Below are 57,177 nucleotides of genomic sequence, written 5' to 3' on the forward strand. Positions count from 1 at the left end.
CGAACCGAGAAGTGGTGTTTCAAAGGATTGGCTACCCCGGGACCGTCCGCGCTGTGATGCGTGTCCGGTGCTCCCTGCCAGGCAGCTCGAAGAACTGTACGCGCATCTGCGTCCGGATGCAAACGGCCTGCAAAAGGGGCGGGCCGGACCCCGGGGAGAGGGGTCCGGCCCGCTGGACGGGGTGGCTCAGCTGTTGGTGGGGAAGCCGAGGTTGATGCCGCCGTGGGACGGGTCCAGCCAGCGCTGGGTCACGGCCTTGCCGCGGGTGAAGAACTGGACGCCGTCCGGGCCGTACGCGTGGGCGTCGCCGAACAGCGAGGCCTTCCAGCCGCCGAAGGAGTAGTAGGCGACCGGCACCGGGATCGGCACGTTGATGCCGACCATGCCGACCTCCACCTCGAACTGGAAGCGCCGGGCCGCGCCGCCGTCGTTGGTGAAGAGGGCGGTCCCGTTCCCGTACGGGTTGGCGTTGATGAGCGCCAGGCCCTCGTCGTAGGAGGCGACGCGGACGACGGAGAGCACCGGGCCGAAGATCTCGTCGTTGTAGACGGACATGCCGGGCTTCACGTGGTCGAACAGCGTGGGACCGAGCCAGAAGCCGTCGGCGGTCGGGGAGCCGTTCTTGTCCTCGGCGGTGACCGGGTGCTTGCGGCCGTCCACCGCGAGCTCGGCACCGTCGGCGACACCGGACTCGACGTAGGAGGTGACCTTGTCCCGGTGCTGGCCGGTGACCAGCGGGCCCATCTCGGAGTCGCCGTTGCAGCCGGGGCCGACCTTCAGGGTGGCGATCCGCTGCTTGATCTTGTCGACCAGCTCGTCGCCGATCGGGTCGACCGCGACCAGGACGGAGACCGCCATGCAGCGCTCGCCGGCCGCACCGAAGCCGGCGTTGACGGCGGCGTCGGCGGCGAGGTCGAGGTCGGCGTCGGGCAGCACCAGCATGTGGTTCTTGGCGCCGCCGAGGGCCTGCACGCGCTTGCCGTAGCGGGTGCCGGTCTCGTAGACGTAGCGGGCGATCGGGGTGGAGCCGACGAAGCTGACGGACTTGATGTCCGGGTGCTCCAGCAGCCGGTCCACGGCGACCTTGTCACCGTGCACGACGTTGAAGACGCCGTCCGGCAGGCCGGCGTCCTTCCACAGCTCCGCCAGGAAGTTGGCCGCGCTCGGGTCCTTCTCCGACGGCTTCAGCACGACGCTGTTGCCGGCCGCGATGGCGATCGGGAAGAACCACATCGGCACCATGGCCGGGAAGTTGAACGGCGAGATGATCGCGACCGGGCCGAGCGGCTGGCGGATCGAGTAGACGTCGATGCCGGTGGAGGCCTGCTCGGTGAAGCCGCCCTTGATCAGCTGCGGGATGCCGCAGGCGTACTCGACGACCTCCAGGCCGCGGGCGATCTCGCCCAGCGCGTCCGAGTGCACCTTGCCGTGCTCGGCCACGATGATCGAGGCCAGCTCGTCCCGGCGGGCGTTCAGCAGCTCGCGGAAGGCGAAGAGCACCGTGGACCGCTTGGCGACCGAGGCGGTGCGCCACTCGGCGAAGGCCGAGGCGGCGGCGGCCACGGCCTGGTCGACCTCGGCGATCCCGGCGAAGTCCACCTGGCCGGCCACCTGACCGGTGGCGGGGTCGAAGATGTCGCCACGGCGGGGCGCCGCACCGGCGGTGGCGACCGACTGTCCGCCGATCCAGTGAATGATGTGCTTGCTCAAGTCCGTCTGCCTCCGAAGTCCCGGGCGGCGTCCTGCCACCGGTCCGGTCTGGCGCCGCCCGCGAGAGGGCCGGGCGACGGAAATCACGGGGCTACCGCGCTCGTCTCCCAGTCTGGTGGCGCCGGGGGCACGGCTCAACGAACAGGCTGACGGGGATCACCGATTCAGCCTTACAGGTCGTCCGGTCGCTCCCCCGAACAGGTGAACCTGCCCGCACCGGCCCGCACCGACGCCTACCGAAGCGCACCGAGACGCGCGCGCCCCTTCAGGACTCCTCGTCCTCCAGGTACGGGTCGTGCAGCCCGTCCGCCGCCTCCCGGGTCTCCAGCAGGTCCAGCCGCAGGTCCTGCGCCCAGGCCAGCGCCCACCGCTTGAGGCCCGCCACCGCCCCGGCCTCGACACCCCGGGCGCGGAACCGGCCGTCGGCCGCCTCGGCCAGCGTCTCCAGCCGGTCGGCGAGCGCGCCCGGCTGGAAGTCCGGGTCCAACTCGCCAGCCAGCGCCAGCAGTTCGCCCTCCCGGTAGTCGCGGGTCAGGGCGTGCACGTCGATCAGGTCGCGCGGCATGCCCCGGTCGACCAGCAGCGCGGTGGTGAGCGCCGCCGCGTCCTCCAGGGCGACCACCGGCAGCACCACGGGCGGTTCCCCGGGCTCCGGAACACCCGGGTCCGCCGCGGGGACGCCGAAGTCCAACCGGACCGGCCGGTGGCCGAGCGGTTCCTTCCGCAGCTCCACCGAGTGCGACCGCCCGCCCAGTGCCAGCCGGACGGTGAGCTGCTCCAGCCGCGGTGTGCCAGGCCGCTCGGCGGCCGTGCCGCCGGCCGCGCGGTACGCCCCGGCCAGTGCGGCGGCCACCTCCGGCAGCTCGGCGCCGCCGGTGGCCAGGGTGAGTCCGTCCTGCGGGCAGGCGGCGACACCGTGGGCACGCAGCGCGTGCCCGCCGGCCAGCGCCAGCCCGTACCGGTCGCAGACCGGCCCGGCCAGGGCGGCCAGGCGCAGCTGGGCGGGGCCCGGCCGGAGGGACGCGTCGACGGCGTGCGGGGCGGTGGTCACGCCTCCAGTCTGACCCGACGGCCCTGCCCACGCACGGCCCACACACGGCCCCGCCGTGCCCACGCACGGCCCACCACGGCCCCGCCGACCGTGGTCAGTCGCTACCAGCCCCCGAGCCCGGCCGCCGCCTCGTGCAGGACCAGCTCCAGCAGCACCGGGTCGTTGAGCCGCCCCGACCCGTCGGGGGGCACCAGCCAGCGGACCCCCCGGCTGCTGCGCCCCGGATGGGGGACGACGATCCAGGTGCCCTCCCCCGCGGAGCGCACGCCGGTGCCGACCCAGCGGGCGGCGGTGCCGACCGGCACCAGGAAGCTGACGTTCTCCTCCCCGGAGTCGGCGAGGACCGGGCCGCAGGGCCCGGTGTCCAGGAGGCCCAGGAGGTCCGCCGCCGGGCGGCCGAGCCGGCCCGGGACGACCAGCGCGTCCCAGCGGCGCCCGGCTGGCAGCAGCATCAGGCCGAGCCCGGTGCGTTCCCACGTCTCCCGGAAGTCCTCCGGGTCCGGTGCCACCTGCGCGAGCCAGTGCAGTCCGGAGTGCTCCATGTCGTGTCCCCGCTTCTCGCCGTTCGTACCGATCGGGCGCGGCGGGGCGTACGGGACCCGCCGTCACCAAGGAGAGGCGGACGGCGGGTCCCTCTTACACGGGTCGCGGGAACATATCCGGCGGCACTCGGCGGTGCTCGGCGGTCAGCTGTCGAAGCCGAGCCCCAGCCGGTCGAGGGTGCGCAGCCAGAGGTTGCGGTGGCCGCCGTTGCGGTCGGAGCGCTCCAGCGAGCGGGTGGTGATCTCGATCCCGGCCCAGCGCACCGGTTCGGGCGGGAACGGCAGCGGCTTGGAGCGCACCATCTCCAGTTCGGTGCGTTCGGTGCGCTCGCCGGCGAGCAGGTCGAGCATCACCTCGGCGCCGAAGCGGGTCGAGCCGACCCCGAGCCCGGTGAATCCGACGGCGTAGGCGACCTTGCCCCGGTGGGCGGTGTCGAAGAACGCCGAGAACCGGCTGCAGGTGTCGATGGCGCCGCCCCAGGCGTTGGTGAAGCGCAGCCCCTCCAGCTGCGGGAAGCAGCGGAAGAAGTTGTTCGCCAGGGTGCGGAAGGTCTCCGGCCGCTGGTCGTACTCGTGGCGGACGTGGCCGCCGTAGTGGTAGACCGCGTCGTAGCCGCCCCAGAGGATCCGGTTGTCGGCGGAGAGCCGGAAGTAGTGGAACTTGTTGGCGCTGTCGCCGAGCCCCTGCCGGCCGCGCCAGCCGATCGAGGCGAGCTGCTCGTCGCTGAGCGGCTCGGTCATCAGCGCGTAGTCGTACACCGGCACGACGTACGGACGGACGCGCCGGAGCAGGGACGGGAACACGTTGGTGCCGAGCGCGACCCGACGGGCGAAGACCCGGCCGTACGGGGTGCGGGCGGCCATCCCGCTGCCGTGCTCGCGCAGCTCGGTGGCCCGGGTGTGCTCGAAGATCCGCACGCCCTGGCCGAGGCAGGCCTCCTTGAGGCCCCAGGCGAGCTTGGCGGGGTGGACCATGGCCACCCCGTCCTTGTCCCAGACGCCGCCGAGGAAGGTCGGCGAGTTCACCTCGGCGCGCAGCTGTTCGGCGTCCAGCACGGTGAGGTCGAGGCCGTAGCGGGCGACCGCCTCGGCCATCTCGTGCAGTTCCTCGACCTGGTGGGGCTGGGTGGCGATGTCGATCTCGCCGGTGCGCTCCCACTCGGCGTCGATGCCGTAGCGCTTGAGGGTGGCCTCGATGCCGTCGAGGTTGGCGGCACCGAGGCGTTCCAGCTGGGCGAGTTCGGACGGCCAGCGGTCCAGGCCGTTGCCGAAGCCGTGGGTGAGGCTGGCCGCGCAGAATCCGCCGTTGCGCCCGGACGCGGCCCACCCGACCTCGTTGCCCTCGACCAGGACGACGTCCAGCGAGGGGTCGCGCTCCTTGGCGATGAGGGCGGTCCACAGGCCGGAGTAGCCGCCGCCGACGACCAGCAGGTCGCAGGTGGTGTCGCCGACCAGGGCGGGCAGCGCCGCCGGCCGACCCGGGTCCTCCAGCCAGAAGGGGGTGGGCCTGGCGTCACTGAGTGCGCGGGCGGAGTCCATGCATTATCAGCCACTTTCTACGGATAGGTGATGTTTCGGGCCACCGCTGACCGACCGTACGTCAGGCGGTGGCCTTCCGGCGGTTGCCGAGCCACTGGCCGACCACGGTCAGCGCGACCGCGGCCGCGAACATCGCGGTGCCGATGACGTTCACCTGCACCGGGATGCCGCGCTGCGAGGCGCCCCAGACGAACATCGGGAAGGTGACCGTGGTCGGGCCCGAGTTGAACTGGGTGATGATGAAGTCGTCGAAGGAGAGCGCGAAGCTGAGCAGCGCGCCGGCGGCGATGCCGGGGGCGGCCAGCGGCAGGGTGACCCTCAGGAAGGTCTGGACGGGGGTCGCGTAGAGGTCCTGGGCGGCCTGTTCGAGCCTCGGGTCCATGCTCATCACGCGTGCCTTGACCGCGGTCACCACGAAGCTGAGGCAGAACATGATGTGGGCGATGAGGATGGTGGTGAAGCCGAACGGGATGCGCATGTTGAGGAACAGCGTCCCCAGCGAGGCGGCCATGACCACCTCGGGCATGGCCATCGGCAGGAAGATCATCGCGGTGGTGGCGGAGCGGCCGCGGAAGCGGTAGCGGGCCAGCGCGAAGGCGACCATGGTGCCGAGCACGGTGGCGCCGATGGTGGCGAGCACCGCGATCTGCAGGCTGAGCGAGAGCGACTGGCACATGTCGGCCACGCCGCAGGGGTTGGTCCAGGCGTCGGTGGAGAACTCGTTCCACTCGTAGTTGAACTTGCCGGCCGGCTTGTTGAACGAGAAGGCCAGCACGACCAGGTTGGGCAGCACCAGGTAGGCGAGGGCCAGCAGGCCGGCCAGCACCACCAGGTGGGCGCGGACCCACTTCAGGATGCGGGACATCAGACCAGTTCCTCCGTCCCGGCCTTGCGCATGTAGACCGTCACCATGCCCAGGATCAGGGCCATCAGGATGAAGCTCAGCGCGGCCGCCGTGGGGTAGTCGAGCACATTCAGGAACTGCTTCTGGATGCCGTTGCCGACCATCTGCTCGCTCGGCGAGCCCAGCAGCTGGGCGTTGATGTAGTCACCGGAGGCCGGGATGAAGGTCAGCAGGGTGCCCGCGACCACCCCCGGCAGCGAGATCGGGAAGGTGACCTTGCGGAAGGTGGTGAACGGCCGGGCGTAGAGGTCGCCGGCCGCCTCGTGCAGCCGGGGGTCGATCCGCTCCAGCGAGGTGTACAGCGGCAGGATCATGAACGGCAGGAAGTTGTAGGTCAGGCCGCAGACCACGGCGAGCGGGGTGGCGAGCACCCGGTCGCCGGAGGTGAGGCCGAGCGCGTTGGTCACGTCCAGGACGTGCAGCGTGTTCAGCGCGCCGACCACCGGGCCGCCGTCGGACAGGATGGTCTTCCAGGCCAGCGTGCGGATCAGGAAGCTGGTGAAGAACGGCGCGATGACCAGGATCAGGATGACGTTGCGCCAGCGCCGGTTCGCCTTGAAGGCGATGGTGTAGGCCAGCGGGTAGCCGACGACCAGGCAGAGCACGGTGGCGATGGCCGCGTAGGAGAACGAGCGGACGAAGTGCCACTTGTACTCGACCAGGGCGTCCCAGTAGGTCGAGAAGTGCCAGGTGACCTTGAAGCCCGCTTCGAGCGAGCCGGTCTGCAGCGAGGTGGACCCCTGGTACAGCATCGGGACGGCGAAGAAGATCACCAGCCAGGCGATGCCGGGCAGCAGCAGCCAGTACGGGGTGAGCTTGCGCTTCGGCTTCGCCGTGGGTTCCTGGAGCGGGATGACCTGGGGCGCGGCCGCCGGGGTGGTGGTGGTCACGCGGCCTCCTCCCCGGTGCCCGCGTCGATCGCCTGCGCGGCGTCCAGGGCGAAGGAGTGCGCCGGGTTCCAGTGCAGCTGCACGGCGGCGCCGGGGACGATCCGGGCGTCGCGCTCCATGTTCTGCTCGAACACGGTGACCTCCTGGCCGCCGTCGGTGCGCACCACGTACTGGGTGGAGACGCCGATGAAGCTGGAGTCGAGCACCGTGCCGGCCAGCCTGTTGCGGCCGTCGGCGACCTGCTCGGAGGTGTGGCTGATGGTGATCTTCTCCGGCCGCACGCCCAGGTGGACCTGGGTGGCCTCGGTGGCGCAGCGCGCCTTGGGCACCGTGAGGCGGGTGCCGGCCACGGTGAGCAGCAGGTCCCCGCCCGCGCCGCCGGTGACCTCGGCGGGCAGCAGGTTGGACTGGCCGAGGAAGTTGGCCACGAAGGTGGTGCCGGGGTTCTCGTACAGGTCGGCGGGCGCGCCCAGTTGCTCGACCCGTCCGCCGTTCATCACCGCGATGGTGTCGGCCATGGTCATGGCCTCCTCCTGGTCGTGGGTGACGTGCACGAAGGTGATGCCGACCTCGGTCTGGATCCGCTTGAGTTCCAGCTGCATCTGGCGGCGCAGCTTGAGGTCGAGGGCGCCGAGCGGCTCGTCCAGCAGCAGCACCTGGGGGTGGTTGATCAGCGCGCGGGCGACCGCGACGCGCTGCTGCTGGCCGCCGGAGAGCTGGTGCGGCTTGCGGCGGGCGTACTGGCCGAGCTCGACCAGTTCCAGCATCTCCTCGACCTGCTTCTTGACGTCCTTCTTGCCGCGGCGGCGCAGGCCGAAGGCGACGTTCTCGAAGATGTCCAGGTGCGGGAAGAGCGCGTAGCTCTGGAAGACGGTGTTCACCGGCCGCTTGTACGGGGGCAGCGCGGTGACGTCCTGGCCGCCGATCAGGACGGTGCCGCTGGTGGGCTCCTCCAGGCCGGCGATCATGCGCAGGGTGGTGGTCTTGCCGCAGCCGGAGGCGCCGAGCAGGGCGAAGAAGGAGCCCTGGGGGACGGTCAGGTCGAGCGGGTGGACGGCGGTGAAGGAGCCGTAGGTCTTGCCGATGCCGGTGAGGCGGACGTCGCCGCCGGCCGCGTCGCGCAGCTGGTCTGTCATGGGTGTCTTCCTGGTCTGTCTGCCGGCAGGGTCTGTCTACCGAGTGGGAGGGCTCAGGCGCCGATGAGCTTGGAGAACTTCTGCTCGAAGTCGCTCTCCTCGCCCTCGGTGAGGGTGCGGAACACGTGCGCCTTCGCCGCCATCTCGGGGGTGGGTACGACCAGCGGGTTGGCCGCGGTGTCCGGGGCGAGGGTGGCGAGCTCGTCCTTCATCCCGGTGACGGCGGAGACGAAGCCGATGCCCGCGACCAGCTGCGCCGCGATCTTCGGCTGATAGTAGAAGTCGATCAGCTTTTCCGCGTTCGTCTTGTGCCGCGCCTTGGCCGGGACCAGCATGTTGTCGGTCGAGGCCAGGTAGCCCTTCTCCGGGATGGCGAACTCGATGTCCGGGTTGTCGGCGCGCAGTTGGATCAGGTCGCCGCCCCAGGCGACGCAGGCGGCGATGTCCCCGGAGGACAGCTCCTGGCCGTAGTCGTTGCCGGTGAACCGGCGGATCTGCTTGTTGTCGACGGCCTTCTGCAGCCGGGCGATCGCGGCGTCGTAGTCGTCCGCGGTGAACTTGGCCGGGTCCTTGCCCTGGTCCAGCAGGACCATCCCGACGCTGTCGCGCATCTCGGAGAGGAAGGTGACCCGGCCCTTGAGCTCGGGGTCGTCCAGCAGCTGGGAGACGCTGGTGACCGGCTTCCCCTTGGTGGCCTTCCGGTTGTACGCGACGACGGTCTGGATCCCGGCCCAGGGGTAGGTGTAGAGCCGGCCCGGGTCCCAGTCGGGGGCGCGGAAGCGGGGCTCGACGTTGGTGATCGCGGTGGTGACGTTCGCCGGGTCGAGCTTCTGCGCCCAGCCGAGCCGGATCAGCCGGGCGGCCATCCAGTCGGTGAGCACCACCAGGTCGCGGCCGGTGTCCTGGCCGGCCGCCAGCTGCGGCTTGACCTTGCCGAAGAACTCGACGTTGTCGTTGACGTCCTCGTTGTACTTGACCCTGATCCCGGTGGCGGCGGTGAAGGCGTCCAGGGTGCCGTGCTTCTGCTTGTCCTTCTCGTCGGTGTCGATGTACAGCGGCCAGTTGGAGAAGTCCACCTCCTTCTCGCTCTCCGAGAAGTCCTTGGCGGCGTTGGCGGTCGAGTCCCCGGTGGCCCTGGGCGCGGCCGGGATGCCGCAGGCGGCCAGGGTGCCCGCCCCGGCGGTCAGGGCGGCGGCGCGCAGCAGGGTGCGGCGGGCGACCGCGGCCCGACCGCCGGTCAGACTGCGTTCCCAGGCCTTGCGGACGGGTTCGGGCAGCCCGTCGGTGAGCTCGTTGAACGCCTTGAACGCCATGGAACGGGCCTCCTGGGGGAAGAGGGGTGCGTGGGGGGAGCACCCCGGTCTCGGGGGTTATCTGTCTCCGAAGACGGTGCGGTGCCAGTCCTTGCGGGCCACCGCGGTGGTGTCGAACATGACGTGCTTGACCTGGGTGTACTCGTCCAGCGAGTACTGGGACATGTCCTTGCCGTAGCCGGACGCCTTGTAGCCGCCGTGCGGCATCTCGCTGATGATCGGGATGTGGTCGTTGACCCAGACGCAGCCGGCGGCGATCTCCCGGGTGGCGCGCAGCGAGCGGTGCACGTTGCTCGTCCAGGCCGAGGCGGCCAGGCCGTACGGGGTGTCGTTGGCCAGCCGCAGGCCCTCGTCGTCGCCGTCGAAGGGCAGCACCACCAGCACCGGGCCGAAGATCTCGCCCTGGACCACCTCGCTGTCCTGGGCGGCGCCGGTGATCAGGGTCGGCGCGTGGTAGGCGCCCCGGGTCAGGTCGTAGCCGTCGTGGCCCTTCTCCGGTGCCGGGCCGCCGGTGACCACGGTGGCGTAGGAGCGGGCGCGCTCCACGAAGCCGGCCACCCGGTCCCGGTGGGCGAAGGAGACCAGCGGGCCGAGGTCGGTGCGCGGGTCGCGCGGGTCGCCGATCCGGATCGCCGCGAACAGCTCGGCGACCCCGGCGACGAAGGCCTCGTAGAGCGGGCGCTGGACGTACGCACGGGTGGCGGCGGTGCAGTCCTGGCCGCCGTTGATCAGCGCGGCGGCGACGGCGCCGTGCACCGCGGCGTCCAGGTCGGCGTCGTCGAAGACCACGAACGGGGCCTTGCCGCCGAGCTCCAGGTGGGTGCGCTTGACGGTCGCGGTGGCGAGTTCGGCGACCCGCCGGCCGACGGCGGTGGAGCCGGTGAAGGAGACCATCGCGACGTCCGGATGGGCGACCAGGTGCTCGCCGGCCGTGCGCCCGGCGCCGGTGACCACGTTGACCACGCCGTCCGGGATGCCCGCCTCGGTGCAGGCCCGGGCGAACATCAGCGAGGTCAGCGGGGTCAGCTCGGCCGGCTTGAGCACGATGGTGTTGCCCGCCGCGATCGCCGGGAGGATCTTCCAGGCGGCCATCTGCAGCGGGTAGTTCCACGGCGAGATCGAGCCGACCACGCCGATCGCCTCGCGCCGGACGTAGGAGGTGTGGTCGCCGGAGTACTCGCCGGCCGCCTTGCCCTCCAGGTTGCGGGCGGCGCCGGCGAAGAACGCGGCGTTGTCGACGGTGCCGGGGACGTCGAACTCGGTGGCCAGCTTGACCGGCTTGCCGGTCTGCGCGGTCTCCACCCGGGCGAGCTCGTCCGCGGCCCCGCCCAGGACGGCGGCCAGCCGGGTGAGCGCCTCGGACCGGGCGCCTGGGGTGGCGGAGGACCAGCCGGGCAGGGCGGCCTTCGCGGCGGCGACGGCGGTGTCCACGTCCGCGGCGGTGGCCAGGGCGACCTGCTCGACCACGCTGCCGTCGGCGGGGTTGACGACCTGGAAGGGTTCGCCGCTCCCCCGGGTCCACCGGCCCGCGATGTACTGCGCGCCCGCGCCGAAGTCGGTCAGGTCCATCTGGGTTCCTCCAAGTGCCTGCGGTTCGACCGCGCTGCGGCGAAGCGCTTCCGCGGTGGGGGTCTGCGGTCCCGCTGACCTTGCCAAGTGCGGGGTTGACGTGACAAGGGTCACTTCGACAGTCTCGACACGAAGCGCCTTACAGACTGCAAGGCTCCCCGCAGGGTGACAAGTCGTCGGGGCGATGGATGATTCACCTGACACCCTGTCCCCCTCCTTCCCCGGCGTGCCCGCCGCCACCTCCCCCCTCCCGCGTCCCTGGAGGTCCGCGATGCTCCCCACCGTCGCCCGCGTACTCGACCTGGAGGTGATGCGGCGCGGCCTGCCCCAGGTGGTGGCCGGTGCCGACCGCCTGGAGCGGCCGGTCCGCTGGGTCCACGTCAGCGAGCTGCCCGACGTCGCCGGGGTGCTGCAGGGCGGCGAGCTGGTGCTGACCACCGGCATCGCGCTGCCCGAGGACCGCGAGGGCCTGGCCCGGTACGTCCGCGACCTGGACGAGGTCGGGGTGGCCGGCCTGGTGGTCGAGTTCGGCCGGCGCTACTTCGACACCCTCCCGCGCGCCCTGGTGCACGCCGCCGAGCAGCGCGGACTGCCGCTGATCGCACTGCGCCGGGAGGTGCGCTTCGTCGCCGTCACCGAGGCCGTGCACGCCCTGGTGGTGAACGCCCAGCTAGAGCAGCTGCGGGTCTCCGAGTCCGTCCACCAGGTCTTCAACGAGCTGGTGGTGGAGGGCGCCGAACCGCCCGAGGTGATCCGCCAGGTGGCCCGGATGGCGGGCGCGCCGGTGGTGCTGGAGAACCTGGCCCACCAGGTGCTCGCCCACGACAGCGCCGGACGCCCGGAGACCGAGCTGCTGGAGGACTGGGAACGCCGCTCGCGCGGGGTCCGCCCGCCCGGCCGCACCGGCCACGACCCGCGCAGCGGCTGGCTGGTGACCACCGTCGGCGCCCGCGGCCAGGACTGGGGCCGGCTGGTGCTGGTCCAGGAGCCCGGCCCGCTGCCGGAGGGCGAACCGCACCCGCACGCCATGCTGCTGGAGCGCGGAGCCTCCGCGCTGGCGCTCAACCGGCTGGTGGTCCGGGACCGGGAGAGCCTGGAGCGGCAGACCCACCGCACCCTGCTCTCCGGCATCCTCACCCACGCGCTGACCGTCTCCGAGGTGGCCCTGCGCGCCCAGGCGCTCGGCGTCCCGCTGGACGGCCGCCGGCTGGTCGGCGTGGTGCTGCGCCAGCGCCGCGGGCCGATCCCGGCCGCGCTGGAGGCCCAGGCCCGGCTGCGCGACTTCACCGAGCTGGCCGCCGGCGCGGTCCGGGCCAGCCGGCTGTCCGCCCTGGTCGGCGCGCTGGACGACGAGGGCGTCGGACTGCTGATCGCGCTCGGCACCCAGCAGGACGAACACGCCGCGCTGGACTCCTTCTCCGCCACCCTGCGCCGGATGTCCGCCGAGGCCGGCCGGGAGGGCGCCGACGCCCCGGACCCGGTGGTCGCGGTCGGCTCCTCGGTCGGCTCGGTCCGCGACGCCCGGCGCACCCTGCTGGAGGCCGCCCAGGTCGCCGACGCGGCCCTGCACGACGCGCCCGGCGGGGGCCGGACCGCCTCCTACTACCGGCTGCCGGACGTCCGGCTGCGCGGCCTGCTCCATCTGCTGCGCGACGACGCCCGGCTGCAGACCTACGTGGAACGGGAGTTGGGCCCGCTGCTGGCCCACGACGCCGAGCACAACGGCCAGTTGGTGCAGATGCTGCGGATCTACCTGGAGCAGGGCCGGAACAAGTCGGCGGCGGCCGACGCCGCCCACCTGTCCCGGCCGTCCTTCTACGACCGGCTGCACAAGGTCGAACGGATCCTCGGCGTCGACCTCGACCAGGTGGAGTCCTGCCTCTCCCTGCACGTGGCACTGCTCGCCCTGGACGCCGTCCGCCGGTAGGCCGTCGGGCTCACACCCCGGTGATGCGCCCCCACACCTTGTGCAGCTCCGGCCGCTCGGCCGAGGTCACGTCGCGCATGGTGTGCAGCCGGGCCCGCATCTCGTCGGTCGGGAACACCAGCGGGTTCTCGGCGAGTTCGGCCTTGTCCTTGTCCCCGCTGCCCGCCAGCACCTCGCGGGCGGCCGGCACCGGGCAGATGTACTGGACGGCCACGGCGAGTTCGGCCGCCACCTCGGGCTGGTAGTAGTAGTCGATCAGCAGCTCGGCGTTGCGCTTGTGGACGGCCCGGTTGGGGATCATCAGGCTCTCCGCCCACAGCTCGCCGCCCTCCTCCGGCACCAGGAAGGCGATGTCCGGGTTCTCGGCGGTGAGTTGGACGGCGTCGCCGGAGTAGGCCTGGCAGGCGAGGGCGGCACCGGAGGCGAGGTCGCTGGTGTAGTCGTTGCCGGTGAAGCGGCGGACGTGACCGGAGTCGACCATCTTCTGCACCAGGTCCATCGCCTTGTGCGCGTCGTCGTCGGTGAACTTCGAGACGTCCGCGCCCTGGGAGAGCATCAGCAGCCCGAGCGCCTCGTCCAGCCCGGCGAACAGCGTGATCCGGCCCTTGAGGTCGGGCGCCCACAGGTCCGCGGTGGACTTGAGCTCCCGGCCCAGCGCCTTGCGGTTGTACGCGATGCCGGTGATCCCGGACTGCCAGGGCACGCTGCGCCGGCGCCCCGGGTCGAAGGCCGGGCTGGACAGCTGGGGGTCGAGGTTGGCCGTGACGTTCGGCAGGTTGGCCCGGTCCATCGCCTGCACCCAGCCGAGCGAGACGTACCGTCCGGCCATCCAGTCGCTGATCACCATCAGGTCCCGGCCCGGATCGGCGCCCTGGGTGAGCACCGGGCTGATCTTGCCGAAGAACTCGTCGTTGTCGTTGATGTCCTCGGTGTAGGTGACCGCGATCCCGGTCTTCTCGCTGAAGGCGTCCAGGGTCGGGCGACGCCCCTGGTCGTCGGTGTCGATGTACTGCGTCCAGTTGGAGAAGTTCAGCCGCCTGTCCCCCTCCGAGCGGTCCGGCGCCGAGCGGCGGTCCTCGGCGACGTACGCGGACGGGATGCCGCAGCCGGTCAGCGTGCCGGCGCCGAGCAACGCGGCCCCGCCGAGCACGGAACGTCGGCGCAGCGTCGACGGGTTGACGGGTCGGCGGGTCAGGGTGGAGCTGCGGGACATGTGGGGGCCTTCCGGAGCGTGGAACGGCCCCGGGACACGCGGGTGCGCCCGGGGCCGTCCTGGTAGGTACGTCAGACAGTGTGCGCGTCGGCGAGCGACAGCACCTCGTCCAGCACCGCGAGGCCGGTCTTGGCCTCCTCCTCGGTGACGGTGCACGGCGGGACGACGTGGAAGCGGTTCATGTTGACGAACGGCCAGAGCCCGCGCTGCTTGCAGGCGGCGGCCAGCTCGGCCATCGGGGCGTTGTCGGCGCCCGCGGCGTTGTAGGCGACGAGCGGCTCGCGGGTCTCCCGGTTCCGCACCAGGTCGAGCGCCCAGAACACCCCGAGGCCGCGCACCTCGCCGATCGAGGGGTGCCGCTCGGCCAGCTCGCGCAGGCCGGGGCCGAGCACCGTCTCGCCGATGTGCTTGGCGTTCTCGACGATGCCCTCCTCCGCCATGGTGTTGATGGTGGCCACCGCCGAGGCACAGGCCAGCGGGTGCCCGGAGTAGGTGAGCCCGCCGGGGAACGGCCGCTCGGCGAAGGTGGCGGCGATCTCGGCGTTGATCGCCACGCCGCCCAGCGGGACGTAGCCCGAGTTGACGCCCTTGGCGAAGGTCATCAGGTCCGGCACCACGCCCCAGTGGTCGGCGGCGAACCACTCGCCGGTGCGGCCGAAGCCGGCCATCACCTCGTCCAGGACGAACACGATCCCGTACCGGTCGCAGATCTCCCGCACCCCGGCCAGGTAGCCCGCCGGCGGGATCAGGATGCCGGCCGTGCCGACCACGCTCTCCAGGATCACCGCCGCGACGGTGCCCGGCCCCTCGAAGGCGATCACCTGCTCCAGGTGCGCCAGCGCCCGCTCGCACTCCTGCGCCTCGTTCTCGGCGTGGAAGTTGGAGCGGTAGGCGTACGGGCCCCAGAAGTGCACCACGCCGGAGACACCGGTCTCGTTGGGCCAGCGCCGCGGGTCGCCGGTGAGGGCGATCGCGTTGGCGGTGGCGCCGTGGTACGAGCGGTAGGTGGAGAGCACCTTCTGCCGACCGGTGTGCAGCCGGGCCATCCGGACGGCGTTCTCGACCGCCTCGGCGCCGCCGTTGGTGAAGAAGATCTTGTCCAGGTCGCCCGGGGTGCGCTCGGCGATCAGCCGGGCCGCCTCGCTGCGCGCCTCGACCGCGAAGCCGGGGGCGATGGTGCAGAGCTTCGCCGCCTGCTCCTGGATCGCGGCGACCACCTTCGGGTGCTGGTGACCGATGTTGGTGTTGACCAGCTGCGAGGAGAAGTCCAGGTAGCGGTTGCCGTCGTAGTCCCAGAAGTACGAGCCCTCGGCGCCGGCCACCGCGAGGGGGTCGATCAGCGCCTGGGCGGACCACGAGTGGAAGACGTGCGCGCGGTCGGCGGCCTTGACGGCCTGGCCGGCGGCTGAGTCAGCGGTGGGGATGCTCATGCCGGTAAGGCTAGGGCCGAACGGTGGCGAAGTGCAGTTTCATCCTGTCAGCCGGACGCCCGCCCCGTCGACAGGGTGCAAAGCGACAGGGCCCGGAGCGAAACGCCCCGGGCCCCTTGTCAGTTCAGACGACAATCATCAGATCGCGGTCATACTGCGCTCGATGGTCCCGACCCGCTAGATCGCGGTCATGACGTGCTTCACCCGGGTGTAGTCCTCGAAGCCGTACGAGGAGAGGTCCTTGCCGTAGCCGGACTTCTTGAAGCCGCCGTGCGGCATCTCGGCGACCAGCGGGATGTGGGTGTTGATCCAGACGCAGCCGAAGTCCAGGCGGCGGGACATCCGCATGGCGCGGGCGTGGTCCTTGGTCCAGACCGAGGAGGCCAGCGCGAACTCGACGCCGTTGGCGTACTCGACGGCCTGGTCCTCGTCGGTGAACTTCTGCACGGTGATGACCGGGCCGAAGACCTCGTTCTGGATGATCTCGTCGTCCTGGCGCAGGCCGGAGACGACGGTCGGGGCGTAGAAGTAGCCCTTGTCGCCGACCCGGTGGCCACCGGCCTCGACCTTGGCGTGGGCGGGCAGCCGCTCGATGAAGCCGGACACCTGCTTCAGCTGGTTGGCGTTGTTGAGCGGGCCGTACAGCACGTCCTCGTCGTCCACGCCGCCGGTCTTGGTCTCGGCCGCGGCCTTGGCCAGCGCCTCGACGAAGGCGTCGTGGATCGACTCGTGCACCAGCACGCGGGTGGCGGCGGTGCAGTCCTGGCCGGCGTTGAAGTAGCCCGCCACCGAGATGCCCTCGACGGCCTCGGCGATGTCGGCGTCCTCGAAGACCACGACCGGGGCCTTGCCGCCCAGCTCCAGGTGGACGCGCTTGACGTCCTTGGAGGCGGACTCGGCGACCTGGATGCCGGCCCGGACCGAACCGGTGATGGAGGCCATCGCCGGGGTCCGGTGCTCGACCATCAGCTTGCCGGTCTCGCGGTCACCGCAGATGACGTTGAAGACGCCGGCCGGCAGCTCCAGGTCCTTGAGCACGCCGCCGATGATCTCGGCCAGCAGCACGGTGGAGGCCGGGGTGGTGTCCGAGGGCTTCAGCACGACGGCGTTGCCGGCCGCGATCGCCGGGGCGAACTTCCAGACCGCCATCATCATCGGGTAGTTCCACGGCGCGACCTGGGCACAGACGCCGACCGGCTCGCGGCGGATGATCGAGGTCATCCCGTCCATGTACTCGCCGGCGGCCTTGCCCTCCAGCAGACGGGCGGCACCGGCGAAGAAGCGGATCTGGTCCACCATCGGGCCGATCTCATCGGAGAGGGTCAGCGCGCGCGGCTTGCCGGTGTTGCGCACCTCGGCGTCGACGATCTCGTCGGCCCGGGCCTCCACCGCGTCCGCGATCTTCAGCAGCAGCTTCTGCCGGGTGCTCGGGGTGGCGTCGCGCCAGATCGGGAACGCGGCGGCGGCCGAGGCCATGGCGGCGTCCACGTCAGCGGCACCGGACAGCGGCGAGGTCGCGTACGCCTCACCGGTGGTCGGGTCGACGATGTCGAGCGTGCGGCCGTCGGCCGCGTCGACGAACTCACCGTTGATGTAGTTGCGCAGCGTGCGAAGGTCGCTCACGAATCTCTCCTCGGTCTGGGCCTGCGGCATTGCAGATTCCGGCGCCATGGTACGTCGGCGGATCCGGCCTACGAAGGGTGCCGAGTGGCCGGACCCGAAGCGGCACGGTCCACTGGTGGCGGAATGCGCACCGCCCTGCGGGGGCGCGCGCGTACGGTGCCAGGGTAGCCGGAAGACTGCTGGGATCGACAGGCGCAGCACCGGAAGGCAATGAAATCCGCATGGGATTTCCTTGATCGCGACGAAATCAGCAGCTTCCACGCTTGCGAACAAGGGCCCGATCGGGCACAGTGGCGGCGTGGCCAACCGCGACCGGAACGCGAGCGTTCCCCTCGACGCCGCCTCCAAGGCGATCATCGAGCAGCTCCAGGAGGACGGGCGCCGCCCGTACGCCGCCATCGGCAAGGCCGTCGGCCTGTCCGAGGCGGCCGTACGACAGCGCGTGCAGAAGTTGCTCGACCAAGGCGTGATGCAGATCGTCGCCGTCACGGACCCGCTCACCGTCGGCTTCACCCGCCAGGCGATGGTCGGCATCCGGGTCGAGGGCGACATCGAACCCGTCGCCGACGCACTGGCCGCCCTCGACGAGGTCGACTACGTGGTCTGCACCGCAGGCTCGTTCGACCTCCTGGCCGAACTGGTCTGCGAGGACGACGAGCACCTGCTCGAAATGATCAACAAGCGCATCCGCGCGCTTCCCGGCGTGCGGAGCACCGAGAGCTTCGTTTACCTGAAGCTCCGGAAACAGACCTACACCTGGGGCACCCGATGACAGCCGACCCGGCGCAGAAGGACCTTTCCAAGACCGCCTACGACCACCTGTGGATGCACTTCACCCGCATGTCGTCGTACGAGAACTCCCCCGTGCCGACCATCGTCAAGGGCGAGGGCACGTACATCTGGGACGACAAGGGCCGGAAGTACATCGACGGCCTGGCCGGCCTGTTCGTCGTGCAGGCCGGTCACGGCCGCACCGAGCTCGCCGAGGCCGCCGCCAAGCAGGCCAAGGAGCTCGCCTTCTTCCCGGTGTGGAGCTACGCCCACCCGAAGGCCGTCGAGCTGGCCGAGCGCCTGGCCAACTACGCCCCGGGCGACCTCAACAAGGTCTTCTTCTCCACCGGTGGCGGCGAGGCCGTCGAGACCGCCTGGAAGCTTGCCAAGCAGTACTTCAAGCTGACCGGCAAGCCGACCAAGTACAAGGTCATCTCGCGCGCCGTCGCCTACCACGGCACCCCGCAGGGCGCGCTGTCCATCACCGGCCTGCCGGGTCTGAAGGCCCCGTTCGAGCCGCTGGTGCCGGGCACCCACAAGGCCCCGAACACCAACATCTACCGCGCCCCGGCCTTCCTCGAAGGCCCGGACGGCACGGTCGACCCCGAGGCGTACGGCCGCTGGTGCGCCGACGAGATCGAGGTCGCCATCCTCAACGAGGGCGCCGAGACCGTCGCCGCCGTCTTCGTCGAGCCGGTGCAGAACGCCGGTGGCTGCTTCCCGCCGCCGCCCGGCTACTTCCAGCGCCTGCGCGAGATCTGCGACCGCCACGACGTGCTGCTGGTCTCGGACGAGGTCATCTGCGCCTTCGGCCGCCTCGGCACCATGTTCGGCGCCGACAAGTTCGGCTACCAGCCCGACATGATCACCTGTGCCAAGGGCATGACCTCGGGCTACTCCCCGATCGGCGCCACGATCATCTCGGACCGCCTGGCCGAGCCGTTCTACAAGGGTGACAACACCTTCCTGCACGGTTACACCTTCGGCGGCCACCCGGTCTCCTCCGCGGTGGCGCTGGCCAACCTCGACATCTTCGAGCGCGAGGGCCTGAACCAGAAGGTCCTCGACAACGAGGCCGCCTTCCTGGGGACCCTGAACAAGCTGCGCGACCTGCCGATCGTCGGCGACGTCCGCGGCAACGGGTACTTCTACGGCATCGAGCTCGTGAAGGACAAGGTCACCAAGGAGTCGTTCAACGACGACGAGGTCGAGCGCGTGCTCTACGGCTTCCTGTCGAAGGCGCTCTTCGACAACGGCCTGTACTGCCGCGCCGACGACCGTGGCGACCCGGTCATCCAGCTGGCCCCGCCGCTGATCTCCGACCAGTCGACCTTCGACGAGATCGAGCAGATCCTGCGGACCAGCCTCACCGACGCGTGGGCGAAGATCTGACCACCTGATCCTCCTTCCCCACCCTCCGCCGAAGGGCGGTCCCGCTCCCCGCGGGACCGCCCTTCGGCGTTCGCGCTCCGATCACCCGTCAACATCACAGTCGTACGACCAAACATGCCTGAATGCGGGTGATTTGCCCGTGATGGACCAGTGCGCCGCAACCGCGACCCGTCCCGGTCGTTCTAATCTGACGACTGTCATATCCCTGCGGCCCCCAGGATGGAACCTCATGTCAGCGGCACCGCCTGACAACGACGTGCTGTGGGCCCGGGGGATCGTCAAGTCCCACTACGGCACCCCCGCCCTGCGCGGCATCTCCATCGGCGTCCGCGACGGCGAGGTGCTCGCCGTCACCGGCCCGCGCGGCTCCGGCAAGAGCACTCTGCTCGGCTGCCTCTCCGCCCAACTCCCGGTCGACCAGGGCGAGGTCTGGTTCAACAGCTCCCCCGTGCACACCCTCGGCCGGGCCGGCCGGGAACGGCTGCGCCGCGACCGCTTCGGCTTCGTCGGCTCCGAACCGCACCTGGTGCCGGAACTGACCGCCCGCGAGAACGTCGCCCTGCCGCTGCTGCTGGCCGGCGCCGGCAACAAGGCCGCCTACACCGCCGCCGACGAGTGGCTGGAGCGCCTCGACGTCGGCGAGGTCGCCCGGCAGCGCCCCGACCGGCTGGTCCAGAGCCAGTGCCAGCGGATCGCGGTCGCCCGCGCCCTCGCCCCGCTGCCGCCCGTGGTCTTCGCCGACGACCCCACCGCCCCGCTGCACCGCGAGGCCGCCGACCAGGTCCTGCGGATACTGACCAGCGCGGCCCGCTCCCACCAGCTCACCCTCGTCCTCGCCACCCACGACCCCGAGCTCGTCCGGTTCGCGGACCGCGCCGTCGCCCTCGTCGACGGACGGCTCACCGCCCCCGCCGCCCCCGTCCCGCGCGGCACCGCCCTCCCCGGCGCGGCCGGCGCCCCCACCGTCACGGCCACCCGCCGCTGACCGGACCGCCGAAGCCGCCGAAGCCGAGCCGCTGAAAGAGTCGACGTGTTCTACCTCCGCCTGGCCCGGGGCTACCGGGTGCCCGACCTCGGCCGCTGGCTGCTCACCGCGCTGGCGGCCGCCGTCGTCGCCGCCTTCCTGCTGCGCTCGCTCGGCCGGGCGCTGAGCGACCCCCTCGGCGGCACCGACGCACTGGTGCGACTGCTCTGGTGCCTGCCCCCGCTCGCCGCCGTCGCCTGGTTCGCGGCCGTCGCCGCCCGCTCGGTGCCCGCCCGGCGGCCCGAGCGGATGGCCGGCCTCACCGCCGCCGGGGCCGGCTCCCGCCGGATCCGCACCCTGATCGCCGGCGAGGTCGCCCTCGCCTGCACCCTCGGCAGCCTGCTCGCCCTGCTGCTCTTCCTGGTGCTGCGCAACGACATCGCCGGGCCCTCGCTCGCCCCCGACCTCGGCATGGGCGTGCCGCTGCCGCCCGCCGCGCCGATCACCCTGCTCGCCCTGGTCCCGGTCACCGCCGGCATCGCCGCCGGCTGCTCGGTGCCCGTCACCGACACCCTGCCCGGCGGCCGCACCCGCGGCCGGACCGGCTTCAGCCCGCTGCGGATCGCCGTACCGGTCGGACTGGTGGTGATCGGCGCCGCGCTCGAACTCATCGCCCTGCGCCCCGGCGCCCCCGCCGACGGCCGTCCGATCCACCTGCCCGCCGGACTCGGCAGCACCAGCACCGCCGCCCTCGGCGGCTGGGCCGCCGGCGCGCTCGGCCTGGCCCTGCTCACCGGCCCGCTGCTCGGCTGGACCGGACGGCTGCTCGCCATCGGACGGCCCACCCCGCTGCGGCTGCTGGCCGGACGCGGCCTCACCACCCAGGCCCGTCGGCTCGGCCCGCCGCTGGCCGTCCTCACCCTGGCCGTGGCCATGGTGCTGACCACCGTCCGCTACTGGATCGGCACCCCCGACAGCGCCGACGCGCTGCCCGCCGTCGAGGCCTGCCTGGTGCTCGGCTGCACCGCCGCCGCGGTGATCGCCCGGCTCGCCGAGGTCCGCACCGACCGCCAGGAGGTCACCGACGCACTGCTGCGCCTCGGTGCCTCGCCCCGGCTGCTGTTCGGCGCGGTCGCGCTGCGCACCCTCGCGGTGGGCACCACGCTGCTGCTGACCGGCGGAGCGACCGCCGCACTGGCGGCCGCCGGTCTGCGTTAGGCCCCGTCATCGGGCTCCGATCCCGGGCCCGCTCTCCCGGACGGATCCGGAGGAGCGGGCCCGGGTCCTGCTCAGCCCGCCGCGGCGAGCTGGCCGCAGGCGCCGTCGATCTCCTGGCCGCGGGTGTCGCGGACGGTCGTCGGCACGCCGTGCGCCTGCAGCCGGCGGACGAACTCGCGCTCGTCCTCGGGCCGGGAGGCGGTCCACTTGGAACCCGGGGTCGGGTTCAGCGGGATCAGGTTGACGTGCACCCGGTGGTTCTTGATCAGCCGGCCGAGCAGGTCGGCGCGCCAGGCCTGGTCGTTGATGTCCTTGATCAGCGCGTACTCGATGGAGATCCGGCGGCCCGACTTCTCCGCGTAGTTCCAGGCCGCGTCCAGCACCTCGTCGACCTTCCACCGGGTGTTCACCGGGACCAGCTCGTCGCGCAGCTCGTCGTCCGGCGCGTGCAGCGACAGCGCGAGGCGGCAGCTGAGGCCCTCGTCGGCCAGCCGGTTCATCGCCGGGACGAGACCGACCGTGGAGACGGTGATGCCGCGCTGGGACAGGCCGAAGCCGTCCGGCGCCGGGTCGGTCAGCCGGCGGATCGAGGCCAGCACCCGGTTGTAGTTGGCCAACGGCTCGCCCATGCCCATGAAGACCACGTTGGACAACCGCGCCTCGCCGCCCGGGATCTCGCCGGCCTTGAGCGCGCGCATCCCGGCGGCGATCTGCTCGACGATCTCGGCGGTGGACAGGTTGCGGGTCAGCCCGGCCTGGCCGGTGGCGCAGAACGGGCAGTTCATGCCGCAGCCGGCCTGCGAGCTGATGCACATGGTGACCCGGTCGGGGTACCGCATCAGCACCGACTCGACGAGCGTGCCGTCGAACAGCTTCCAGAGCGTCTTGCGGGTGGTGTCGTCGTCGCAGGACACGTGCCGCACCACGGACATCAGTTCGGGCAGCAGGCCCTCGGTGAGCTTCTCCCGGCTGGCGGCGGGGATGTCCGTCCAGCTCTCCGGGTCGTTCGACATCCGGCCGAAGTAGTGGTTCGAGAGCTGCTTGGCGCGGAAGCCCTGCTCGCCCAGCTCGGCGACGGCCTCCTTGCGCTCGGCGGGGCTCAGGTCGGCGAGGTGTCGCGGGGGCTTGGCGCCGCGCGGCGCGACAAAGGTGAGTTCTCCGGGCTTAGGCATGGTTCCTCCAGTGTCGCAGACGCGCGAGGGCCCCGGACGCCTGGCGTCCGGGGCCCTCCCGAGGTGCGGTGCTCGAACTAGCTCCCGACGAAGGCCGCCAGCAGCAGCCAGACCACCGGGGCGGTCGGCAGCAGGGAGTCCAGCCGGTCCATGATGCCGCCGTGGCCGGGCAGCAGGGTGCCCATGTCCTTGATCCCGAGGTCGCGCTTGATCATCGACTCGCCCAGGTCGCCCAGGGTCGCGGTGACCGCCGCGCAGCCGCCCAGGATCAGACCCTGCCACCAGCTGCCGCCGTCGATGATCAGCTGCATCAGCAGGGCGCCGGCCAGCATCGACAGGCCGATGCCGCCGGCCAGGCCCTCGCGGGTCTTGCCGGGGCTGATCGTCGGGGCCAGCTTGGTCCGACCGAACTTGTAGCCCACCGCGTAGGCGCCGGTGTCGCTGCAGATCGTGACGATCAGGAAGAGCACGATCCGCTGCGGGCCGTCGTCGGCGGCCAGCATCATCGCCACGAAGGTCGCCAGGAACGGCACGTAGAAGGCGGTGAACACGCCCGCCGTTATGTCCCGCAGGTAGTTCTCCGGCGGCTGGGCCATCCGCCAGACCATCACCGCCAGCCCGGTCAGCGCGAGCGAGGCCGCGGCCCACTCGACGCCGGCCCAGTAGCCGGTGGCGACCATGGCGACGCCGCCCACCACCAGCGGGATCAGCGGGGCCTTGATCTGCTTGCGCTCGGCGAGCCGGGTGGTCAGCTCCCAGCTGCCGACCGCCACCGCGGCCATCACGACGAACAGGAACAGCGCCTTGACGACGAACAGCGAGGCGATGATCACCGCGCCGAGGCCCACCCCCACGCCTATGGCGGCCTGGAGGTTACGGCCACCGCGCTGCTTCTTGGGAGGCTCCGGCTGCGGGGCGGGCTGGGCGGCCACGGGTGTCTCCTGCCCTGGATGGGACGACGGCACGAAGGGGGGCTGCCCGGCCGCCCAGTGGCTCGGCGGCGGCGCGGGATGCACCGGAGCCCCCGGGTACGGCGGGGTGCCGTGGCCGGGGGCGGGGGTGACGTCGTCGGTTATCGCGCGCAGCACGACCGTCTCCGTCACGCCCGGGGGCGCGGGCTCGGGCTGCTCGTCCCGGAACAGCGGACCGCCGGGGCGGCCGGGGGCCGGCTGCGGACCGGGCGCCCGGTGGGCCCCGGGAGCCCGGTGCGGCGCCGACGCCGCCGACGGGCCCTGGGCCGGGCCGCGGTCGGGCGCGCCGGGGTGCGGGCCGGGATCGGCCGGTACGGGAGGCATGACCTGAGTCTCCTCCGCGTCGCCGCCCCAGTACACCGGAGGCTGCTGCGAGTGATCCGAACGGAGGCCCTGGTCGCCCGGCACGGCACCCGGCGCACCCGGGTGGTCGGCGCGACCACCCGGCCGGCCGGAGTGGTCCGGTCGACCGGGGTGGCCCGGGAAGGGCTGTGCGGGGGCCGACGTCAGATGCTCGTCGTACCCCGGCGCCGGGTGCTCCGGAGGCCGGGGGGCCTGCGGCTGCGGCGCCGGGCGGTAGGGCTGGAACTGCTGGTCGGACGGGCCCCAGTAGCCAGGGGCGTCAGGGGCGTCGTTCATCAGACCTCGAGCAGCTCGGATTCCTTGTGCTTCAGCAGCTCGTCGACCTGGGCCACGTACTTGGCCGTGGTGTCGTCGAGCTCCTTCTCCGCGCGGCGGCCGTCGTCCTCGCCGACCTCGCCGTCCTTCACCAGCTTGTCGATGCCGTCCTTGGCCTTGCGGCGGACCGCGCGGATCGAGACCTTGGCGTCCTCGCCCTTGGTCCGGGCGATCTTGATGAACTCGCGGCGGCGCTCCTCGGTCAGCTCCGGCAGCACCACTCGGATGATGGAACCGTCGTTCGAGGGGTTGACGCCCAGGTCGGAGTCGCGGATGGCCTGCTCGATCGCCTTCAGGGCGGTCTTGTCGAACGGCGAGACGACCGCCATCCGGGGCTCCGGCACCGAGAACGAGGCCAGCTGGTTGATCGGCGTGATGGCGCCGTAGTACTCGGCGACGATCTTGGCGAACATCGCCGGGTGCGCCCGGCCGGTGCGGATGGCCGCGAGGTCGTCCTTGGAGACGCTGACGGCCTTCTCCATCTTCTCCTCGGCCTCGAGGAGGATCTCTTCGATCGCTTCGCTCACTGTGCTCTCCCTGTCCGGTTCATCTGCTGGTGTGCCGACCGGCGTCGGTATCGGGGCCGGTCACGGCGGACGCCGTCCCGTACGGCGGGTTGCTGCTCAGGCCCGGACAGAATCCTGGCTGATGAGTGTGCCGATCTTCTCACTCTTCACCGCACGCGCGATATTGCCCTCCGCCAGCAGTTCGAAGACCAGCATCGGGAGGTTGTTGTCCTTGCACAGCGTGATCGCGGTGAGGTCGGCGACCTTGAGGTCGCGGGCGATGACCTCGGAGTACTCCAGCGCGTCGAACTTCACCGCGTCCGGGTTGGTCCGGGGGTCGGAGTCGTAGACGCCGTCCACGCCGTTCTTGCCCATCAGCAGGACGTCGGCGTGGATCTCCAGGGCGCGCTGGACGGCCGTGGTGTCGGTGGAGAAGTACGGCATGCCCATACCGGCGCCGAAGATCACCACACGGCCCTTCTCCAGGTGCCGGACGGCCCGCAGTGGCAGGTACGGCTCGGCGACCTGACCCATGGTGATGGCGGTCTGGACCCGGGTCTCGATGCCCTCCTTGACCAGGAAGTCCTGCAGCGCCAGGCAGTTCATGACGGTGCCGAGCATGCCCATGTAGTCCGACCGGGCCCGGTCCATGCCGCGGACCTGCAGCTCGGCGCCCCGGAAGAAGTTGCCGCCGCCGATGACCACCGCGACCTCGGTACCGGCGCGGACGACCGTGGCGATCTCGCGGGCGATCGCGTGCACGACGTCCGGGTCGACGCCGAGCCCGCCACCACCGGCGAAGGCTTCACCGGACAGCTTGAGCAGCACCCGGCGGCGCGAGCCCGCCTTGGGGTCCTGCGCGGTCTCCTGCGTCTCCTGCATGGACTTCTCCTTTATTGCACCTGCTGGCTCACAGGCCTGGGTGTGCGGATGCCCGGCCTGCGCGTACACGCGAGGAGGCCACTGCCGCGGGAACCGGTTCGGTGTCCTGCACGGCAATGGCCTCCTCGTCGTTCATGGTGCCGACACGGCCCGCCCATGGACGGTTGGCGCTGGGTGAGCCCGTTCGGCGTTCCGCCCGCCCGCATCAGCGGGCGGGGGCGGTTCCCAGCCTAGAGGGGGCCGGGGACCAGGTGGAACGTGGCTCAGGCGCCGACGCGGAAGCGAGCGAAGCCCTTGAGGGTGACGCCGGCCTCGTCGAGGACCTTCTGGACCGTCTTCTTGTTGTCCTTCGCGAAGGCCTGCTCCAGGACGGAGTTCTCCTTCACGAAGCCGGTGACGCGACCCTCGACGATCTTCGGCAGGGCGGCCTCCGGCTTGCCCTCCTCGCGAGCGGTGGCCTCGGCGACGCGACGCTCGTTCTCCAGCGCCTCGGCCGGGATCTCCTCGCGGGACAGGTACTTCGGCGCGAAGGCGGCGATGTGCTGCGCGACGTCCTTGGCGACCTCGGCGTTCTCCTTGTCCAGCTCGACCAGGACGCCGACGGCCGGCGGCAGGTCGGGGCTGGTCTTGTGGAGGTAGACCGCGACGAAGCCGTCACCGTCGAAGCGGGCGAAGCGACGGAAGACGATCTTCTCGCCCAGGGTCGCGTTGGCCTCGTCCACGAACTGCTGGACGGTCTTGCCGGCCTCGATCTCGGAAGCCAGGGCGGCCTCCAGGTCGGCCGGGGCGGTCTTCGCGACGTGGGCGGCGATCGCGTCGGCGACCTCGACGAACTTGTCACCCTTGGCGACGAAGTCGGTCTCGCAGTTCAGCTCGACCAGAACGCCGGACTTCTTGTCCTCGGCGATCAGCGCGGCGACGGCGCCGTTGGAGGCGTCACGGCCCTCGCGCTTGGCAACGCCCTTCTGGCCCTTGATGCGCAGGAGCTCGACGGCCTTCTCGACGTTGCCCTCGGCCTCGTCCAGGGCCTTCTTGCAGTCCATCATGCCGGCGCCGGTGAGCTCACGGAGCTTCTTGACGTCCGCGGCGGTGAAGTTCGCCATGGTGTGAATCTCTTCTCGCGTCTCGCGTGTCTGCGTGGAGTAGCGCCGGAACCGATGGTTCGGTTCCGGCGCGGGAGAGAGGGGCACCTGCCGGTGTCGTACCGGCGGGTGCCCCTCACCCTTGGTACGTCAGGCCTGCTCGGCCGGAGCGTCGGCAGCGGGGGCCTCAGCGGCGGCGGGGGCCTCGGCGGCCGGAGCCTCGGCGGCGGCGGGCGCCTCCTCGGCCTTCTTCTCGCCCTCGATGAGGTCCTTCTCCCAGTCGGCCAGCGGCTGGTCGGCGCCCGGCTCGGCCTTGGTGTCGCCCTTGGCGACACCGGCGCGGGACTTCAGGCCCTCGGCGACGGCGTCGGCGATCACGCGGGTCAGCAGGGTGACGGAGCGGATCGCGTCGTCGTTGCCCGGGATCTTGTAGTCGACCTCGTCCGGGTCACAGTTGGTGTCGAGGATGGCGACGACCGGGATGTTGAGCTTCCGGGCCTCGCCGACCGCGATGTGCTCCTTCTTGGTGTCCACGATCCAGACAGCGCTGGGAACGCGCTGCATGTCGCGGATACCGCCGAGGGTCTTCTCCAGCTTGTCGTGCTCGCGCTGGAGGACCAGGAGCTCCTTCTTGGTGAGGCCGGAACCGGCCACGTCCGAGAAGTCCAGCTCGCCGAGCTCCTTCAGGCGCTGCAGGCGCTTGTAGACGGTCGAGAAGTTGGTCAGCATGCCGCCGAGCCAGCGCTGGTTCACGTAGGGCATGCCCACGCGGGTGGCCTGCTCGGCGATGGCCTCCTGGGCCTGCTTCTTCGTGCCGACGAAGAGGACGCTGCCGCCGTGGGCAACGGTCTCCTTGATGAACTCGAAGGCGCGGTCGATGTAGTTCAGCGACTGCAGCAGGTCGATGATGTAGATGCCGTTGCGCTCGGTGATGATGAAGCGCTTCATCTTCGGGTTCCAGCGGCGGGTCTGGTGACCGAAGTGGACGCCGCTCTCCAGCAGCTCCCGCATCGTGACGACGGCCATTGCCGTGCTCCTCAGGTGTTACGGCCCGACTGTGGCGGTCCCTCGGGGATTCCCCTCGGGCGAAGTGCCTACGGTCGGGTCAGTCTCGGTTGTCCGTGGCGGCCAGGTGACAGCCACGCCTGACGCCCCGATCGTGCCGAGCCGCTTCAGCCCGGTCGGTCCGGGGACCGGTCGGGCTCGGCGGACCGAGCGGCACTCGCACCTGGCGGGGGCTGCGGAGAACCACATCCGACCACCGGTGGCGGGGCGTGCGAAGTCGACCCGGCAGACCGGGTCGCGTGTGAAGTGTACGGGAAGCGCCGAGCGGCGGGCGACTTCGCGGGCACGGAAGGGCCTGCGGACGGGCAGCGCACGGGCTGCGCGCGGGCTGTGTCCGGACTCCGGGTGGCCTGCGATCGGCCGGGGAGAAGCCCGGGGAACTGCTGCGGCGAACGGGGCCGCGGCGGCCGGAGGACGGCGGTCGGCTGGTCGGCCCTCTGCCCGGCTCCCGATCCTCCTATGCCGTTTGTACACCGGATGGCGGCGTCCGTACACCCGCCCGGGGGATGGCGATCGGACGCGGGGGCGGTTTGTCCACAGGTATCCGGAAGGCGGTGGTGCCGGGGCGGGGAGACGGCCAGCCTCGGGGCATGACTGGGCGCAGTGGGGTTCGCGGGGTGTTCGGCCCGATGTTCGGCCCGATGGTCGGCCGGGTGCTCGACGGGGTGGTGCCGGTGGTGGTGCTCGCCCTGGTGGGGTTCGTGGGTGTGACGGGGGCCGCGGCCGAGCGCGGGCCGGGTGGAACCACGGCGGGCGGTGCCACCGTTCCGGGCCCGGCACGGGCCTGGCCGGTGGGCGGACCCAGCGGAGTGCTGGGGCGGTTCGAACCGCCCGCGAAGCCGTGGGCGGCCGGACACCGGGGAGTGGACCTCGCCGCCGCGCCGGGGGCGGAGGTGCGGGCGGCGGCCGCCGGGGTGATCGCCTTCTCCGGACTGGTGGCGGGCCGCCCGGTGGTGACCGTCACCCACCCGGACTCCGGGGCTCCCCCGCTGCGGACCACCTATCTGCCCGTCATCGGCGCCCTCCCGGTCGGCACCGCGGTGGCCGCCGGCCAGGTGATCGGACGGCTCGCCCCGGACGGGCGGCACTGCGGCGCGCACGACTGCCTGCACTGGGGACTGCTGCGTGGCGACCGCTACCTCGATCCGCTGGCCCTCTTCGGCGCGGGCCGGGCCCGCCTGCTGCCCCTGGGCGGGGCAGGGCACCCGGCCGACGCGAACGGCACGGACCGAACGGATGGCACGGACCGAGCGGCGGCTTCGGTCGGGGTACCGGCCCGGGCAGCGGTGCCGGGCGCAACGGGTCAGGAGCGGTCGAGGCCGTGCAGCGCCATGGCGACGGCGGCGTCGGCGATCGCCTCGGGGGACTCCACCGGGCAGCCCGTCCGTGCCCCGCCCGCGCGCTGTTCGGCCTGACGGACGGCCGCCTCCACGATCCCCTGCAGCAGTGCCGCGGCGAGCCGGGGCTGTTCATGGCCGAGGTCCTCCAGGGCCCGGACCACCAGGCCGATCAGTCGGCCGTGCGTCGCCCGGATGCGCTCACGGGCGGCCTCGTCGAGCTCCAGCGCCGAGATGGCCATGACCGCGCGGTGCCTCGGGTCGTCGGCCAGCGCCAGCTGACCGCGGACGTACGCCTCGATCCGCTCGGCGGCGGTGTCGCGGCTCGCCATCCCGGCCTCGATCTCGGCCGCCCAGAGCGGGAAGTCCACCTCGCAGAGCGCCTCGACCACGGCGGCGCGGGAGCGGAAGTACTCGTAGACCGAGGAGCGCGCCAGCCCGGTGCGGGCCGCGAGCGAAGGGAAGGTCAGGGCCTCCATTCCGCCCTCGGTGAGCAGGGTGCGGGCAGCATCCAGGAGGGCTGCCCGCTGCAGCTGGCGATGCTCGGCCACCGTGGCCGCTCGGATCTTCGGCACGCTCCCACTGTACGGAGCCCTACCGGTGACCGATACGGCGCCGCGCATTCGGCCGGGGAGCGGGTCCGCGTGCGGCCCCGGATCCCGCTACCGGATGTCCGAGAGCTTGGCGCGCAGCTGGAGGACGGACTTGGTGTGGATCTGACTCACCCGACTCTCCGTCACCCCCAGCACCTGTCCGATCTCGGCGAGGGTGAGGCCCTCGTAGTAGTACAGCGTCACCACGGTCTTCTCCCGCTCGGGGAGGGTGTTGACCGCCTGGGCGAGCAGTCTGCGCAGCTCGCGGTCCTCGGCCACCTCGACCGGGTCGTCCGCACCGTGGTCCTCCAGGGTGTCCATCAGGCTCAGCCGGTCGCCGCCCTCGCCCACCGGGTGCAGCAGCTCGTCCAGGGCCACCACGTTGGCGAGCGACAGCTGGCTGAAGATCGCGTGGAGATCCTCGATCGCGATCCCCATCTCGGCCGCGACCTCGGGCTCGTGCGGCGTCCGGCGCAGCCGGGCCTCCAGCGTCGCGTACGTCCGTTCGACGGCCTTCGCCTTCTGCCGCACCGAACGGGGGATCCAGTCCAGGGCGCGCAGTTCGTCGATGATCGCGCCGCGGATGCGGCTGATCGCATAGGTCTCGAACTTGATCGCGCGGTCGATGTCGAACTTCTCGATCGCGTCGATCAGCCCGAAGACCCCGGAGGAGACGAAGTCGGCCTGTTCGACGTTGGAGGGCAGGCCGACCCCTACCCGGCCCGCCACGTACTTGACGAGTGGTGAGTAGTGCAGGATCAGCTGCTCGCGCAGCCGCTTCTCGCCGGTCTCCTTGTACGAGCGCCAGAGCTCTTCGAGCGCCGTGCGCCCCTGGGCGCCGGCTTCCCGGGCGTCCGCGCCCCCGCCGGCGCTCACGCTCGCACCCGTCTGTTCCCGGCGGGGCCGGGACACGGGTGGCGAGGTGGCGTCCGGGGTGGGGGTGCTCGACGGCCGCCAGGGGGCGCGGTCGACAGCCGCACCACCGGGCGCGTCCGGGTCTCCGAGCGCCCCGGTGGTGCGGGCCGGTTCGGGGCCGCCGACCACGTCGGCGACCCTGGCCGCGTCGGTGTCCCCGGCCGCGTCGGCGCCCTTGATCGGGTCGGCGCGCGTCATCGGGTCGGTGTCCCTGACCGCTTCCGCGTCCCTGGCCGTGTCCGCGGGCTGGCCCGGCACCACCGTCGGCCGGCCGCCCTGACGCGACAGGCCTCCCATCGTCCCCGCCGACTTGGGCGGGAACTCGGTCACGGGGCGCCGCTCGGTCCGCGGCCCTCCCGAGGACCGAGCGCCACCGGTCACTCTGTGTCCGGGAATGTGTGTGGGCATACGTTGCTCTGCGCCGTTCTGCCGAGTCGTGTGCTGATAGGGAAGGCATGTGGAGCGTAGCGTGACCGACTCACTGCAAAGCGCTACCGCCACTCGGTCGTCCCTCGATCCGGTGGCGTTCACCCACCGGATCCGGGCATACGAGCGGAAGGAACGGATCAGCAGGTCAGCCGGACCGTGCCAGCTCGCCTCTCCCGTGCGCACCCCCGTTCGCCCTCCCGCGCGTCACCTCCTCATCCACACCTCCTCCGCACCAGGCGCCAGTGCGCGCCGTGTCGCTCCACGAAGCCGAGCGAGACCAACTCGTAGAGCCGCTGCAGGACTTCGTCCGGCGGGAGACCCGACTGACGGGCCAACCGCTCGACCGGGGCACCGTCCGCCGTGGCCGGCACCGCCTCCAGCACCCGGGCCAGCGCGGGCTCCAGCAAGTCCCGCGGCAACACCGGGCCGGTGCGCTGCGGGGCCAGGTCGTCCCCGATCGCGCCGACCAGCTCGGTGATCTCGGCAGCCTCGGTGACCAGCGTGGCGCCGCCGCTGCGGATCAGGGCGTGCACCCCGGCGGAGAGCTCCGAGGTGACGGGCCCGGCGACGCCCATGGTGTGGCGGTTGAGCTCCCGTGCCCGTCTGGCCGTGCTCAGGGCTCCGCTGCGCAACGCCGCCTCGACCACCACGGTGCCCCGGGTCAGCGCCGCGATGACCCGGTTGCGGAGCACGAATCGGAAGCGGTTCGGGTGTTCGCCGGGCGGGAGTTCGCTGACCAGCAGGCCCTGGACACCGATCCGCCGGATCAGTTCGGCGTTCCCCTTCGGGTAGGCCACGTCGACCCCGCAGGCGAGCACCGCGATGGTCATCCCGCCGACAGCCAACGCACCCCGGTGGGCCGCCGCGTCGATCCCGTACGCGGCGCCGGACACCACGACCCAGCCGCGCTCGGCCAGTTGGGCCGAGAGCTCCCCCGCGACGTGGGCGCCGTAGGCCGTACAGGCCCGCGAACCCACCACCGCCACCGAGCGCAGGGCGAGCAGCCGCAGTGAACCGGTGCCGGTGGTCCACAGCCCGATCGGGCGTCCGTCGCCCAGGTCGTCCAGTTGACTGGGCCATTCCGTGTCCCCCGGAATGATGAAGCGTCCACCGACGTCCCGTACCCGTTTCAGGTCGTTCGCCGGGTCGAGGCCCGGGAGTCGCGCCTGGTAGGCGGCCAACCGGGCGGCGTCCAGCCCGGGGTGGTCGGGGACGACGCCCTCCCGGATCGCCCGGACCACCTCCACGGCGGGGAGTTGGCCGAGCCAGCGGCCGACCACCGCGTCGCCCGGTTCGCTGAGCCGGGTGAGCAGGACGCGGGCGAGGCGCTCCGGTTCGGGCGCGACCGGTGGACCGGCCGCGGTCGCGTGCGGTGCCCCGGGGTGCCGCAACAGCTGGTTCATGCCGCCTCCTTGCCATCGGCCGGAGTCTCCGGCGGTGCGTCCGACCAGTCGTCGTCCGGGCCGCTCCGGCGCTGGGCGGGGATGCCCGGGTAGCGGCTGCGGCCGCGCTCGGGCAGCGGGAGCCCCTGTTCGACGCCGGTGCGCAGGACCAGGGCGGTGCGCACGTCCCGCTGGTCCGGCCGGTCCCGGCCGGCCAGGTCCGCGACCGTCCAGGCGACCCGGAGCACCCGGTCCAGGCCGCGGGCGGTCAGCAGTCCGCGCTCCAGTTGGCGCGCGACGTCGTTGAGCGCGCCGGCCGCGAGCTGCCAGCGGGTGCGCAGCTCGTGCCCCGGCACCTCGGCGTTGGTCCGCCACGGGGTGTGCTCCAGCCGGGCCGCCGCCCGTTCCCGGGCGGCCAGCACCCGGGCCGCGACGGTCTCGGTGGTCTCCGCGGTGGTGTCCCGCTCCATGAGCTCGATCCTGGTCACCGGGGAGACCTGCACCTGGAGGTCGACCCGGTCCAACAGCGGCCCGGAGAGCCGCCCCTGGTAGCGGCTGACCATGCTCGGGGTGCACTCGCAGCCCTCGCCCCGGCGTGAGTAACGGCCGCACGGACAGGGGTTGGCGGCCAGGCAGAGGAGGAAGCGGGCCGGGAGCCGGAGCGATCCGGCCGAGCGGGCGATCACCACCTCGCCCGACTCCAGCGGTTGGCGCAGCGCGTCGAGCACCCGCACCGGGAACTCCGGGGCCTCGTCCAGGAACAGCACGCCCCGGTGGGCCAGGGACACGGCCCCCGGTCTCGGCAGCCCGCTGCCGCCGCCGACGATCGCGGGCATCGTGGTGGAGTGGTGCGGGGCGCAGTAGGGCGCGGTGTCGATCAGCGGGCGCCCGGCCGGGAGCAGGCCCGCCACCGAGTGGACGGCGGTGACCTCCAGCGACTCCTTCTGGGTCAGCGGTGGGAGCAGTGCGGGCAGCCGCTCCGCGAGCATCGTCTTGCCCGCGCCCGGTGGCCCCTTGAGGTAGAGGTGGTGTCCTCCGGCGGCGGCGATCTCCAGGGCTCGCCGGGCCTCGTACTGGCCGGCCACGTCGGCCATGTCGAGGCGCAGCGCCCGGTCGTCGGGCAGGCCCCGGACGCCCGCGCTGGGCAGCATGAGACCGGCCATCAGCGGATCCGGTCGCCCGCTGATCGGGTCGGGCGGCTCCTCCGGCTCCGTCGCCCCGGTCAGGACGGCGACGAGCTGGCGCAGGCTGCGGACCCCGATCACCGTCACCCCGGGGACGAGCGAGGCCTCGGACGCCGTCTGCTCGGCGACCACGACCCGTTCGTACCCGGCGTCGGCGGCGGCCAGCACCGAGGGCAGCACCCCGCGGACCGGCCGCACCCGGCCGTCCAGCCCCAGCTCGCCGATGAGCAGCAGGTCGGCGATGGCGGACGGGTCGAGCCGTTCGGCGGCGGCCAGCACGGCGCAGGCCACCGCGAGGTCGAAACCGCTGCCGCTCTTGGGCACCGAGGCGGGGCTGAGCCCGACGGTGAGTTTGCGCTGCGGCCAGGCCTCCCCGCTGTTGCAGACTGCGGCGCGGACCCGGTCGCGGGCCTCGGTGAGTGCCTTGTCGGGCAGACCGACCAGGGTGAACGCGGCCACCCCGGGCTCCAGATCGGCCTGGACCTCGACGATCACTCCGTCGACCCCGACCAGCGCGACGGAACAGGTACGGGCGAAGGCCATCTCAGACCACCCCCCGCAGGTGGTCGACCAGGGCCGCACCCCGCGCCCGGTTGACCACGGCCACCAGGTCGATCCGCACCCCTCCCGGCGGGGCGGGCGGCCACTGCGGATCGGACGGCCCGGGGTCGTACCCGGGCCCGGCGAGCCGGGCGAAGTGCCCGGGCCAGCGCTCGGCCAGCCAGCGCTCGGCGAGCCGGTGCAGCCGGGCGGCCTTGGCCCGGTCGATGGCCTCGCTGGGCTGTTGGAAGCCCCGCTCGGAGCGGGTCTTCACCTCGCAGACGGCGACGGTGTCACCGTCGAGGGCGACGATGTCCAGCTCGCCCTCGACGCACCGCCAGTTGCGGTCCAGGATGCGGAGCCCGGCTTCCGTCAGGTGCCGGGCGGCGACCCGCTCGCCGTAGCGGCCGAGCCCGTTCCTGGTGCTGCGGTCCGGTTCGGTCGCGTCGGGCGACCCGGTTGCGGCCGCGTTCGGTACGGCCTGGTCCTGCACGATGGTGTTCTGCACGGTGACCACCTCCTGCGAGGAGGCTGCAGCACCGTGCGCGACTGGGCCGGGAAATTCCGTTTCCCTGTGGATAACTCGGGCCTGTGGACAACTCTTGTCACCCGCAGGAGTGAGAAGCCCCCGTCACGCGAAATTCGGCTGGACAACGCGGGACGGAGTCGTCCAACGTCAGTTCCCGAAGCCGGACTCGTCCGAGGGCAGCTCCAGATCGCTCTTCGCGAGTTCCTCGATGTTCACGTCCTTGAAGGTCAGCACCCGGACCTTGCGGACGAACCGGGCCGGCCGGTACATGTCCCAGACCCACGCATCCGCCATCGACACCTCGAAGAACACCTCGCCCTGGACCGAGTGCACCTGCAGCTCGTAGTCGTTGGTGAGGTAGAAACGTCGCTCGGTCTCGATCACGTACTTGAACAGGCCGACGACGTCCCGGTACTCCCGGTAGAGCTTGAGCTCCATCTCGGTCTCGTACTTCTCGAGATCTTCGGCACTCATCCAGGCGTCCCCTCAACTTGTCACGTCCACCCATTGTGGACCACCGCACCCACGCTCAGAGCCGCACCGGATCGACCGGCGGGCCCTCTGCCAGCAGCCGCTCCAGGAAGTCCGCCAGTCCGGCCGGATGGACCGTCTCGGCGGTCCCCCTCAGTTCCTCGACCGTCCACCAGCGCGCCGCGAGCAGTTGGGCGTGCTCGTCCTCACCCATGCCCGAGTGGTCCAGCCCCGTCTCCATGGTCCGGGCCAGGTGGAACCACTGATCCTGCTCGTAACGCTGTCCCTGAAAGGAGAACGACACCGTGCCGTACGCCACCAAGGGCCCCAGGTCCACACCCCGCAAGCCGGTCTCCTCCGCGAGCTCCCGCTCGGCGGCCCCGCGCACGTCCTCCCCCGGCTCCAAGCCGCCCCCGGGCGTGAACCACCACGTCTCGTCGGGCACCGCGGGATCGGCGCCGAGGAAGAGGAGGATGCGATCCAGCCCGTCCAGCAGCAGGATCCGCGCGGCCCTGCGACGCTGTGCAGTCATGGCGGCGCTCCACGCTCCTTCCGTTCGCATCGGTGGCGCTACCGATCCTGCCACCCACCGCGTCCGTCCGGGGCGATGTTCGGCAGAGCGGCCCGACCTGCGACGGCCGCGTTCAGGAGCTGCGCCCCCGGCGGGCGCGGCGCACCAGGCCGGCCACCCCGCCCACCGCCGAGGTCACGACGATCAGCGCCGCGCCCGCGACGCTGGCGTAGGCGGCCGGCTCCAGCGGCCCCGGGTCGGCGGCCCGCGGTCCGGCGAAGCCGTCGAAGGCGGTGGTCCGGTCCAGCAGGCCGGTCCGGCCGAAGGGCAGCAGGGTGGCCTCGACCCTGGCCTCGACGGCCGTGGCCGGGACGGTCCCGCCGTCGACCTCCAGGTGGGTGCGGGAGTCGAGCGAGCCCACCCGGTTGTCGCCCAGCAGGAACAGCCGCCCCTGCGGCACCGTCACGCTGAAGTCCTCGCCCTGGCGGCCCTGGGTCGCGAGGTACGGCTCGTCCACCGGCTGCCCGTTGACCGTCAGCCGGTGGTCGGCGGCGGTGGTGGCGACGGTGTCGCCACCGACCGCGACGACCCGCTTGACCATCAGCTCCCCGCCCCAGGCCTGGTCGCGGAAGACCACCACGTCGCCCCGGCCGACGGCGCCACCGACCTTGCGGGCGAGCACGGTGTCGCCGATCTGGAGCGTCGGGTGCATCGAGGCGGTGGGGATCTTGTACGGCCGGTAGTCGACCGCGATGAGGGCGAAGCCGCCGATCATCAGCAGCAGACCGAGCGCGAGCGCGACGCCCTGCAGCACCGCGGCAGGCCGGCGGCCGGGCCGGGCGGGCGCGTCCGAAAGGTCGGCCGACTGCTCCACGGCACTGCTCATCGACACCGTCCACCTCTGGCCGACCGGAGAAAACCACTGGCACGCCGGTGGCTCGGGCGGGAACGCCGACGGGCCGTGGCACGTCCGAGCAGATTACTCGTCGGTACCACGGCCCGCGCAAGGGTCTGGGAGGAGCCGGTGGAGCTCAGCCGTCCTTCCGGCGCTCCGACCGGGCCCGCGCCCGACGCACCAGCGGAAGCAGGGCGACGGCCCCCACCGCCCCGGCCACCGGAGGCACGGCCGGCAAGGCCCCCGCCGCCAGACCCTTCTGGTCGAAGGTGTCCGGCACCGGGAGCGTCGACCAGTTGCCGATCGGCCAGGCCACCACGAAGGCGCGACCGATCACGTTGCCCACCGGCACGGTCCCGCCGCCCGGCTGGTCCATGTGGAAGCGGGAGTCCAGCGAGTCGGCGCGGTGGTCGCCCATCACCCAGATCCTGCCGTTCGGCACCTTCACCGGGCCGAAGGGCTGCGTACCGCAGGGAGTGTTGCCCGGGAAGATGTACGGCTCGTTGAGCGCCACGCCGTTGACCTTGACCGGCCCGTCGTCCTTGCACTCGACGGTGTCGCCGCCGACCGCGATGACCCGCTTGATCAGGTCCTTCTCGTTGGCGGACGGCATCAGCCCGACGAAGCTGAGCACGTCCTGCACCCCGCGGACGAAGGAGTTGCTGCTCTGCTGGGTCGGCTCGTCGTTCAGCCAGCCGCCCGGGTCGTGGAACACCACGACCTCTCCGCGCTCGGGTTCGGCCCCGAACCAGGGGGTCAGCTTGTCCACCAGCACGCGGTCGCCGACCTGCAGCGTGTTCTGCATCGACTCCGACGGAATGGAGAACGCCTGGACGAAGAAGGTCTTGATCACGAGCGCGAGGACCAGCGCGATGCCGACCAGGATCGGCAACTCCTTCAGGAAGGAGCGCTGCTTGCGCGGCTTGGCCGGATCGCCCGCGCCGTCCACCGGCCCGTTCTCCGACTGCGGCGGCTCTCCGGGGCCGCTCGCCCCGGGGTCGTGCTCGTCCGGACCGCGCTCATCGGCGGTCTGGGCGGCCGCGGCCGTGTCCTCGGCCGCGGCGGAAGGCGCCGAGGACTCGGCGGACCGGGTCACCCGGCCACCCGGGCCCTCGGGCTCCCCGGCGCCTGAGCGGGCGCCGATCACCAAATCCCCCACAACGTCTCCTCCCTGCTGTGCGGACGCCCGCGCGCCCGCGCTCAGAGTGCCGCACAGCGGGCACCACGCTCGCCACGACCATGAACGCATCAGGATTGCCCACGGCGGACTCCCCTGACACCAACCCGGCCACAGCGCGCGACCGGGACCACTCCCGGCCGCACCTGCACTTCTCTATCACTCCAAGGCATCCGGCTCGCGGTTCCACACGCGCGGTCCGGCCGTCCGACGGCCGGAGCGGCTCACTTCGGAGGCCGCCCGGAACGGCGAACGACGAACGGAAGGATGCCCAACACACCCATAACGAGCGGAGGTTCCACAGGAAGCGGCCCAACAGCCATCGATTGCGGCGCAGTTCCGTCGAGCTGCGGAGTCGCGGCGAGGGAGGAGAGTGAAGCCGGTTCATCGAGTTGATGGAAGCGGTCCAGCGGCCAGGCGATCACGAAAGCGCGACCGACCACATCGCTCAACGGGACGGTGCCCTGGCCCGGATTGCCCATGTGGAAGCGGGAGTCGGCGGAGACGTCACGGTGGTCCCCCATCACCCACAGACGGTCCTTCGGCACCTGCACCTTGAAGGGCTGCCGGGACGGCGGGTTGCCCGCCGCGAGGTACGGCTCCTCCACCGCACGGCCGTTGACGCTGAGCCGCCCCTGCGCGTCGCAGCACTCGACGGTGTCCCCGCCGACGCCGATCACGCGCTTGATCAGATCCTGCTCGTTGTCGGACGGCACCAGCCCGACGAAGGTCAACACCTGCTTGGCCGGGCCCAGGACCGGACCGTCGTCGGACGGCTTGTGATCGCCCTCCAGCCAGCCGCCCGGGTCCTTGAACACCACCACGTCGCCGCGCTGCGGCTCACTGCCGAACCAGGGGGTCAACTTGTCCACCAGCACCCGGTCCCCGACCTTGATGGTCTGCTCCATCGAGCCCGAGGGGATCACGAACACCTGGATCAGGAAGGTCTTCATCACCAACGCCACCAACAGCGCCACCATGATGATCAGCGGGAACTCGCGCAGCAGCGAACGCTTGCGCCGTCGGGCCGCGCGTCGGGCACTGCGGCGGCGGTCGGCGCGGCCACGGACCGGTGCGACCGGATCCGCGGCGTCGGCGGGGCCGGCCTCGCCCTCACCCGGCTCCGGGGCCGGGCGGTCGGCGACCCGCCCCCTACCCCTGCTCCCCATGACCGCCCGTCCCCGCAATCGCGGCGAAGGCCGCGGGCCGGTCCAGGCTGGTCAGGCGCGAGAACGGGTAGACCACCCAGTCCGCCCGACCGATCACCTCGTCCTCCGGAACGAAGCCGCCGCCGGGCTCCCCGAGGTGGTCGCGCGAGTCCCGGGAGGCGCTCCGGTGGTCGCCCAGGACGAAGAGTTTGCCGCGCGGCACCAGGACGTCGAAGGCCACGTCGGAGGGCTGGTCGCCCGGGGCCAGGTAGGCGCTCTCGTCCACCGGCACGCCGTTGACGGTGAGCGGCGCGCCCGGTCCGGTGCTGCGGACCCGGTCCCCGGCGACGCCGATCACGCGCTTGACGTAGACGGTGTTCCCGGCCGGGACCAGTCCGAGGTCCCGCCCGGCCGAGCGCAGGCTGTCCCAGAAGCCCGGCGGATCGGCCGAGTCGGGGAGGAAGGAGCCGGTGCCGTCGAAGACCACGACGTCGCCCCGCTGGGGGTGGCCGCCGAAGGCGTAGGCGAGCTGGTTGGCGATCAACCGGTCGCCGGGCCGCAGGGTGTCCTCCATCGAGCCGGAGGGCACCGTGAACGGACGGGCGACGAAGGCGTTCACCAGCAGCAGGGCCGCCAGGCAGATCCCGGCCAACAGCAGCAGGTCCCGCGACCGCGACCGCCCGGGCTCCTCGTCCTCCTCCGCCGCCTCGGACCGGTCGTGGTCACCGTCCCGGTCCTGATCACGGGCCTGATCCTGATCACGGGCTTGATCACGGGCTTGATCACGGTCCCGGCCCGATGCCGTACCCGGCGCCGGTTCCGCCTCCCGGACCGGCCCGGAAACGACCGCGGACCGCGACAGCGAGTCCGCACCGGTGGGTGCGGGACTGCCGTCGCGGTCCGCGGGTGGTTCGTGCGTGCTCATCGGGCGCTGAGCTTACCTTGCGGTGGCCCGGCCCCTCGGAGCGCTCCGGTCCCCCGGCGTGGCCGGGGGGCGGTGGATCAGCGGTCGCGCTTCTCCTTGATCTTCGCGGCCTTGCCGCGGAGGTCACGCAGGTAGTACAGCTTGGCGCGGCGAACCGCACCGCGGGTCACGACCTCGATCTTCTCGACGACCGGGGTGTGCACCGGGAAGGTGCGCTCCACGCCGACGTTGAAGCTGACCTTGCGGACGGTGAAGGTCTCACCGACGCCGGCGCCGTGGCGACGGATGACGACGCCCTGGAAGACCTGGACACGGGAGCGGTTGCCCTCGATGACCCGGACGTGAACCTTCAGGGTGTCACCGGCGCGGAAGGCCGGGATGTCGGTGCGCAGCGAAGCCGCGTCGACAGCAGCGAGCTTGTTGCTCATGTTGCTCTCCATCGCAGGCGCCACGGGCCGCCCACGGAAGTTCGTCACAATGGGGTGTGCTGCGGGCCGCATCGGCTGGCGGCGATCCCCCCGTGGCGAGGGCGCCGGTCCACGTGCCCCCTACGGAAGGGGACCAGCGACAGACAGCAGCTGCCTATTCTTCCACATCACCGGCGGCGGACCGAAATCGGCCCAGCTCCTCGTCCCAGGCCAGGCCCAGGACGCTGAGCGCCGCCCGGTCCTTCTTGTCGAAGGAGCCGTACTGCCAGCGTTCGACCAGGTCGGGCCGGTTGCCCAGGGTGCGGGCGAAGGCCTGCTCCCGCCGCCAACGGGCGATCTTGCCGTGGTTGCCGCTGAGCAGCACGTCCGGCACGGTCCGGCCGCGCCACTCGGCGGGCTTGGTGTAGACCGGGCCCTCCAGCAGGTCGGCCATCGCACCGGGCGCGAAGGAGTCGTCCCGGTGGGACTCGGCGTTGCCGAGCACGCCGGGCAGCAGCCGGGCGATCGCCTCGACCATCACCAGCACCGCGACCTCGCCGCCGGCCAGCACGTAGTCGCCGATCGAGGCCTCGACCACCGGCATCCGGGTGGCCGCCTCCTCGATCACCCGGCGGTCGATGCCCTCGTACCGCGCGGGCGTGAACGCCAGCCAGGGACGGCCGGCCAGTTCCTGGGCGAGCTCCTGGGTGAACGGGCGTCCGCTCGGGGTGGGCACGACCAGGGTGGGCACCTCGCCCTCGGGGCCGCCGGCCAGCACCGCGTCCAGCGCCTCGCCCCAGGGCTCGGGCTTCATCACCATGCCGGGGCCGCCGCCGTACGGGCTGTCGTCCACCGTGCGGTGCACGTCGTGGGTCCATTCCCGCAGGTCGTGGAGGTGCACGTCCAGCTGGCCGCGGGCCCGGGCCTTGCCGACCAGCGAGATGTTCAGCGGTTCCAGGTACTCGGGGAAGATCGACACGACGTCGATCCGCATCCCGGTCCGGACGCCCCCGGCGGCGGCCTCCGCGAGCTCGGGCGCGCGGTCCCCCGCGAGCTCCGGCGCGTGCTCCCCCGCGAGCTCCTGGGCGGCAGGGTCCTGAACAGCGAGGTCCCGGGGAGCCTGTTCGACGCTCACTCCGACTCCTCCGGCTCCTCCGTCGCGCCACCGGCGACCTCGGCCACCTCGGGGTCGATCAGCCCGGGCGGCGGGGTGATCACGGCCCGCTGGTTCTCCAGGTCGATGGTCGGCACGATCTGGCTGACGAAGGGCACCAGCACCTCCGTCCCGTCGGCCTTCTCCACCGTGAGCAGGTCCTGGTACGGCAGGTGGACGACCGCGGTCAGCTCGCCGACCGGGGTGCCGTCGAGCAGCACCACGTCGAGGCCGACCAGCTGGTGGTCGTAGTACTCCTCCGGGTCGTCCGGGCGCTCCTCCGGGTCGACCTCGGAGATGAGCACGGTGCCCCGCAGCGCCTCGGCCGCGTTGCGGTCCTTGACGCCGGCGAAGCGCAGCAGCAGCCGACCGCTGTGCACCCGGCCCGATTCGACGGTCAGGGGCCCGGCCGAGGCCGGGTCGGTGAGCAGGACGGCACCGGGGCCGAGCCGGAGCTCCGGCTCGTCGGTGCGGACCTCGACACTGACGTCCCCCCTGATGCCGTGGGCGCGGCCGATCCTGCCGACGACGAGCTGCACGGTGATCGTTCTCCTGGAGTTGCTGGGCGAGCGAGAGGGCAGAGAAGGGTGGTGCGGAAACGAAGAAGGCCGACCGGGACGACATGCGTCCCGGTCGGCCTCAAGCCCGACGGCTGAACGAGCAGCTGCGTCAGCGAATGTTGTCCACGTCGACCAGGTCGACCCGGACGTTGCGACCGCCGAGGGCGCCGACCACGGTGCGCAGTGCGCGCGCCGTGCGGCCGCCCCGGCCGATCACCTTGCCGAGGTCATCGGGGTGCACCCGCACCTCGATGGTGTTACCCCGACGCAGGTTGCGCGAGCGCACCTGCACCTCGTCGGGGTGCTCGACGATGCCCTTCACCAAATGGTCGAGGGCGTCCTCGATCACGATCAGGCCTCGACGGCGGCGTCGGCCTCGGCCTCGGCCTTGTCCGACTTCTTGGCCTTCGGGGTGATGGCGACACCGGTGGTGGCGTCCTCGAAGCCGGCGACGGCCTTCGCGAACAGGTGCGAGAAGTCCTCGACCTTGGGCTCGGCGACCTTCAGCGGCTCCGGAGCCGGCAGGCCCTTGAACTTCTGCCAGTCGCCGGTCAGCTTGAGGATGGCGAGCACGGGCTCGGTCGGCTGGGCGCCGACGGACAGCCAGTACTGGGCGCGGTCGCCGTCGACCTCGATCTTCGAGGGGTTGTAGGTCGGCTGGTAGATGCCGATCTCCTCGATCGCGCGACCGTCACGCTTGGTGCGGGCGTCGGCGACGACGATGCGGTAGTGCGGGGAGCGAATCTTGCCGAGACGCTTGAGCTTGATCTTGACTGCCACGGGAGTGGGTTCTCCTGGTGTTGACGTGGGTGAGCAGCTTCGCGGTCCGCGTGGGGTTGCGGGGCGGGCCGTTCAAGGGACACGCCAGCCGTAGGAGAGAGGGGTCCTGCTCGGCTGCCGAGTACTCAGCTGTCCATTCTGCCATACCGGCGCGGACGGTCTTCACCCGGCCGCCACGGCCGACGCCCCGCCGACACCCCACCGGAGCCACGGCCGGCATCCCACCGGAGCCCCGTGGACGGGCGCTCGGGAGCGCCGCAGACCCGCAGGCCCGGGCCCCGAGGACAGAAAAACGGGCCCGCTCTCCAGCGGACCCGCTCATGGACGAAGGACTCAGGCTCGACCGGGAGCCCCCGCTCCCGGTCAGCCCACGGACTCACCGATGTCACCTGTGTCACCGGCACCGATCACCCCGGCCGCGCCGACTGCCCGCACAGTCGCCGACCGGTCCCGGTCCCGGCTCGTGCGACGGTCTACGCGATCTTGAACGGCTGCTGGCACGCGCCGCAGACGATGGACGCCTGGGCGAGCACCGACGGTACGACCCGGACGTTGCGCCCGCAGCCGCAGACCGCCTTGACCCGGACGCCGCCCCCGGAGGAGCCGTGCCGGGCGGCCGGACCGCGGAAGGCGCGGTTCGTGCCGTCGCCGGCCACCGCTTCCTGGTGCGCGCCGAGGGCGCGGTCCAGTCGCTCGATGGTCTCGGCGTAGCGCTCCTGCGTCTCCTTGAGCATGGTCACCTGGGAGAAGCCGCTGCTGGCGTGCGGCTCGACCGGGTGCGCCAGGCCCAGCTCGGAGGCGAGCATCAGGAAGCGCCGGTTGTGGTAGCGGCCGGCCCGCGAGGTGTCCCGGATGTCCCGGGCCGCGGCCAGACCGTGGGCAGCCTCGTGGAGGAGCCGCTCGAAACCGAGCCGCGTGCCACAGGCCGAGGAGGACTCGCCGATCAGTGCCTCGGGCGAGGCCAGGTCGGGGAGGTCCTGATGGTAGGCCTGGATGTCACTCCAGGCGGCGGCCAGTTCGGCCGCGAGGACGAGGGGCTGTGTCGTGCTCACGCTAGACCAACGATGCAGGGCGAGCCGATGTTCCGCATGTTCCCGTTCTCCGGGAATTCCCAGGGAACTCCCAGGAATGCACGACTGCGCGCGAATTGCGCGTTCCGGATCTGACGCAAGACCAACCCCCTGCCGGTTTCGGTCCGTCGCAACACCGGCGGACCTCGTGAATTCCGTCCGGGGGCGGGCTGTCGCCCCCTGGACGTACGGCCCGTGGACCCGTCGAAGTTGACAGGGCCACGGGCCGTACACCGTACCGCTATTCCGTTAATACCGGCAGCTGACCGGCCGGTAGGGATGTCCACGACCTGGACGCCCCCGGCAGAGTTACCGGATTCTTACCCACCCGCATTCCGGGCAAATGTCGCCGGCAACGGTCATTACCCGCCGACGGCTGACATCAGTACGCGCGCGCGACGATCGCGATATTGCCGTCCTGGTCGTCCGTCGCCGGCACCGAGCCGTCGGCCGCGACGATGCAGCGCACCGTGACGCCCTGCTCGGCCAGCTTGGCCTCGCCCTCCGCGCCGAGGTCGGCCCAGGAGATCCGGCCCCAGCCGGTCGCGGCGGCCTCGATGGCCTCGTCCAGGGTCTTCACGTCGACGGTACGGGCCTCGCGGCGCTCGCGGGACTGGCGCAGCAGCAGTGCCTGGTCCTCCTCCAGGATGCCCGGCAGCAGGGCCGCCAGGGCGTCGATGGAGACCGGCTCCTTGCCGCCCGGGATGCGGCGGGCCAGCATCGCGGTGCCGTTCTCCAGGTCGCGCGGGCCGACCTCGATGCGCAGCGGAACGCCCTTGAGCTCCCAGTCGACGGCGCGGCGGCCGAACGGGGTGTCGGTGCGGTCGTCGACCACCACCCGGATGCCGGCGGCCTCCAGCTGGGCGCCGATCTCACGGACCTTGGCGATGACCGCGTCGTCGCCCTTGATGGCCAGCACCACGGCCTGGACCGCGGCCAGGCGCGGGGGGACCCGCAGGCCGTTGTCGTCGCCGTGGGACATGATCAGGCCGCCGACCATGCGGGTGGAGACGCCCCAGGAGGTCTGCCAGACGTGCTCGCGCTCGGCGCCCTGCAGCTGGTAGGTGGTGTTGAACGCCTTGGCGAAGTTCTGGCCCAGCTCGTGGCTGGTGCCCATCTGCAGCGCCTTGCCGTCGCCCATCATGCCTTCGAGCGTGAGGGTGTTGATGGCGCCGGCGAAGCGCTCCTTGGCGGTCTTGCGGCCGAGCACGACGTCGATGCCGAGCACGTTGGTCATGAAGTCGCCGTAGACCTGGGTGTGGATCATCGACGCGTAGTCACGGGCGTCCTCGTAGGTGGCGTGGGCGGTGTGGCCCTCCTGCCAGAGGAACTCGGTGGTGCGCAGGAAGACGCGCGGGCGGAGCTCCCAACGGACCACGTTGGCCCACTGGTTGATCAGCAGGGGCAGGTCGCGGTGGCTCTGCACCCACTTGGAGAAGTACTCGTTGATGATCGTCTCGGAGGTGGGCCGGACGACGACCGGCTCCTCCAGCTGCTTGCCGCCGCCGTGGGTGACCACCGCGAGCTCGGGCGCGAAGCCCTCGACGTGCTCGGCTTCCTTGGTCAGGTAGGACTGCGGGATGAACATCGGGAAGTAGGCGTTCTGCGCACCCGCCTTCTTGATGCGCGCGTCCATCTCCTGCTGCATCCGCTCCCACAGGCCGTAGCCATACGGTCGGATGACCATGGTGCCGCGCACCGGACCGTTGTCGGCCAGCTCGGCCTTGTTGATGAGGTCCTGGTACCAGCGCGGGAAGTCTTCCGCCTGAGGGGTGAGTACGGGTGCCTTAGCCATGGGCGGAATGGTACGGGGATCCACCCCTCCACTTCGAATCGGTATCACACTCGCGGGAGGGGAGGAAACACCCGCAGCGGCGGAAACGGCACACCCGCAGCCGTGGCACGCCGTCCGCAGGGGGCGCACGACCGCGACCCGCGCGCACCACCCTGCACCCCTCTGGACTCCGGGCCCGACCCGCTGTTCGCTGGAGTGGGGCGGGACTTTGGGGGAGCCGTAGCAGCACACCGAAGGACCGGATGGGAGGCCGCGATGGCTTCAGCTCGGACGACCGGCACGACCGCACGACCAGCGGGCGCACGACCAGCGGGCGCACGACCGCACCACCCGCAACCGGGGGCCGCCGGGCCCGCGCGGGCGCGCGACTGGGCGGAGATCCAGGAACGCATGCTGGTGCCGCTCTACGAGGCGGTGTACCACCGCCTGGAGGTCGGCCCGGCGAGCAGCGTGCTGGGGCTGGGCTGCCGCTCCGGGCTCGCCCTGCTGCTGGCTGCCGGGCGGGGCGCCCAGGTCTCCGGCCAGGAGCCGCGGGACGAGTTGCGCGAGCTGGCCCGGGACCGTCGGCTGCGGGTGTGCGCGGGCGCCCGGCCGGCCGCCGCCGTCCCCCGCTCGGCCCATTCGCTGGTGACGGTTTTCGACCAGCTGCCCGGCGCCGCCGACCCCGGTCGGGTGGTCGCCGAAGCCGCCCGGTCGACCCTCCCCGGCGGGCACGTGGTGCTGGCGGCCTGGGGGCCGCCGGAGCGCTGCGCGAGCGCGCCGGTGCTGGACGTGGCACGCCGGAGGGCGGGCCGGACCACCGCGCGCGATCCCTTCGAGCTGAGCGCGCCGGGGGCGCTGGAGGACCTGCTCGCGCCGGTCGGCCTGCGCCCGGCCGGCAGCGGCCGGGTGAGCTGCCCGTTCGCCTATCCGGACCTGGACAGCGCGGTGCGCGGCCTGCTCTCCACCGGGCTGTTCGAGGCGGCCGAGGAGTTCTCCGGCGCCCCGCTGGTGGCCAAGGAGCTGGAGGAGGCGCTGCAGCCGTACCTGCGCCCGGACGACTCGGTCCGGATGGAGAACGTCTTCCGCTACCTGGTCGCCGAGCGGCCCCGCTAGCCGGGCGGCCCCGCTAGCCGGGCCGCACCGCACCGCCGACCGGGCGACGCCGTCAACCGGGCAACCCCGCCGACCGGGCGACGCCGCCGGAGCACAGCGCCACCGGAGCACGGCCCCGCACCCACGAAACCGGGGGCGCCTGCCATCACGGCGGGCGCCCCCGCTCCACCGGCTCACGCCTGTTCGTCGGCGGCCTTCCGCGGCACCCCCGCCGCCCGGTAGGCCGCCTCCTCGTCCAACGTCTCCGCCTCCAGCAGCGCCGCCGCCAGCGCGTCCAGCCGGGGCCGCTGCTCGGTCAGGATCCGCACCGCGTCCTCGTAGCACTCGGCGACGATCCGCCGGGCCTCCTCGTCCACCGCGTCCAGCGTGGTGGGCGCCGCCGAGAGCCCGTACGCGCCCTGGGCGTCCGCGGGCACGGCGGTGAGCCGCCCGACCCGCTCGCTCATCCCCCAGCGCCCGGCCATCCCGCGGGCGATGTTGGTGACCTGCTCCAGGTCGCTCTCCGCGCCGGTGGTGATCACCCCGTAGACCACCTGCTCGGCCGCCATCCCGCCCAGCGCGCCGATGATCCGGCCGCGCAGGTAGGGCTCGGTGTACGAGTAGCGGTCGTTCTCCGGGGTGGAGAGGGTGACGCCGAGGGCGCGGCCGCGCGGCACGATGGTGATCTTGCGGACCGGGTCCGCGCCCGGCTGGAGCATGCCCAGCAGCGCGTGCCCGCTCTCGTGGTACGCCGTCCGCTCGCGTTCCTCCTGCGGCATCACCAGCGGCCGCACGGCGCCGAGTTGGACCTTCTCCAGGGCGTCCGAGAGGTCCCGCTCGTTGACCGCGTCCTGCTGCCGCTTGACGGCCAGCAGGGCGGCCTCGTTGACCAGGTTGGCGAGTTCGGCGCCGGTCATCCCGGGGGTGACCTTGGCCAGTTGGACGAGGTCGGTGTCGCCGGCCAGCGGGACGCTCCGGGTGTGGATCCGCAGGATCGCGGCGCGCCCCTCCCGGTCCGGCGGGCTGACGGTGATCCGGCGGTCGAAGCGGCCGGGGCGCAGCAGGGCCGGGTCGAGCACGTCGGCCCGGTTGGTCGCGGCGATCACGATGACGCCCTCGGAGCCGGTGAAGCCGTCCATCTCGGTGAGGATCTGGTTGAGCGTCTGCTCGCGCTCGTCGTGCCCGCCCATGCCGCCGCCGGCACCGCGCTGGCGGCCGATGGTGTCGATCTCGTCGATGAAGATGATCGCCGGTGCCACCTTGCGGGCCTCGGCGAACAGTTCGCGGACCCGGCTGGCGCCGACGCCGACGATCATCTCGATGAACTCCGAGGCGGAGGCGGAGAAGAACGGCACGTCCGCCTCGCCGGCCACGGCCCGGGCCAGCAGGGTCTTGCCGGTCCCCGGCGGGCCGCTGAGCAGCACTCCGCCCGGCAGCTTGGCGCCGAGCTTGCGGTACCGCTCGGGGTTCTTCAAGTAGTCGACCACCTCGGTGAGTTCGGCCTCGACCTCGTCGATGCCGGCCACGTCGGCGAAGGTGGTGCGCTTGCCCTGGTCGGCGGTGACCGGCTTGGGCGGGGCCTTGCGGCCGAGCGGCCCGCCGCCCAGTCCGCCGGCCATCCGGCGGGCGAGCAGCACCCAGATGAAGACCAGCAGCAGCATCGGGGCGAGCGAGAGCAGCAGGTTGGTGAGGAAGCTGCGCTGCTGGACCGGGGAGGTCGCAGTGACCTCGACGCCCTGCTGCTGCAGGGTGCCCCACAGGTTGTCACCCGCGAAGGAGGGGCGCTGGGTGTCGAACTCGGTGTAGTCGCCCTTGCCGCCGTCGGGTTTGGGCTGGGCGCTCTTGAGCGTGCCCTCGATCGCGTCGCCCTTGGAGTAGATCTTGGTGATGTTGCCCTTGTTCAGCTGGTTGTTGAACTCGGTGTAGGAGATCGTGGTGGCGCCCTCGTTACCGAAGAACGACAGCAGCAGGTCGGAGATCAGGAACACCACGAGTGCGGTGAGGACGAGGCCCGCCCAGCCGCCGGGCATCCGGCGGCGGGGCGGCGGCGGGGGCGGGGCGCCCTCGGACCGCCAGGGCTGGTCGGGGGTCTGGCGCGGCGGCACGGGTTCGGTCACCCACCGGACAATACGGACAGCCGCTCGGGCGGGCCAACCGCAACGCCGCGCCCGAGCCGCCGTCCGGCCGTGCCGAGGCCCCCGACCAGCGGTTATGCCGCGCCGCCCGGCCACTCCTCGGCAGTCAGCGCGAACCGCTCGTGGTCGCGCCAGTCGTTCTGGAGGAACAGCATCCGCGGGGTGAAGCCCTCGTGCCGGAAGCCCAGCCGCTTGGCCAGCGCGATCGAGCGGTCGTTCTCCGGCTGCACGTTGATCTCCAGCCGGTGCAGGCCCAGCCCGTCGGCCGACTGCGGGGCGAAGCAGCGGTCCAGGACCAGCCGCAGGCCCTCGGTCATCCGCCCGGTGCCGGCGAACGGCAGGTACGAGTCGTAGCCCAGCGAGGCGTTGCAGAACCGGCCCATCACGATGTTGGCGACGTTCACCTTGCCGACCAGCCCGCCGGTCTCCCGGTCGAGGATCAGGAACGTGCGCAGGCCCGCCCCCTGGCGCCCCAGCAGTTCCGGCAGCCCGTCCGGCTCGACCGGGTTCCACCGTCCGATGTGCTCGGCGGACCGTCGGACCGCCTCCGCGTACGCAACCTCGTCCTCGGCCCTCGGGGCCCTGATCATCACTCGCATGCCGACATCATCGGGCACGCGAACGGCCCGCCGCCCGGGGATCACCGGACGACGGGCCGATCACAGTCGATCAGAACCGGTCGAGAACTACAGAGGGCTACAGAGGGCTACAGAGGACTACAGCAGGTCCTTGAACTCCTTGGGCAGTTCGAAGTCGGACGGGCCCTTGCCCGCACCGAGACCGAACGCGCCGCCGTCGGCCGGACCCTGGCCGGCGCCCGGGCCGAGCGCGCGGCGCTCGGCGGCCGCGGCCTCCTCCTGCGCGCGCTTCAGCGGGTTGCCGCTCTTGCGCTTGCCCTTGGCCTGCGGGGCCTTCTTGCCGGACTTCTTCGCGCCGCCGCCCATGCCGGGGATCCCCGGCATGCCGGGCATGCCCTTGCCGGAGGCCATCGCGGACATCATCTTGCGGGCGTCGAAGAACCGCTCGACCAGGTTCTTGACCTCGCCGACCTGGACACCCGAACCCTTGGCGATGCGGGCCCGGCGGGAGCCGTTGATCAGCTCCGGCTCGGCGCGCTCGGCCGGGGTCATCGACTTGATGATCGCGCCGACCCGGTTGACGTCCTTGTCGTCGATGTTGTTGATCTGCTCGCGGATCTGGCCCATGCCGGGCAGCATGCCGAGCAGCTTGGAGATCGAGCCCATCTTCTGGACCTGCTCCAGCTGGGACAGGAAGTCGTCCAGCGTGAAGGCCTTCGGGCCGCCGCGCAGCTTGGCGGCGATCTTCTCGGCCTCGGCCTGCGAGAAGGTCTGCTCGGCCTTCTCGATCAGCGACAGGACGTCGCCCATGCCCAGGATGCGCGAGGCCATCCGGTCCGGGTGGAAGGCGTCGAAGTCGTCGACCTTCTCGCCGTTGGAGGCGAACATGATCTGTCGGCCGGTGACGTGGGCGACCGACAGGGCGGCACCGCCGCGGGCGTCGCCGTCGAGCTTGGAGAGCACGACACCGGTGAAGTCGACGCCTTCGAGGAAGGCCTGCGCGGTGGTGACCGCGTCCTGACCGATCATCGCGTCGACGACGAACAGGACCTCGTCCGGGTTCACCGCGGCGCGGATGTCGGCGGCCTGCTGCATCAGCTCGGCGTCGATGCCCAGGCGGCCGGCGGTGTCGACGATGACGACGTCGTACTGCTTCTGCTTGGCGTACTCGATCGAGTCCTTGGCGACCTGCACCGGGTCGCCGACGCCGTTGCCCGGCTGCGGGCCGTAGAAGGCCACGTCGGCCCGCTCGGCCATCACCTGGAGCTGGGTGACCGCGTTGGGGCGCTGGAGGTCACAGGCGACCAGCAGCGGAGTGTGCTTCTGCTTCTTCAGCCAGGCGCCGAGCTTGCCCGCGAGGGTGGTCTTACCGGCACCCTGCAGACCGGCCAGCATGATGACCGTCGGGCCGCTCTTGGCGAACCGCACCCGGCGGGTCTCGCCGCCGAGGATCGCGATGAGCTCCTCGTTGACGATCTTGATGATCTGCTGCGCCGGGTTCAGCGCACCGGAGACCTCGACGCCGGCCGCGCGCTCCTTGACCTGCTTGATGAAGGCCCGGACGACCGGCAGCGCGACGTCCGCCTCCAGCAGCGCGATGCGGATCTCGCGGGCGGTGGCGTCGATGTCCGCCTCGCTCAGGCGGCCCTTGCCCCGGAGGTTCTTGAACGTCGCTGCGAGGCGATCGGAAAGGGTGTCGAACACGTCGGCGCGGGTCCTCTGCGGCATCGGTATCAGTACGGTCGTCGTCCCCCAGGGTATCCGGCCGCCCCGGGTACGGTCTCCACCCCCGTACGGCGGATCCGCGAACCGGCTCGCGCACCCGCCGCGGACCGGCCCGCACCCCCGCCGGGGACCGGCTCGCGGACCGGCCCCGGACCGGCCCGGGAGCGCCCCTCAGCCCAGCGCCGAGCGGACCTCCGCCGCCACCTCCGCGGCCCGCTCGCCGGTGAGCGGACGGCCCGCCGGATCGGTCAGGTAGAAGGAGTCGACGGCCTCCGCACCCAGCGTGGAGACGTGCGCGGTGCGCACCCGCACGCCCGCCCCGTCCAGCGCCCGGCCGATCCGGTGCAGCAGCCCGGGGGCGTCGTGCGCGCGGACCTCCAGCACGGTCGCGGTCGCCGAGGCGACCGCCGGCGCCACCGCGACCAGCGGCGGTGGGGTCGGTATCCCCCGGCGGCGCGGGGCGGCGGCGTCCCGCTCGGCGAGCCGGCGGGAGACGTCCAGCGAGCCGTCCAGCGCCCGCCGCAGGTCGGCTCGCAGCCGGGCCGCCTCCGGCAGCTCGCCGTACTCGGCCGCCACCCGCCAGGACAGCAGCAGCACCGGGCCCGCGCCGATCGGGTCCAGCTCGCGCAGCCCGGCCGAGCGGACGGTCAGCCGGTGCAGGGCGAGCACCCCGGCGACCGTGCCGAGCAGCCCGGGCCGGTCCGGGACGGCCAGGGTCAGTTCGACGCCCATCGGTTCGGTGCCCGGGGCCGTCCCCTCCGCCTGGGCCAGCAACGACAGCGCGGGGGCGTCGGTGCGGGCGGCCTCGACCGCGAGCCGCTCCTGCTCGGTGCTGGGCGCCGCCTCCGGGGGCGGGGCGCCGCCCCCGGCCAGCTCGGCGGCGACCCGCGCCACCAGGCCGTCCACCAGTGAGGCCCGCCAGCCGCTCCACGCCGCCGGACCGGTGGCCAGCGCGTCGGCCTCGGTGAGCGCGTGCAGCAGTTCCAGCTCCGGCAGCGAGCCGACCGCCTTGGTGACGGCCTCGACGGTGGCCGGGTCGTCCGGGTCCCGCCGGGTCGCGGTCTCCACCAGGGTCAGGTGGTGGCGGACCAGCACCGCCAGGGTCTCGGTGTCCTCGGCGGGGAAGCCCATCCGGGCGGCCAGGTCGCGGACGATCACCTCGCCGGCCTCGCTGTGGTCCCCGGGCCAGCCCTTGCCGATGTCGTGCAGCAGGGCGGCGACCAGCAGCAGGTCCGGCCGGGCCACCCGGCGGGTCATCGCGGCGGCCCGGACCGCCGTCTCCACCAGGTGCCGGTCCACCGTCCAGCGGTGCACCGCGTTGCGCTGCGGCCGGCAGCGCACCCGCTCCCAGTCCGGCAGCAGCCTGGTCACCAGGCCCTCCGCCTCCATCGCCTCCCAGACCGGGACGGCCGCCTCCCCCGCCCCCAGCAGGGTGACCAGCTGCTCGCGCGCCTCGTCCGGCCAGGGCACCGGCAGCGGACGGCACTCGGCGGCCAGTCGGCGCACCGTGGCGTAGGAGACGGTCAGCCCGTTCTGGGCGGCGGCGGCCGCGGCCCGCAGCGGCAGCACCGGGTCGGCGGCCGGCCGGGCGGCCTGGGCGAGCACCGCCTCGCCGTCCTGCTCGACCACGCCCTCGGCGAGCGGGCGGCGGTCGACGGCGCCCCGGGCCACCGCGCCGCTGCCGCGGCCGGCCCCGGTGAACGGGAAGCCCCGCCGGACCGCCCGGCGACCGCGGCCGGACCGGGCGGCGAGCACCCGGTCCACCGCCCGCCAGGTGACGTCGCTCGCGTAGGCGATGGTCCGGGCGGCCTCGTAGACCTGGCGCAGCAGGGTGTCGGCGTCCAGCACCCCGAGCCGCTCGGCGACCTGGTCCTGGTCCTGGAGGCTGAGCCGCTCGGTGGCCCGGCCGGTGGCCAGGTGCAGCGCGTCGCGGACGTCGGCGAGCCGCAGCGCGGCCGCGTCCAGGCCGTCCCGGGGCGCATCGGCGAGCCAGCTGGCGGCGACGGCGTCGAGCGCGACCAGGTCGCGCAGGCCACCGCGGGCCTCCTTCAGGTCGGGCTCCAGCAGGAAGGACAGTTCGCCGTGCCGCTCGGCCCGCTCCCGGCCCAGCTCGCGCAGTTCGGGCAGGCGCGCGGGGGCGCTCGCGCGCCAGTCGGTGAGCACCGCGGAGCGCAGCGCGGCGGTGAGCGCCGCGTCCCCGGCGAGGTGCCGGGCGTCCAGCAGGCCGAGCTGGGCCTTGAGGTCGGTGGCGGCGACGGCACGGGCCTCGGCGGGGGTGCGCACCGAGTGGTCGAGCTGGGCGCCCGCGTCCCACACCGGGTACCAGATCCGCTCGGGCAGCTCGCGGTCGATCGGGCCGTCGTGCAGCAGCAGGACGTCCAGGTCGCTGCGCGGGGAGAGCTCGCCCCGGCCGTAGCCGCCGACGGCGACCAGGGCGACGCCGAAGAACGGGGCGCCGGCGGCGGCCAGCAGTCCGGCCAGCCAGTCGTCGGTGAGCCGGGCGAGCGCGGCCCGGCGCGGCCGGCCGGTCAGCCCGGGCCGCTCCAGCAGCGCGGCCCGGGCCGCCGCGTGGTCGGTGGGTGGGGAGGCGGGCTCGGCGGGGCTGTTCTCGGTGGTCATGCGCGGGATCCCGTCCGTGGTGCGGGTGAGCCGTCGTACGGATGAGCCGTGGTACGGCTGAGCGGGGATGCGCCGACGGGCGGACCCGCGCCCCGGGGAGGGGCGGGCCCGCCGGATCGGTCAGTGCCTCACAGGGCGTCCGGGCCGCGTTCGCCGGTGCGGACCCGGACGGCGGTGTCGACCGGGACGCTCCACACCTTTCCGTCGCCGATCTTCCCGGTCCGGGCGGCCTTCACCAGGACGTCGATCAGGTCGTCGGCGTCCTCGTCCTCGACCAGCACCTCGATCCGGATCTTCGGGACCAGGTCGACGGTGTACTCGGCGCCCCGGTAGACCTCGGTGTGGCCGCGCTGGCGGCCGTAGCCACTGGCCTCGGTGACGGTCAGGCCGTGGACCCCGAAGGCCTGCAGGGCGGCCTTCACCTCGTCCAGGCGGTACGGCTTGATCACGGCGGTGATGAGCTTCATCGGGCGTCGACCTCGGTCTTCTCGGCGGACTTGTCAGCGGGCTTCCCGGCAGGCTTCCCGGCGGCCGCGGGGCCGGTGGCGGTGCCGGTCGCGGAACCGGAACCGGAACCGGAACCGGTCGCGGTACCGGAGGCGGCCCCCGGCGCGGATCCGGCCGTGGAGCCGGACGGGGAGCCGGGTGCGGAACCGGACCCGGCGCCGAGCCCCAGGGTCGGGAACGCCCGGGCCAGCCCCGCACCGACGGCGCTGAAATCGTAGGCGGACTCGGCGTGTTCGGCCTGGTCGATGCCGGCCACCTCGACCTCCTCGGGGACCCGGAAGCCGACCAGCTTGTCGACCGCCTTGGCCAGCAGCCAGGACAGCACGAAGGAGTACGCCGCGACCACCGCCACGCCCATCGCCTGCTTGCCGAGCTGGCCGAACCCGCCGCCGTAGAACAGGCCCTTGGCGGTCTGGCCGACCCCGCCGGTGGCGAACAGGCCGATCAGCAGCGAGCCGATCGCCCCGCCCACCGCGTGCACGCCCACCACGTCGAGCGAGTCGTCGAAGCCCCAGCGGTACTTGAGCGAGACGGCGGCGGCGCAGACCCCGCCCGCGACCAGGCCGATCGCCACCGCGCCGAGCGGGCTGACCGAGCCGCAGGCCGGGGTGATCGCGACCAGTCCGGCGACCGCGCCGGAGGCGGCGCCCAGCGTGGTGAACGCGCCGTGCCTGAGCTTCTCGTAGACCAGCCAGCCGACCAGCGCCGCACCGGTGGCGACCTGGGTGTTGACCATCGCCATCGCGGCCACGCCGTTGGCGGCCAGCGCCGAGCCGGCGTTGAAGCCGAACCAGCCGAACCACAGCAGCCCGGAGCCGAGCATCACCAGCGGCAGGCTGTGCGGGCGCATCGGGTCCTTCTTGAAGCCGACCCGCTTGCCCAGCACCAGACAGAGCGCGAGGCCCGCGACACCGGCGTTGATGTGCACGGCCGTCCCGCCGGCGAAGTCGATCACGCCGTTTCTGTCGCCCAGCCAGCCGCCGTTGCCGTTGTCGACCATGAACACCCAGTGGGCGACCGGGAAGTAGACCACCGACACCCAGAGCGCGATGAACAGGCCCCAGGCGGAGAACCTGGCCCGGTCCGCGACGGCGCCGGAGATCAGCGCCGGGGTGATGATCGCGAACATCAGCTGGAAGATCGCGAAGGCCGTCACCGGGATCGACCCGGTCAGCTCGTTCAGTCCGATGTGGCGCATCCCGAGGAAGTCCAGGTTGCCGATCAGCCCGGCGAAGGCGTCCGGTCCGAAGCTGAGCGAGTAGCCGTAGAGGACCCAGAGCACGCTGACGATGCCCAGCGAGAGGAAGCTCATCGCCAGCATGTTCAGTGTGCTCTTGGCCCTGACCATGCCCCCGTAGAAGAAGGCCAGGCCCGGGGTCATCACCATGACCAGGGCCGCACTGATGAGCACGAAGGCGGTGTCGCCCGCGCTGAAGCCGTCCGGCATCGGCGTCTCCTCTGCGTCCAAGCCGCTCCGCCCCCGGGAACGCGTCCCGTGCCACCCGGGGTGTCGGCGATGAAGAGGAGAGTGCCGAAGGCGGGTTTCGGCCAGTGCGGTCGGTTGTTTCGCGGCCGTGACGCGTGCGTCGCCCGGGTTACGGGCGCGTGAACCACGGCCCCGCCGGTGGGCCGGATGGCTTAACGTGCCCGCCACCCGGGCGCCCACGGGCGGAAATGCCACCGACCGTGGCGGCGGCGGCCGTCACGGTCGGTGGAGTCTCCTGCCCGGGTTCGCTCAGACCACCGAGACGAACTCCGGGATGTCCTGGACCACCCGTTCCTGGAGCCGGCTCACCGCGTCCACGCCCTGGAACCGGGCGGCCGCGGCCTCCGTCGTCTTGCGGACCCGGGAGTTCAGCCGCTCCGAACGCACCTTGGTCGCGATGTCCACCGCCTGCTCGGCGTAGCGCGCCGCCTCCTCGGCCTCCTTCTGCAGCAGGTGCACGCTGGCCATGCCGACCAGGTTGAAGGCGTACGAGCGCACGTGGTCGTCGTCCTGGCGGAACAGGTCGACCGCGCGCTCCATCACCGGCGCGGACAGCGAGGCGTACAGCTGGGCGTTGTCCGAGTGGTACGCGAGGTCGCGGAAGGAGTGGGCGTTCTCGGCGTTCAGCTCGGCCGGCGAGAAGAACTTCAGCCAGTCCGGGTCGCCGTCGCCCTCGCGGATGTCGGTGAAGGTGTCCTCGGCCAGCCGGATCGCCCGGGCGCAGCGGTTCACCTCGCCGATGGTGGCGTAGGCGCGCGCCTCCATCGCGTACAGCAGGGACTGCTGGCGCGGGGTGGCGGTGTCCCGGCTGCCGTACTGCGCCAGGTGGATCAGCTCCAGGGCGTCCTCGCCCCGGTTGAGGTGGATCATCTGGCGGCTCATGTCGGTGAGGATCAGCGCGCCGAACGGGCGGTCGCCGGCCTCCTTGGCCGCGTGCAGGGCCAGCACGTAGTACTTCTGCGCGCTCGGGTGCATCCCGACGTCGTAGGACATCCAGCCGGCCAGGTGGGCGAGTTCGGCGGTGAGCCGGAACAGCCGCTTGGTGGTGTCCTCGTTGTACGTCTCCTGCAGCAGGTCGGTGACCTCGTGGAGCTGGCCGACCACGGCCTTGCGGCGCAGCCCGCCGCCGTTCTGGGCGTCCCACTGGCGGAACATGACCGTGGTCTGCTCCAGCAGTTCCAGCTCGGGCTCGGAGAGCCGGCCGGTGAACGCCTCGCCGCCGTTGGCCGCGGTGAGGATCGGGGTGGGGACGCCGGTCGGACCGGGGGCCAGCCAGCGCTGCATCGGCTCGATCAGCGCGGCGCCGGCGGTCAGCGCGAGCGAGGTGCCGAGGAAGCCCCGGCGGTTGAGCATCAGGTCACTGCGGGAGTAGTCACTGATCAGCTGGACGGTCTGCGGGGCGCTCCACGGCAGGTCCACCCCGCCGCCGACGGTGGAGACCGGGATCGCGGCGCGCAGGCCGAGGTCCTCGATCGAGACCACCGAGCCGAAGCGCTCCGAGAACAGCTCCGACATGATCTTGGGGATCGGCTCCCGGGGCTGCTCCCCGTCGAGCCAGCGGCGCACCCGCGAGGTGTCGGTGGACACGTGGTGGGCGCCGATCTGGCGGGCCCGGCGGTTGACCTGACGGGCCAACTCCCCCTTGGACCAGCCGCTGCGGGCGAACCACGTGGTCAGCTTCTCGTTGGGTTGCTTCTCTGCCAT

50 protein-coding genes are annotated in these 57,177 nt (G+C 72.2%); 7 read left to right on the plus strand and 43 right to left on the minus strand.

Going from position 1 to position 57,177, the window contains the following annotated elements:
- Positions 1–186 precede the first annotated feature (186 nt).
- The 9 genes from ACIP4P_RS39765 to ACIP4P_RS39805 form a co-directional block, all read right to left on the minus strand.
- Positions 187–1,710: a CoA-acylating methylmalonate-semialdehyde dehydrogenase gene (locus tag ACIP4P_RS39765; protein WP_400927763.1), complete on the minus strand. Its 1,524-nt coding sequence runs from the start codon at positions 1,708–1,710 to the stop codon at positions 187–189.
- Between the two features lie 265 nt (positions 1,711–1,975).
- Complete coding sequence (locus ACIP4P_RS39770) at positions 1,976–2,761, minus strand: nucleotidyl transferase AbiEii/AbiGii toxin family protein (RefSeq protein WP_400927766.1); 786 nt, start codon at positions 2,759–2,761, stop codon at positions 1,976–1,978.
- Between the two features lie 101 nt (positions 2,762–2,862).
- Positions 2,863–3,303: a hypothetical protein gene (locus tag ACIP4P_RS39775; protein ID WP_400927768.1), complete on the minus strand. Its 441-nt coding sequence runs from the start codon at positions 3,301–3,303 to the stop codon at positions 2,863–2,865.
- A gap of 144 nt (positions 3,304–3,447) precedes the next feature.
- Positions 3,448–4,842, minus strand: a complete 1,395-nt coding sequence (locus ACIP4P_RS39780; RefSeq protein WP_400927770.1) for an NAD(P)/FAD-dependent oxidoreductase — start codon at positions 4,840–4,842, stop codon at positions 3,448–3,450.
- A gap of 61 nt (positions 4,843–4,903) precedes the next feature.
- Positions 4,904–5,707, minus strand: coding sequence for an ABC transporter permease (locus ACIP4P_RS39785; RefSeq protein WP_350515324.1), 804 nt, complete (start codon positions 5,705–5,707; stop codon positions 4,904–4,906).
- Positions 5,707–6,600: an ABC transporter permease gene (locus tag ACIP4P_RS39790; protein WP_400927921.1), complete on the minus strand. Its 894-nt coding sequence runs from the start codon at positions 6,598–6,600 to the stop codon at positions 5,707–5,709. Before ACIP4P_RS39790 ends, ACIP4P_RS39785 begins: the two co-directional genes overlap by 1 nt.
- Before the next feature lie 32 nt (positions 6,601–6,632).
- Complete coding sequence (locus ACIP4P_RS39795) at positions 6,633–7,772, minus strand: ABC transporter ATP-binding protein (protein ID WP_400927772.1); 1,140 nt, start codon at positions 7,770–7,772, stop codon at positions 6,633–6,635.
- A gap of 53 nt (positions 7,773–7,825) precedes the next feature.
- Entirely contained in the window at positions 7,826–9,085 is a 1,260-nt protein-coding gene (locus ACIP4P_RS39800) for a spermidine/putrescine ABC transporter substrate-binding protein (RefSeq protein WP_350515322.1), read from the minus strand.
- Between the two features lie 57 nt (positions 9,086–9,142).
- Complete coding sequence (locus ACIP4P_RS39805) at positions 9,143–10,654, minus strand: gamma-aminobutyraldehyde dehydrogenase (RefSeq protein ID WP_400927775.1); 1,512 nt, start codon at positions 10,652–10,654, stop codon at positions 9,143–9,145.
- A gap of 271 nt (positions 10,655–10,925) precedes the next feature.
- Here ACIP4P_RS39805 and ACIP4P_RS39810 point away from each other — a divergent pair, with 271 nt between their 5' ends.
- Complete coding sequence (locus ACIP4P_RS39810) at positions 10,926–12,581, plus strand: PucR family transcriptional regulator (RefSeq protein WP_400927777.1); 1,656 nt, start codon at positions 10,926–10,928, stop codon at positions 12,579–12,581.
- Between the two features lie 10 nt (positions 12,582–12,591).
- Here the strand turns inward: ACIP4P_RS39810 and ACIP4P_RS39815 are convergent, their stop codons facing one another.
- The 3 genes from ACIP4P_RS39815 to ACIP4P_RS39825 form a co-directional block, all read right to left on the minus strand.
- Complete coding sequence (locus ACIP4P_RS39815; RefSeq protein ID WP_400927779.1) at positions 12,592–13,794, minus strand: spermidine/putrescine ABC transporter substrate-binding protein; 1,203 nt, start codon at positions 13,792–13,794, stop codon at positions 12,592–12,594.
- Positions 13,795–13,865: 71 nt separating this feature from the next.
- Positions 13,866–15,224 carry an aspartate aminotransferase family protein gene (locus ACIP4P_RS39820; protein ID WP_400927782.1) on the minus strand — a complete coding sequence of 453 codons (1,359 nt, stop codon included), beginning with the start codon at positions 15,222–15,224 and terminating at the stop codon, positions 13,866–13,868.
- A gap of 177 nt (positions 15,225–15,401) precedes the next feature.
- Positions 15,402–16,877 (minus strand): gamma-aminobutyraldehyde dehydrogenase, encoded by a 1,476-nt coding sequence (locus tag ACIP4P_RS39825; protein WP_400927785.1) that lies wholly within the window; start codon positions 16,875–16,877, stop codon positions 15,402–15,404.
- A gap of 268 nt (positions 16,878–17,145) precedes the next feature.
- Here ACIP4P_RS39825 and ACIP4P_RS39830 point away from each other — a divergent pair, with 268 nt between their 5' ends.
- From ACIP4P_RS39830 to ACIP4P_RS39845, 4 genes are all read left to right on the plus strand, one after another.
- On the plus strand, positions 17,146–17,619 hold the full coding sequence (locus tag ACIP4P_RS39830; RefSeq protein WP_030306695.1) for an Lrp/AsnC family transcriptional regulator: 474 nt from the start codon (positions 17,146–17,148) through the stop codon (positions 17,617–17,619).
- A complete protein-coding gene (locus ACIP4P_RS39835; RefSeq protein ID WP_350515316.1) occupies positions 17,616–19,010 on the plus strand; it encodes an aspartate aminotransferase family protein in 1,395 nt (464 codons plus the stop codon). The genes ACIP4P_RS39830 and ACIP4P_RS39835 overlap by 4 nt, the downstream gene beginning before the upstream one ends.
- A 229-nt stretch (positions 19,011–19,239) precedes the next feature.
- Positions 19,240–19,995, plus strand: coding sequence for an ABC transporter ATP-binding protein (locus tag ACIP4P_RS39840; RefSeq protein WP_400927790.1), 756 nt, complete (start codon positions 19,240–19,242; stop codon positions 19,993–19,995).
- A gap of 45 nt (positions 19,996–20,040) precedes the next feature.
- Complete coding sequence (locus ACIP4P_RS39845; protein ID WP_400927793.1) at positions 20,041–21,192, plus strand: hypothetical protein; 1,152 nt, start codon at positions 20,041–20,043, stop codon at positions 21,190–21,192.
- 71 nt (positions 21,193–21,263) lie between these two features.
- Here the strand turns inward: ACIP4P_RS39845 and rlmN are convergent, their stop codons facing one another.
- The 6 genes from rlmN to rpsB form a co-directional block, all read right to left on the minus strand.
- Positions 21,264–22,364, minus strand: coding sequence for a 23S rRNA (adenine(2503)-C(2))-methyltransferase RlmN (gene rlmN / locus ACIP4P_RS39850; RefSeq protein ID WP_350515313.1), 1,101 nt, complete (start codon positions 22,362–22,364; stop codon positions 21,264–21,266).
- Between the two features lie 77 nt (positions 22,365–22,441).
- Positions 22,442–23,659: a phosphatidate cytidylyltransferase gene (locus ACIP4P_RS39855; protein ID WP_350515312.1), complete on the minus strand. Its 1,218-nt coding sequence runs from the start codon at positions 23,657–23,659 to the stop codon at positions 22,442–22,444.
- 314 nt (positions 23,660–23,973) lie between these two features.
- Positions 23,974–24,495, minus strand: coding sequence for a ribosome recycling factor (gene frr, locus ACIP4P_RS39860; protein ID WP_400927924.1), 522 nt, complete (start codon positions 24,493–24,495; stop codon positions 23,974–23,976).
- A 141-nt stretch (positions 24,496–24,636) separates the two neighbouring features.
- Entirely contained in the window at positions 24,637–25,401 is a 765-nt protein-coding gene (gene pyrH / locus ACIP4P_RS39865) for a UMP kinase (RefSeq protein ID WP_030056790.1), read from the minus strand.
- 263 nt (positions 25,402–25,664) lie between these two features.
- Positions 25,665–26,504 (minus strand): translation elongation factor Ts, encoded by an 840-nt coding sequence (gene tsf / locus ACIP4P_RS39870; RefSeq protein ID WP_350515311.1) that lies wholly within the window; start codon positions 26,502–26,504, stop codon positions 25,665–25,667.
- Between the two features lie 129 nt (positions 26,505–26,633).
- A complete protein-coding gene (rpsB, locus tag ACIP4P_RS39875; RefSeq protein WP_400927799.1) occupies positions 26,634–27,509 on the minus strand; it encodes a 30S ribosomal protein S2 in 876 nt (291 codons plus the stop codon).
- A gap of 629 nt (positions 27,510–28,138) precedes the next feature.
- On the opposite strand from rpsB, the gene ACIP4P_RS39880 reads away from it, so the two are divergent.
- Positions 28,139–28,963: a murein hydrolase activator EnvC family protein gene (locus ACIP4P_RS39880; protein WP_400927802.1), complete on the plus strand. Its 825-nt coding sequence runs from the start codon at positions 28,139–28,141 to the stop codon at positions 28,961–28,963.
- Here the strand turns inward: ACIP4P_RS39880 and ACIP4P_RS39885 are convergent.
- The 18 genes from ACIP4P_RS39885 to proS form a co-directional block, all read right to left on the minus strand.
- Entirely contained in the window at positions 28,852–29,436 is a 585-nt protein-coding gene (locus tag ACIP4P_RS39885; RefSeq protein ID WP_350515332.1) for a helix-turn-helix domain-containing protein, read from the minus strand. The two genes, ACIP4P_RS39880 and ACIP4P_RS39885, sit on opposite strands and share 112 nt — an antisense overlap.
- A 111-nt stretch (positions 29,437–29,547) precedes the next feature.
- Positions 29,548–30,591 (minus strand): RNA polymerase sigma factor WhiG, encoded by a 1,044-nt coding sequence (gene whiG / locus ACIP4P_RS39890; protein ID WP_400927805.1) that lies wholly within the window; start codon positions 30,589–30,591, stop codon positions 29,548–29,550.
- Positions 30,592–31,034: 443 nt separating this feature from the next.
- The gene (gene dprA, locus ACIP4P_RS39895; RefSeq protein WP_400927809.1) at positions 31,035–32,225 is read right to left on the minus strand and encodes a DNA-processing protein DprA; all 1,191 of its coding nucleotides are present in this window, start codon (positions 32,223–32,225) and stop codon (positions 31,035–31,037) included.
- Positions 32,222–33,931, minus strand: a complete 1,710-nt coding sequence (locus ACIP4P_RS39900) for a YifB family Mg chelatase-like AAA ATPase (RefSeq protein ID WP_400927812.1) — start codon at positions 33,929–33,931, stop codon at positions 32,222–32,224. Before ACIP4P_RS39900 ends, dprA begins: the two co-directional genes overlap by 4 nt.
- Before the next feature lies 1 nt (position 33,932).
- Positions 33,933–34,436, minus strand: a complete 504-nt coding sequence (locus tag ACIP4P_RS39905; protein WP_350515306.1) for a YraN family protein — start codon at positions 34,434–34,436, stop codon at positions 33,933–33,935.
- A 168-nt stretch (positions 34,437–34,604) separates the two neighbouring features.
- Entirely contained in the window at positions 34,605–34,931 is a 327-nt protein-coding gene (locus tag ACIP4P_RS39910) for a DUF2469 domain-containing protein (protein WP_030056781.1), read from the minus strand.
- 55 nt (positions 34,932–34,986) lie between these two features.
- Positions 34,987–35,460 carry an NUDIX hydrolase gene (locus ACIP4P_RS39915; protein ID WP_400927816.1) on the minus strand — a complete coding sequence of 158 codons (474 nt, stop codon included), beginning with the start codon at positions 35,458–35,460 and terminating at the stop codon, positions 34,987–34,989.
- A 112-nt stretch (positions 35,461–35,572) separates the two neighbouring features.
- Complete coding sequence (lepB, locus tag ACIP4P_RS39920) at positions 35,573–36,325, minus strand: signal peptidase I (RefSeq protein ID WP_400927819.1); 753 nt, start codon at positions 36,323–36,325, stop codon at positions 35,573–35,575.
- A gap of 145 nt (positions 36,326–36,470) precedes the next feature.
- On the minus strand, positions 36,471–37,493 hold the full coding sequence (gene lepB, locus ACIP4P_RS39925; protein WP_400927822.1) for a signal peptidase I: 1,023 nt from the start codon (positions 37,491–37,493) through the stop codon (positions 36,471–36,473).
- Positions 37,494–37,735: 242 nt separating this feature from the next.
- A complete protein-coding gene (gene lepB / locus ACIP4P_RS39930) occupies positions 37,736–38,680 on the minus strand; it encodes a signal peptidase I (RefSeq protein WP_400927928.1) in 945 nt (314 codons plus the stop codon).
- The gene (gene lepB, locus ACIP4P_RS39935) at positions 38,664–39,314 is read right to left on the minus strand and encodes a signal peptidase I (RefSeq protein ID WP_400927931.1); all 651 of its coding nucleotides are present in this window, start codon (positions 39,312–39,314) and stop codon (positions 38,664–38,666) included. Before lepB (ACIP4P_RS39935) ends, lepB (ACIP4P_RS39930) begins: the two co-directional genes overlap by 17 nt.
- Before the next feature lie 347 nt (positions 39,315–39,661).
- Entirely contained in the window at positions 39,662–40,012 is a 351-nt protein-coding gene (rplS, locus tag ACIP4P_RS39940) for a 50S ribosomal protein L19 (protein ID WP_030243502.1), read from the minus strand.
- 154 nt (positions 40,013–40,166) lie between these two features.
- Positions 40,167–40,985 (minus strand): tRNA (guanosine(37)-N1)-methyltransferase TrmD, encoded by an 819-nt coding sequence (gene trmD / locus ACIP4P_RS39945; protein WP_350515331.1) that lies wholly within the window; start codon positions 40,983–40,985, stop codon positions 40,167–40,169.
- 137 nt (positions 40,986–41,122) lie between these two features.
- The gene (gene rimM, locus ACIP4P_RS39950; protein WP_350515300.1) at positions 41,123–41,683 is read right to left on the minus strand and encodes a ribosome maturation factor RimM; all 561 of its coding nucleotides are present in this window, start codon (positions 41,681–41,683) and stop codon (positions 41,123–41,125) included.
- 130 nt (positions 41,684–41,813) lie between these two features.
- Entirely contained in the window at positions 41,814–42,053 is a 240-nt protein-coding gene (locus ACIP4P_RS39955) for an RNA-binding protein (protein WP_030056773.1), read from the minus strand.
- Between the two features lie 2 nt (positions 42,054–42,055).
- The gene (gene rpsP, locus ACIP4P_RS39960; protein WP_350515299.1) at positions 42,056–42,484 is read right to left on the minus strand and encodes a 30S ribosomal protein S16; all 429 of its coding nucleotides are present in this window, start codon (positions 42,482–42,484) and stop codon (positions 42,056–42,058) included.
- Positions 42,485–42,957: 473 nt separating this feature from the next.
- On the minus strand, positions 42,958–43,536 hold the full coding sequence (locus tag ACIP4P_RS39965; RefSeq protein WP_188307074.1) for a hypothetical protein: 579 nt from the start codon (positions 43,534–43,536) through the stop codon (positions 42,958–42,960).
- A 400-nt stretch (positions 43,537–43,936) separates the two neighbouring features.
- A complete protein-coding gene (proS, locus tag ACIP4P_RS39970; RefSeq protein WP_400927829.1) occupies positions 43,937–45,349 on the minus strand; it encodes a proline--tRNA ligase in 1,413 nt (470 codons plus the stop codon).
- 255 nt (positions 45,350–45,604) lie between these two features.
- On the opposite strand from proS, the gene ACIP4P_RS39975 reads away from it, so the two are divergent.
- Complete coding sequence (locus ACIP4P_RS39975; RefSeq protein ID WP_400927832.1) at positions 45,605–46,444, plus strand: class I SAM-dependent methyltransferase; 840 nt, start codon at positions 45,605–45,607, stop codon at positions 46,442–46,444.
- A gap of 173 nt (positions 46,445–46,617) precedes the next feature.
- On the opposite strand, the gene ftsH is transcribed toward ACIP4P_RS39975, so the two are convergent.
- From ftsH to ACIP4P_RS40010, 7 genes are all read right to left on the minus strand, one after another.
- Positions 46,618–48,540, minus strand: a complete 1,923-nt coding sequence (gene ftsH, locus ACIP4P_RS39980) for an ATP-dependent zinc metalloprotease FtsH (RefSeq protein WP_400927835.1) — start codon at positions 48,538–48,540, stop codon at positions 46,618–46,620.
- A 92-nt stretch (positions 48,541–48,632) separates the two neighbouring features.
- Positions 48,633–49,157, minus strand: a complete 525-nt coding sequence (locus ACIP4P_RS39985) for a GNAT family N-acetyltransferase (protein ID WP_400927838.1) — start codon at positions 49,155–49,157, stop codon at positions 48,633–48,635.
- Between the two features lie 117 nt (positions 49,158–49,274).
- Positions 49,275–50,840, minus strand: a complete 1,566-nt coding sequence (ffh, locus tag ACIP4P_RS39990) for a signal recognition particle protein (RefSeq protein WP_350515330.1) — start codon at positions 50,838–50,840, stop codon at positions 49,275–49,277.
- 192 nt (positions 50,841–51,032) lie between these two features.
- Complete coding sequence (locus ACIP4P_RS39995; protein ID WP_400927841.1) at positions 51,033–53,480, minus strand: [protein-PII] uridylyltransferase; 2,448 nt, start codon at positions 53,478–53,480, stop codon at positions 51,033–51,035.
- Positions 53,481–53,608: 128 nt separating this feature from the next.
- Entirely contained in the window at positions 53,609–53,947 is a 339-nt protein-coding gene (locus ACIP4P_RS40000; RefSeq protein ID WP_350515293.1) for a P-II family nitrogen regulator, read from the minus strand.
- Positions 53,944–55,434: an ammonium transporter gene (locus ACIP4P_RS40005; protein WP_400927845.1), complete on the minus strand. Its 1,491-nt coding sequence runs from the start codon at positions 55,432–55,434 to the stop codon at positions 53,944–53,946. The genes ACIP4P_RS40000 and ACIP4P_RS40005 overlap by 4 nt, the downstream gene beginning before the upstream one ends.
- Before the next feature lie 288 nt (positions 55,435–55,722).
- Positions 55,723–57,177: a hypothetical protein gene (locus ACIP4P_RS40010; RefSeq protein WP_350515291.1), complete on the minus strand. Its 1,455-nt coding sequence runs from the start codon at positions 57,175–57,177 to the stop codon at positions 55,723–55,725.

Origin of the sequence: Kitasatospora sp. NPDC089509, from assembly GCF_044749365.1 — a bacterium.
Lineage (GTDB): Bacteria > Actinomycetota > Actinomycetes > Streptomycetales > Streptomycetaceae > Kitasatospora.

What these genes read in the sequence shown, in the direction of transcription:
- ACIP4P_RS39775 (WP_400927768.1), bottom strand. Translation starts at nt 3,303, where the DNA reads ATGGAGCACTCCGGACTGCACTGGCTCGCGCAGGTGGCACCGGACCCG.
- ACIP4P_RS39780 (WP_400927770.1), bottom strand. Translation starts at nt 4,842, where the DNA reads ATGGACTCCGCCCGCGCACTCAGTGACGCCAGGCCCACCCCCTTCTGG.
- ACIP4P_RS39785 (WP_350515324.1), bottom strand. Translation starts at nt 5,707, where the DNA reads ATGTCCCGCATCCTGAAGTGGGTCCGCGCCCACCTGGTGGTGCTGGCC.
- ACIP4P_RS39795 (WP_400927772.1), bottom strand. Translation starts at nt 7,772, where the DNA reads ATGACAGACCAGCTGCGCGACGCGGCCGGCGGCGACGTCCGCCTCACC.
- ACIP4P_RS39800 (WP_350515322.1), bottom strand. Translation starts at nt 9,085, where the DNA reads ATGGCGTTCAAGGCGTTCAACGAGCTCACCGACGGGCTGCCCGAACCC.
- ACIP4P_RS39805 (WP_400927775.1), bottom strand. Translation starts at nt 10,654, where the DNA reads ATGGACCTGACCGACTTCGGCGCGGGCGCGCAGTACATCGCGGGCCGG.
- ACIP4P_RS39810 (WP_400927777.1), top strand. Translation starts at nt 10,926, where the DNA reads ATGCTCCCCACCGTCGCCCGCGTACTCGACCTGGAGGTGATGCGGCGC.
- ACIP4P_RS39815 (WP_400927779.1), bottom strand. Translation starts at nt 13,794, where the DNA reads ATGTCCCGCAGCTCCACCCTGACCCGCCGACCCGTCAACCCGTCGACG.
- ACIP4P_RS39820 (WP_400927782.1), bottom strand. Translation starts at nt 15,224, where the DNA reads ATGAGCATCCCCACCGCTGACTCAGCCGCCGGCCAGGCCGTCAAGGCC.
- ACIP4P_RS39825 (WP_400927785.1), bottom strand. Translation starts at nt 16,877, where the DNA reads ATGCCGCAGGCCCAGACCGAGGAGAGATTCGTGAGCGACCTTCGCACG.
- ACIP4P_RS39835 (WP_350515316.1), top strand. Translation starts at nt 17,616, where the DNA reads ATGACAGCCGACCCGGCGCAGAAGGACCTTTCCAAGACCGCCTACGAC.
- ACIP4P_RS39840 (WP_400927790.1), top strand. Translation starts at nt 19,240, where the DNA reads ATGTCAGCGGCACCGCCTGACAACGACGTGCTGTGGGCCCGGGGGATC.
- rlmN (WP_350515313.1), bottom strand. Translation starts at nt 22,364, where the DNA reads ATGCCTAAGCCCGGAGAACTCACCTTTGTCGCGCCGCGCGGCGCCAAG.
- ACIP4P_RS39855 (WP_350515312.1), bottom strand. Translation starts at nt 23,659, where the DNA reads ATGCCTCCCGTACCGGCCGATCCCGGCCCGCACCCCGGCGCGCCCGAC.
- frr (WP_400927924.1), bottom strand. Translation starts at nt 24,495, where the DNA reads ATGGAGAAGGCCGTCAGCGTCTCCAAGGACGACCTCGCGGCCATCCGC.
- pyrH (WP_030056790.1), bottom strand. Translation starts at nt 25,401, where the DNA reads ATGCAGGAGACGCAGGAGACCGCGCAGGACCCCAAGGCGGGCTCGCGC.
- tsf (WP_350515311.1), bottom strand. Translation starts at nt 26,504, where the DNA reads ATGGCGAACTTCACCGCCGCGGACGTCAAGAAGCTCCGTGAGCTCACC.
- rpsB (WP_400927799.1), bottom strand. Translation starts at nt 27,509, where the DNA reads ATGGCCGTCGTCACGATGCGGGAGCTGCTGGAGAGCGGCGTCCACTTC.
- ACIP4P_RS39880 (WP_400927802.1), top strand. Translation starts at nt 28,139, where the DNA reads ATGACTGGGCGCAGTGGGGTTCGCGGGGTGTTCGGCCCGATGTTCGGC.
- whiG (WP_400927805.1), bottom strand. Translation starts at nt 30,591, where the DNA reads ATGACGCGCGCCGACCCGATCAAGGGCGCCGACGCGGCCGGGGACACC.
- dprA (WP_400927809.1), bottom strand. Translation starts at nt 32,225, where the DNA reads ATGAACCAGCTGTTGCGGCACCCCGGGGCACCGCACGCGACCGCGGCC.
- ACIP4P_RS39900 (WP_400927812.1), bottom strand. Translation starts at nt 33,931, where the DNA reads ATGGCCTTCGCCCGTACCTGTTCCGTCGCGCTGGTCGGGGTCGACGGA.
- ACIP4P_RS39910 (WP_030056781.1), bottom strand. Translation starts at nt 34,931, where the DNA reads ATGAGTGCCGAAGATCTCGAGAAGTACGAGACCGAGATGGAGCTCAAG.
- ACIP4P_RS39915 (WP_400927816.1), bottom strand. Translation starts at nt 35,460, where the DNA reads ATGACTGCACAGCGTCGCAGGGCCGCGCGGATCCTGCTGCTGGACGGG.
- lepB (WP_400927819.1), bottom strand. Translation starts at nt 36,325, where the DNA reads ATGAGCAGTGCCGTGGAGCAGTCGGCCGACCTTTCGGACGCGCCCGCC.
- lepB (WP_400927928.1), bottom strand. Translation starts at nt 38,680, where the DNA reads ATGGGGAGCAGGGGTAGGGGGCGGGTCGCCGACCGCCCGGCCCCGGAG.
- rplS (WP_030243502.1), bottom strand. Translation starts at nt 40,012, where the DNA reads ATGAGCAACAAGCTCGCTGCTGTCGACGCGGCTTCGCTGCGCACCGAC.
- trmD (WP_350515331.1), bottom strand. Translation starts at nt 40,985, where the DNA reads ATGCGGATCGACGTCGTGTCGATCTTCCCCGAGTACCTGGAACCGCTG.
- proS (WP_400927829.1), bottom strand. Translation starts at nt 45,349, where the DNA reads ATGGCTAAGGCACCCGTACTCACCCCTCAGGCGGAAGACTTCCCGCGC.
- ACIP4P_RS39975 (WP_400927832.1), top strand. Translation starts at nt 45,605, where the DNA reads ATGGCTTCAGCTCGGACGACCGGCACGACCGCACGACCAGCGGGCGCA.
- ACIP4P_RS39985 (WP_400927838.1), bottom strand. Translation starts at nt 49,157, where the DNA reads ATGCGAGTGATGATCAGGGCCCCGAGGGCCGAGGACGAGGTTGCGTAC.
- ACIP4P_RS39995 (WP_400927841.1), bottom strand. Translation starts at nt 53,480, where the DNA reads ATGACCACCGAGAACAGCCCCGCCGAGCCCGCCTCCCCACCCACCGAC.
- ACIP4P_RS40000 (WP_350515293.1), bottom strand. Translation starts at nt 53,947, where the DNA reads ATGAAGCTCATCACCGCCGTGATCAAGCCGTACCGCCTGGACGAGGTG.
- ACIP4P_RS40005 (WP_400927845.1), bottom strand. Translation starts at nt 55,434, where the DNA reads ATGCCGGACGGCTTCAGCGCGGGCGACACCGCCTTCGTGCTCATCAGT.
- ACIP4P_RS40010 (WP_350515291.1), bottom strand. Translation starts at nt 57,177, where the DNA reads ATGGCAGAGAAGCAACCCAACGAGAAGCTGACCACGTGGTTCGCCCGC.